Here is a 55150-nt window from a genome sequence, read left to right as displayed (position 1 = left end):
TGTTGAGAGGACGACACATGAGTGACAGCACCTCCACCCTCGCCGATTGGGAACTCGTCGAAATCGCTCGAGCGAACGAGTCGGACCGTACGCCCGTCGTGTTCGTCCATGGACTCTGGCTGCTCTCGAGCAGCTGGGCGCCGTGGCGCGAGTTCTTCGAAGACAACGGGTTCGTGAGCCTCGCTCCTGGCTGGCCCGACGACCCCGCAACCGTGGCTGAGGCTCGCGAGCATCCTGAAGCCTTTGCGAAGAAGATGGTGCAGCAAGTCACCGACCACTACCTCGAGGCCATCGCGGCTCTCGATCAAGCGCCGGTCGTGATCGGTCACTCCTTCGGCGGACTCATCGCGCAGAAGATCGCCGGAGGAGGCGTGGCGGCCGTGACCGTGTCGATCGACAACGCACCATTCAAAGGCGTGCTGCCGCTGCCCGCCTCGTCATTGAAGTCCGCGGCCCCGGTGCTCGCGAACCCCGCCAACGCAGGACGCGGGGTCGCGTTGACGTGGGAGCAATTCCAGTACGGCTGGGTCAACGCGCTCAGCGAAGAAGAGGGGCGCCGACTCTTTGAGGAGCACCATGTCGCGGCTGCGGGCCTCCCGCTGTTCCAAGCGGCATTCGCGAACTTCAATCCCTTCGGCGGCGATACCGAAGTCGACTCGAAGAACCCCGCCCGCGGTCCGCTGCTTATCATCGGTGGTGAGAAGGACCACACGGTCCCGCCTGCGATCACCAATGCGAGCTACAAGATCCAGGCAAAGCACAACATCGGGATCACGGAAGAGATCGTGATCCCGGAGCGCGGTCATTCCCTGACGATCGATTCGGGGTGGCGCGAAGTCGCTGACGAAGCCCTCGCGTTCGTCCAGCGCTTCATCGAGTAGGGCACCTCTTCACGATGCCGCTTTGAGCAACTCCAGGGCGGTGCCCGGAGGGAGCAATGAACCGCCTGTCCTGATGACGGCATTCCTATGCGAAGGAATTGGTTGTAGCTTTCGGGTATGGCTGCGGCGCGCATGTACATCGCCGAGGATGCGTTAACGGTCACCGCGTTTCCGCTCTCGGACAACACCGGCTACGTGGTCCGTGTCGGTGACCGCGACCACGACGGCGTGTACCTCGGTGCGGTCTTCCACACGGCCGATGGCTGGGTCGCGCACGCCCCGCCAAATGAGGACGGTTCCTCCGAACTACTCGGATCCAGCATCGATCTCGACGAACTGATGACGGATTGCTTCCTCCGTCGGATGAGGCTCACCGACGAGCTCGGCTGGTGAATTCGGGTCGCGCCCAGCGCACCCTGACCACTCAGAGGCACCCGGTGCGCGGAACAGGCGCCCACGACGTGACGAATTGTCGCGGAATGTTGACCCTGAACGCCCCAGGCGTCGAGAATCGCAACATGCAGGAACGCGAAGGCGGCGAGGCCCGTGGCGTCGAAGAAGTCGTAGACCGTCTCGCAACGAAGTACCCCGGTGTCGAGCGTGCCGAGATCGAGAAGATCGTGGCCGAGGAGCACCAGAGCTTCGACGGACATCCCGTTCGTGACTTCGTGCCTGTACTGGTGGAGAAGCACGCGAAGACGCGCGTCAAGCACCTCGCAGCGCACGAAACCCAGGACTAGGCCCGTGGCAGACGTGCCCAGGGTGCAAGAGCGAGCGCGGCCGGTGGCGAATTCGCGAGTCCGACGCCGTCAGCGTCGTCTCCCAGCTGCCACTCCCATCGCAACAGTGGCGATCAGAAGAAGCAGAACGAACGCTAAGGCGCTGATCGCCTCAACGGTCTCGTCAGCGAACATACGCCCTCCAACTCCGTTCGGCGTTAAAGTATCCCGTCCCAGCCCGCTACGGGGTACCGGTGGAATGAGTTCACGCAGTGTTCTTGCGTGGAGGACGACGAGTGTTGAACGACGCCAGCCCCCCTCCCGTCTGCTACGAGCACCATGCCAGGCCAGCAGCCCGCAAGAGGATCCCTCTGAGGGAGGTCCCGTCACCGGCCCCGCTCACGGATTGGATTCGGAGGCCATCACCCTGTCGTAAAGAACCGACGGCGTTCCGAGTCGGCCGCCCGGCCGGCACCTAGGGTTGGGCGTATGGGGCGCATCTTTCTCAAGCCGACGGTGCTGATCGCGATCGGTGGCATCCTGTTGACTGCTGCATATGCCGGGCTGGGCGCGTTGCAGATTCTGGTTCTCAACCCGATGGCGGCCGTGCCGGGACTCGCGCTCGATGAGATTCACACGACGCTGGAAGCGGCGGGCGAGTCGCTATCGCCGGTCCCGGTCGTCACCTTTGTCGGTCTCGGGCTCCTCCTGGCCGCCGGAGTCTGGCTGTACGCGGCCGCGGCGTCGAGCGCGTCGCCCCGAGTTGTCGCCGTCATGGTGCTGCTGATCCTCGCCTTCGGCGCTCCCGCCTACTTCGCAGCATCGTTCCCAGCAGGCATGGCGCTCGCGGATACGTTCGCCATCTCCGGCGGCGACCACTCAGGCTGGTCGATGTTGCTGTACCTCACAAGCTCTGCCGCGTTCGTGTCGGTCATCGTCCTCCCAATCGTCCTCGCGCTTCGGAGTCACCGGGTCACGCCGAGCCCGCGACCATTGACCGGATCGCTGAGGGATCTCTGAACGGCGCCTAGAACTCGCGAAGTGTTTGAGTACGATCGCCTCCGGCGTCCCCCGTGTTGACGGTCCCTTGCGGTTCGAAGAGGAGCGCGGTGACTTCCTCGTCGGCGCGGGGGCAGTGCTCGACTCCTGCGGGGACGACGAACACGTCGTCGGGGCCGAGGTGGACGTCTCTGTCGCGCAACTGGATGACGAGGTTGCCGGTATGCACCATGAACAGCTCGTCGGTGTCTGGGTGAGTGTGCCAGACGAACTCTCCGAGCAGCTTGACGACCTTGACGTCGTAGTCGTTGATGCTCGCCAGTCGGTGTGGCTGCCAGGGTTCCGCAATCGCGTCGAGGGCCCGGTTCACGTTGCGTACTTCACTCGTCATGAGGACATGATCGCGCATTCGTTGGGTCGCTTCAGAGCACCCGTATGGGAGTCCGCGTGCGGACGTCCGATCGCCGACCGTCGAATGTGCAGTGCGCCGTCAAACGTGCAGTGCGCAACTCATGAGCCGCTGCCACCGATGACCGCCGAAAGCCCATTCAGCCGAAGGGCTGTCCCGGTACGCAGGTGAGGCAGGTCGGCGCTGCCGTCACCGGTGCGGGCAAGGAACGCCACTTGCTCCGTCCAGATCAGCGCGCTTGTCCCACCATCCGCATCCTCGAAGGTGACAGTCACGAGCGATACCCACCGGGTCACGGCATTGACGATCGCCTCAGAGACGAACACGATCCGGCGGTCGGACACGATGTCGAGATAACGGGACCTGTTGCGCAGGTGCTCTTCCGACCCGTCGGGCAGGACGAAGGTGCTGGTCGCATCCTCGCCCCCGCCGACCCGAAATACGTGATCGTAGGTCGCTCCCGATCCCGGGAGACGAACCCACCGCCGCCGGAGCAACGGCAGAGGACGCCATTCGCTTCCCTCGTTTCATACGCACGATGAAGTCAACAGCGCGCGTGGGAGGAATCTGCGCCCGGAAACGTCCGCCGTCGCCGTCACACGACCGCGCGTGCCCTGGCGGTCAGCCGCGCGAACGCGCTCTCCGCGCCTCCGAGGAGCGAACCACCCTCGCGCACGGCCTGCTGCCACGCGTCGAGCACGTCGTGGCGGTCCATCGCCATGACCGCCTCCCACGGATCGTCCTCCTCGATGGGAACGCCGCCCATGCCCCATCGCGCCGCCTCGTACAAGAGCGGGATCGCCGCGATGCCGCGCTCCGTCGCCGAGTAGGTGACCTTGCGGGCATCCGTCTCGCTTGGGGTACGCACAATGATTCCGCTGCGCTCGAGTCGGGCGAGGCGGTCGGCGAGCACGCTCGGACCGATGCGCTCCTCGGACCGAAGGAACTCGCCGAAGGTGTGCTTGCCGAGTGTGAGCAGGTCGCGCATGATCAGCAGCGACCAGCTGTCGCCGAAGGTCTCCACGGTGAAGTTGGTGGGGCAGGTCGACCGCCCTTCAGCTCGCTTCATGCGTCGAGTCTACGGCATTGACTTTGATCATCGTAGTGACCTATGCTTCGATCATCGAAGTGAAACAGATGCCGCGGCGGCGTCCTGCAGCGGAGGAGCCACGATGAACGACACGACACAGCACGAGACGCACGATCTCGTCGTGAGCCGCGACATCCCCGCCCCCATCGAGGCGGCCTGGAAGTCGTGGACCGAACCCGACCGTGTGCTTCGCTGGTGGGGCCCGAACGGCTTCACCTGCACGGTCGCCGAGCTCGACGTGCGCGTCGGCGGCACGTCCCTCGTGTGCATGAGCGCCCCCGACTGGGGGTTCCCGGCGCTGTACAGCACCTGGGCGTACACGCTCGTCGACGCACCGCACCGCCTCGAGTTCATCCACAACATCGCCGACGAGCACGGCGCCACGATCGACCCCGCGACCATCGGGGCCGCGGGCATCCCGCGCGACGTGCGGCACGTCATCACGTTCGAGTCGATCGGCGACGACGCGACGCGACTCACCGTCACCGAACTCGGCTACATCGACCTCGAGCAGCTCGCGCTCTCGAAGAAGGGCCTCGAGGAGTCCCTCGACAAGCTCGTCGCGATCTACGTGTGAGCCCAGCCGCCCCGGATGTCCCCGCATCCCCAAGGCCGCGCGGACCGCGCTGCCTCGCTCCTCGACGTACACCCCGCCCGTCGTACGGCACAACAACGGCGGCGGCAAATGACTCCAACTCCTCGCTGCGCGTGCAGAACGGGATCGGCTTGCGGCCGCCTGTCGACCCTTGAGTGAAAAGGCTCTGGCGCCCGGTGCCGGGCTCGCGGCTCAGGTACTTCGAGGCGAATCTTCGTCCGTGGACAACGCTCGGCGACCCCGATGAAAAGGCGAGCAGGGACCGCGAGCGACACTGCGGTTGCAACGAGATTCGTCCCGTCAATTGGAGGGGCGATGATGACATGATCGGTCGCAGGCGGATGCCTCGGATCACATGCCGATGGGCGGGAGCTGGCCGTCGGGCGAGCGATCCTTCCCGCATCGAGCACACTCGAAGTACCGCGCTCCGGTCTCTTCCTGATGATGCACGACCCACTTGTGCATGCCCAGACGGCACCGCCACGTTTTCCCAGTCATGTGATCCCCTCTCGTCTGTGTCGTCAGGGGAGGCGAGGCAAATGGTACTCCGATCGGGCGCGGGCGGCGCAGGACTGCGACAGGATCCCGAAGCGGGCACGAGCGGCTGGGGTGGAGTTTCTGCAAGGGTTCCTGCCTGGCGATCTGGGCCCTCCAACGAGGAACGGACTATATGTACTTCCGAGACGCACCCGGCGCCCCCGACGAGGAATCGAACGAATGCGCGCGGAAAGCTGATCCTCAAGACCGCGACCGACGATCGGGCGGCGAGGGTCCTGCTGCGCATCAACCGATCAGTGGATTCTCGGATCATCCGCGGCCTGCCGAAACGACGCCTCCGGGCCGATGGGCACCGCTGACGGCCTCGCGATGCTTGAGCCATGCCAGTCATCGACGTCACCGAGCTCACCAAGAGCTACGCAGGCCGCACCGTCCTCGACGGGATCACCTTCTCGGTCGAGGAGGGCGAGATCTTCGGCATCCTCGGGCCGAACGGCACCGGCAAGACCACCACGGTCGAGATCATCGAGGGGCTTCGCACCGCCGACTCCGGCTCGGTGCGCCTTCTCGGGCTCGATCCGATCGCGGATGGTAGGCGGCTGAAGGAGTTCATCGGCGTGCAGCTGCAGCACACCGACCTGCCGGACAACCTGAAGGTCTGGGAGGCGCTCGACCTCTACGCCTCGTTCTACAAGCAGCCGCGCGACTGGCGCGAGCTGCTCGAGGAATGGGGGCTGTTCGAGCTCCGCAACGTGCGGTTCGCCAAGCTCTCCGGTGGCCAGAAGCAGCGTCTCATCATCGCGCTCGCGCTCGTCGGCAATCCGCGGGTCGCGTTCCTCGACGAGCTGACCACCGGACTCGACCCACAGGCGCGCCGGGCGACCTGGGAGCTCATCCAGCAGATCCGCGCCAGTGGCGTGACGGTCGTGCTCGTCAGCCACTTCATGGACGAGGTCGAGGAACTCTGCGACCGGGTCGCGGTCTTCAGCCAGGGCCGCATCGTGGCGATCGACACGCCCGCCGAGCTCATCAACGGCGTCGACGCCGAGCATGCGATGCGGTTCAGCCTGGCGTCGGATGTGCCCGACGGGATCCTCGCAGCACTCCAGGGCCTTCCCGGCGTCGCATCCGTTCAGCGCAGTGGAGCGGTGGTCACGGTGTCCGGCAGGAGCGACTTCGCCACGGCCGTGACCTCGGTCCTGGCTCGCGAGCACGTGATCGTCACCGACCTGCGCATCGACAAGCGAACCCTCGATGACGCCTTCGTCGCCCTCACCGGGCGCGCGTTCGACGTCTGACCCGAAGCATCCGACCGCCATGTCTCAGGAGACCCTCATGCCCGCAACCGCCAAGCTCACCGTCGTCGAGTCCAAGCTGCTCGTGCGCGAGCCCGGCTCGCTGTTTACCGTCGTGATCCCGCTGTTCGTCCTCATCGTCTTCGGGAGCTCGATCGGGCCGGACGACACGACCCTCCTGCCGATGGTGATCGCCATGGCGATCGGCCTCGTCGGCCTCTACCTGATGCCGACCGCGCTCGCGACCTACCGCGAGAAGGGGATCCTGCGCAGGCTCTCCACCACGCCGGTGCGGCCGGCGAGTCTTCTGGTCGTGCAGCTCATCCTGCAGTTCGTCCTGGCGCTCGTGAGCTGCGGGGCCCTGCTCGCCGTGGCCGGAGCCGTGCTCGGGGCGCGGCTCCCCGCGGATGCCCTGAGCTTCATCGCGGTGTTCGTGCTCGGCACCGCGTCGATGTTCGCGATCGGACTGCTCATCGCCGCCCTCGCGCCGAGCGGTCGCGCCGCGAACGGCATCGGCGTGCTCCTCTACTTCCCGATGGCGTACCTCGCGGGACTCATGCAGCCCGTCTCGCAGATGCCCGCTATCTTGGTGAGGATCGGGGAGTTCACCCCGCTGGGCGCGTTCCGCCAGAGCCTGCAGGATGTCTGGACGGGAGCAGCGCCCGACCCCCTGCTGCTGGGAGTCATGGCCGCCTACGCGGTGGTCGTCAGCCTCGCTGCAGCCAAGTTCTTCCGTTGGGAGTGAGCATGGTGGCGGCCACGACGGCGAGGCAACTCGAGCTGCGCGAACAGCGGCTGCTGCGAGTGATGGCCGTCGCGCCGTACTTGCTCCTCGCAACCTCGGCGGCCCTGTCGATGCTCACCGGCGTGCACACTTGGAGCGACCGGCTCATCACCCTGTGGCTCGTGCTGCTGGCGGCGGCGTGGATTTGGCTGATGAGTCGGCGTCGCACTCCGGGCGCCGTGTACGTCATCGGGCTCATCCTGTTGATCGCCGTGCTCTGCACTCGCGACGTGTGGTTCGCGGGATTCTTCGGCTTCGTCGGCTACCTGCACTCCTGGCAGTACCTCCGCAACGGATGGCGCTACGCCGGGTTGACCGCCACCGCCGCGATCAGCATCACGACGTTCATGGGCGGGCTGCCCGATCCCACACCGGTGGCCGTGCTCACGTACCTCTTCTTCATCGGCGCCATCGTGGCGGTCGTCGGGCTGTTCAGCAGCATCGGCGAGACCACGAGTGCGCACAGTGCCGAGCGCAAGCGCATGGTGGCGCAGCTCGAGGAGACCATCCGCGAGAACGACGGCCTGCACGCGCAGCTGCTCGTGCAGGCCCGCGAGGCCGGGGTACTCGATGAGCGCCAGCGCATCGCCCGCGAGATCCACGACACCATCGCGCAGGGACTCGCCGGCATCGTCACGCAGGTACAGGCCGCTGAACGGGCCGGTGACATCGGCGATGAGGTCGTCTGGCGGCGCCACCTCGCGAACGCCACGACGCTGGCCCGCGACAGCCTCGCCGAAGCACGGCGCTCGGTGCACGCGATCGGTCCGGCAGAGCTCGAATCCGCCCGTCTGCCCGACGCGATCGCCGGCGTCGCGACCGAGTGGGGCCGGCTGCATGAGGTCACGGTGGAGTTCACGACGACGGGCGACGTCATGCAGCTGCATCCCGAGGTCGAGGTGACGCTTCTGCGTGTCGCGCAAGAGGCGCTCGCGAACGCCGGCAAGCATGCCGCTGCCACCCGGGTCGGCCTCACCCTCTCCTACATGGACGACGTCGTCACCCTCGACGTCCGTGACGACGGCGCCGGCTTCGACCCGGCACGGGCGAGCAGCGATGACGGCGGGGGATACGGGCTGACCTCGATGCGTCAGCGCGTGGCCCGTGTCGCGGGCGTGCTCGAGATCGAGTCCGAGCCGGGCGCGGGCACGGCGATCTCCGCGAGCGTGCCCATCGTCGCGCGAGAGCGCCCCGTCGTACACGAGGAGCACGAATGAATGAGACGACCATCCGCGTGCTCATCGCCGATGACCATCCCATCGTCAGGGACGGGCTCCGGGGCATGTTCACGGGCGACCCCCGCTTCGAGGTGGTCGGCGAGGCCGCCGACGGCGCGGAAGCCGTCGCCCTCACCCGTGCACTCGAACCCGCGGTCGTGCTCATGGACCTGCGGATGCCGCGCATGGACGGGGTGACCGCCATCAAGCGCCTCGCAGAACTCGGCCTCGAGGCCCGCGTGCTCGTGCTCACGACGTACGACACCGACAGCGAGGTGCTCCCGGCGATCGAGGCGGGCGCCACCGGGTACCTCCTGAAGGACGCCCCGAGCGACGAACTCATGCGGGCCGTCGAAGCAGCGGCTCGCGGTGAGGCGGTGTTGTCGCCCGCCGTCGCGATGCGCCTGATGGGGCGGTTGCGGGAGCCCGAGTCACCGCTCAGCGCACGCGAACTCGAGGTGCTGCGCATGATCGCGACCGGTGCGACGAACCGCGAGATCGCAGGACGACTCTTCATCAGCGAAGCGACGGTGAAGACCCACCTGCTGCACATCTACACCAAGCTCGATGTCAACGACCGGGCAGCCGCGGTCGCCGTCGGGTACCAGCGTGGGCTGCTGGACTGATACAGGCTTGTGCCGCATCAGGAGCGCGATGCCTCCAGCACATCAAGCGCCGCGACGATGTCTGCAGAGTGAACTGGGGCGGGCCCTCGCAGTTCACCATCCCTCCACGATGCGCTTCAGCGCAACGAAGAGTCGACCGTGCATGGACTGAGCCTCGGTCACAATGTCAGTGCCGTGAGCTCTCCCACTCGATGGACCGGACGACGGCAGGGGACCTGGTTCTGTACGCGATGGTTCTGTCGGTAGGTGTCGGGATCGGGGTATGCCTCGTGGAGCGCGGCGTCCATCTCCCGGTCGAGGAATCGCTGGTCGCCATGGATCCCGCCGCGAGCGACAGAGCCCCGAGTGGGCCTCTGCACACGTGCTCTCCGCGCAACGTCTGCTCAGTCCCAGTCGTAGGACTCTGGTTCCCGTCCGTGTCGCTCCGCGAACTGTGACTGCAGTTCGGCCTCGGTTACGACCTCACCCCGGGCAAGTCGCTCGATGTATGGGAGCAGCCAGTCGCCATCCGCACCACTGACCTTGTCTCGAAGCCGGCTGAGGACGAATGCGGGATCGAAGCGCCCTCCAGCGGACCCGTGACCGGCTCCCTCCGAGATGGCCACCTTGAGTTCCGGCGCGGATACGCACACGTCGACCCAGTACGGCCAGGTGAATGCATCGCCCTCGTTCCGATCGAGCCAGTTCGAAGCAAGTCGCAGATACCGCATGCCCTCACCGTACAGTCGGAGGCGTCGGCAATACTGTCGGTGTGGAGTACGTGTCCAGGGTGCCTGGTCCGCCGCTGGACGGACTGATCGGCGACCTCTACTACTTGGAGGGCGTCCCGCCGTACTCCCGGTTGATACTGCCGGCGGCGCCGGCGCCCTTGCTCATCGTCAACCTCGGGGCGCCGTTTCTCATCCGCGCAGGGACCAACGTGGAAGCCGTGGAATACGCCGACGGCTGCGCGGTCGCCACGCCTACCCGTGCCTGGGAGTTCGGGTACCCAACCCCGACCCGGTCCGTCGGCGTCCACTTCAAGCCGTGGGGGCTGGCACCGTTCCTTCCGATGCCCGCGGCCGAGTTGTGCGACCGACCGGCGACGGTGGAGCAGATCTGGGGCCAGCCCGCCGTTGCGGATCTGCGGGACAGGCTGGCCTCGGCGGACGCACCGAACGAAATGCTGATGTTGCTCGAGGAGGAACTGGTGCGACGGCTGCGCGCGATCGACGGCCTGGACATCGTTCGACACCTGAGCAGCGCCATCGCGGAGACCGCCGGAGCGGTGCCGATCAGCGACCTCGGCGTGGCAGCCCGCGCCAGCAGCACGTACTTGGCGAAGCGGTTCAAGGACGTCATCGGCGTCACACCGAAGCGGCTGGCGCGCAGTTACCGATTCACCGCCACCGTATTGGCGATCGACGTAGCCGAACCTCTCGACTGGGGTGACGTTGCCGCTCGCGCAGGGTACTTCGACCAGGCCCACTTCATCCACGAGTTCCGGGAGTACACCGGGCTCACGCCGACACGGTATGTCGAAGTCCGGCAACGCTTTCTTCGCGAACATCCCGACCACGCGCTGGATGGCTGGCCGCTGCCGGCCGATTGATTTCTTACAAGAGCGACCAGTCACGACACACGAGACTTGGGACTCAATGAGAGGAGGACCCCATGGGGAACGTGGTCATGAATGCGTCCGTCTCGGTGGATGGCTTCATTGCAGCTGAGAACGACGATCCCGGTCCATTGTTCGAATGGTTGGTCAGTGGTGACGTGCCGTTGGACGACAGCGGGGTACTGAACGTGTCGCAAGCGTCCTACGACCACATCCGGCCGTACTGGGACCAGATCGCGGTGACCATCGCGGGCCGCCACGTGTTCGACATCACGGATGGTTGGGACGGGACGCCTCCGAGCGGGGTCGACCATGTCGTCGTCGTGACACACCGGCCGGCGCCCGAGGACTGGGACCCCAACGCGCCGTTCCATTTCGTCGACGGCGTCGAGGCGGCCGTGGCCAAGGCGAAGGAGCTCGCGGGTGGCCGCACCGTCGAGGTCGCCGCCGGCGACGTCGGCGGCCAGGTGTTCGCCGCGGGTTTGGTCGACGAGGTGCGCATGGACGTCGCACCCGTCGTGCTCGGGTCAGGCAAGCGCTACTTCGGCTCCGTCGACGCGCAGCACCTGCTGGAGGATCCTGACGTGGTGGTCCAGGGCGACCGGGTGCTTCACCTGCGATATCAGGTGCGCCGCTGACCGACCCTTGATGCAAGCGCGCGGAGTGGTGGTCATGCGATGGGTGTCGTCTGCGCCCACGCGATGCGCCATCCGCCGGCGATTGATCGAACAAGCTGCTCCGTCAGCCTTTGGTGAGAGAGCCGTCTCAGCGAAGGTTCTGGGAGCCGCTCACGCCGGCGGCTCACACCCCGTTGCTTGTGCGCTCAGCTGTTCACGCGGATGATCTCCTCCTGGTACGGCGCGACGACCGTGCCCGAGATGCGGCAGTCGAGCAGGAGGAACGGGCGCTCGTCGACCGGGCGCTCGGCCCAGCGCGCGAGTGCGTCGAGGTCGGCGAGCTCGCGCACGACCACGCCCTCGGCGCCGACCGCGGTCGCCAGCCCGGCGAAGGAGGTCTCGGGGATGAGCATCGGCTCGCGGGCGAGGCCCTTGAGCCCGTAGAGGTTCACCTCGGCGCCGTAGGCTGCGTCGTTCCAGACGACGGCGACGCCGCGCCCGCCCGCCGAGCGCACCGCCGACTCGAGGTCGGCGAGGGCCATGAGCCCGCCGCCGTCGCCGGTCGTGAGCACGATCGTGGATTCCGGCTTCGCCGCGGCGGCGCCCGGGACGCTCGGGAACCCGAGCCCGATCGACTGGAAGGCCGTGCCGACCATGATCATGCGGTCGGGCGAGGCGACCGGCCAGTACATGTTCGCCCAGCCGATGAAGTGCCCGCCGTCGGAGACGACCACGCGGTCCTCGGGCAGCAGCTCGGCGATGCCCTGCGCGACGGCGCGCGGGTCGAGGCGGCCGTCGTCGGCGAGCCCGTCGGCGCGCACGGCCGTCGGCTGCGCGCGGAGGGCGTCGACGTCGACCGTCTCACGCCATCCGGATGCCTCGGCGTCGAGCCCGTCGAGCCCGTCGAGCGATTCGACGATGGCACGGGCGACGACCGCGGCGTCACCGCGCACGAAGCCGCCGACGTTCGGGTGCGTGGCCGCGGCGGCGACGTCGACCTGGAACACCCGGGTGCCCGGCGCGAACAGGTCGCCGAAGCGCATCGTGAACTGGTTGAGCGAGGCGCCGAAGACGACCGCGACGTCGGCCTCGCGCACGAGCTCCATGGCGCCCTCCGCGCCGAATCCGCCGGTGACGCCGAGGTCGTACCGGGCGTCGGGGAAGACGCCGCGACCGAGCGCGGTCGACGCGGTGATCGCGCCCGTGGCGTCGGCCAGCTCGCCGAGTGCCTCGCCCGCGCCGGCGAGCCATGCGCCGCGACCGGCCAGCAGGAACGGCCGGCTCGCGCCGGCGAGTGCGGTCGCGATCTCGCCGATGACCGCCGACCCGAACGGGCCTTTCGGCGCGAGCGGTTCCGGCAGGTGCAGGTCCGGGGCCGGGGCGAACGCGCCCGCCTCGCGCGTCGCGACGTCGTAGGGGATCGCGAGCACGACGGGCACCCGGTAGGCGAGCGCGTGCTCGATCGCGAGCACCGTCGTGGCCGCGGCATCCGTTCGCCCGACCGTGTAGGTGCGGGCGCCGACCGCCGAGGCGAGCGCGATCTGGTCGACGTCCCACGGGCGGCGCCCCGACGTGGGCTCGTCGCCGACCACGAGCACGAGCGGCACCCTGGCCTGGGCGGCCTCGGCGAGTGCCGTGAGCGTGTTCGTGAAGCCGGCGCCGTACGTCGCCGTCGCGGCCGCGATGCGACCCGATGCGCGGAAGTGCGCGTCGGCCGCGACCACGCCGCCGGCCTCGTGGCGCACGGCCGTGAACGCGACCTCGGTTTCGCGCTCGAGGGCGTCGAGGAAGTACGCGTTGCCGTTGCCCATCAGGCCGAAGACGTGGTCGAGGTGGGCCGCGAGGGTGCGGGCGACGTGGGCGGAGACGGTGGGCATGGCGAAGCCTTTCGAGACGTGACGGAGCGTGGAGATTCCGTATGTGTCTCGCGGCCGACGCGGTCGTCGGCGACGCTTCGTGCCCATTTTTCGAGCACCGGCGCGGATGATGCGCCTGGACGTTCGCGAGTCTACGCGATCACGCGCCCGCGCCCGCGGCTCAGATGGCCGCCTGCTTCCGGCCGAGCGGCGTGGGCTGCATCGGCTGGTCGTTCGCCGTGAGGTCGATGCCGAGATCGCGCGCGTAGACCACGCGCGTCGCGATCGCGACGTCGTCGCCGGCCTGCGTGAGCTCGAACACCCGGCCGCCGCGCATGCGGTTGCGCTCCGCGCCGGGCAGCCCGTACGCGCCGAACCCGGTGCCGGGGGCGTAGCCCAGGAGCACGCCGTAGTAGTCGCCGTAGTAGTCGTTGACGTGGTCGTGTCCGACGAAGACGCCCTTGACGTCGCCGCGCTCGAGGATCGCGTTGAACATGCCCGAGTTGATGGGGCCCGGGCACTCGTCCTCGTTGCGCTCGCCGACGATGCCGTGGCGGGCGCGCCCGCGCGCGGCATCCGCCTCGGTGCGCGTGTCGACGCCGCCCCACCACATGAACCGGTGCTCCCACAGGGCGATGTGCACGAACATGAGGCCGGGCACCTTCCGGCCGAGTCGCTGCTCGAGGCGCTGAGATTCGTCGCGGTACCAGGCGACCTGGTCCATGCGGAGCCAGTCCCAGGTGGGGTAGCCGGCGAAGTCCTGGCCGTTGATCGACCCGGGCGCATACCGGCCCGAGTCGAGCAGCCAGAGCGCGAAGGCCTCTCGGCCGCCGTTCGCCGAGCGGATCGGAACGACCGTGTTGCCCGTGCCGGTGACGCCGTCGATGTTCGAGGCGTTGAGGTTGTGGTCGTAGCTGCGGTAGAAGTCGAGCATCATCGCCTCGTCGACGCCCGACTGCGGCAGCGAGTCCTCATCGTGGTTGCCGTAGGTCACCGCCCACGGGATGCCGCGGCTCTCCATCGGCCAGACGACGTTGTTGATCGCCTGCTTGACCGCGAGGCGGGTCTCGCAGCCGCCCGTGATCACGTCGCCGTTGATGAGGGCGAAGTCGGGCTTCTCGGCGTCGAGCGTCTTCTCGATGAGCTCGACGGTGCGCCGATCGGTGAGCTCGTCGTCCTGGGTGTCGTTGAACTGCACGACCTTGAACGTGCCGTCGGCGCGGAAGCGGAGCTTGGGCGCACGACCGGGGGGGCTGCCGGCGGGGGACCCCTTCGCCGTCGCCTGCGGGCTCGCCTGGGCGGCGCCGGTCGGGATCGCGGCGCCGATCGCGCCGAGCCCTCCCGCGGCCAGGATCGTACGGCGGCTCACGCCGGACTGCTCGGTCATTCGGGACTCTCCTCTGCGTTCGCGGGGCCGGGACGGCTCGACGGGTCGACGCTAGGGAGCCAGGGTGTCGTGAGCGCAACCGCCGGGTGAACGGTCGCCTTCGGGTCGCCGCCGCAGGCAGAATGGACGGGTGAAGACCATCCAGCTGCGCCGCTATGTCCTCGTCGATGGAGAGTACGACGCGTTCGTCGCGTGGTGGCAGGCGACCATGCCCGTCCTCCGCCCGTCGGCCGGGTTCGCGATCGAGTTCGCCTACGGCATCCGCGAGTCGAACGAGTTCGTGTGGGCCGTGAGCATCGAGGGCGACCAGGCCGCCTTCCTCGCGCTCGAGCAGACGTACATGGCGTCGGATGCGCGGGCCGCCGTGTTCGAGGGCGTGCCGCAGCGCGTCGCCGTGCACGACATCCGCTTCGTCGACGACGCTCCCGCGGGCTGAGGCTCGCGCCCGCCGAGTGCGGGACGCGCGCGCGGGCCGGAGCTCCCGCTCGCGTGTCTTCGCGCGCCCGGTGTACGGCGCGTCGGTCGGTGCGCGCGGCGATCAACGGCGCGTACATGTCGCTCGCGGCCGGAATTCCGTACGATCGAGTCATCCCCCCGAAGTGATCCGTGGCCGTTGCTGCCCACCCGCTCGCATGGCCGCGCCTGACCCTGGTCGATGACGCCCGCGTTCGCGACCGAGAAGGAAGACCGTGAGTCGCGAATTCGACGCAAGCCGTGCCCAGTGGATCGCCCGAGAGGAGCTCGCCGAGCGGATGATCCCGCTCATCGGCGGCCTCTATCGAGACTTCGGGGTGGTGACCTCCATCCACGGCCGGCGCCTCATCAACCGCTCGCCGATCGAGCTCCTGAAGGCCCACCGCTTCTCGCGCCAGGCCGGTGACGTCGAACTCGACCTCGCGGACTCGATGCGCGTGCTCGAGGCCCTGCGCGAGATCGCCCCCGGCCCCGCATCGGTCGACATCGCCCGGCTCGTCGCGCGCCACGCGGCATCCGGTGATGAGGGCGAGCGGATGCCGCTGGCCGACTTCCTGCGCCTCGAACTCGCTCCCGTGGTGGCTGTCGACGGCGCCGCGCGGCCCACCCGCGAGGGCACCGACGTCGTGCTGTACGGCTTCGGCCGCATCGGACGACTGCTCGCCCGCATCCTCATCGCCCACGCGGGCGACGCGACCGGCCTGCGCCTGCGCGCGATCGTGGTGCGCAAGGGCTCCGCGAACGACCTCGTGAAGCGGGCCAGTCTGCTGCGCCGCGACTCCGTGCACGGCTCGTTCGCCGGCACGATCGAGGTCGACGAGGAGGCGAACACGATCCTCGCGAACGGCACGCTGATCCAGGTCATCCACGCGAACGACCCCGCGGCGATCGACTACACCGCCTACGGCATCCACGACGCGATCATCGTCGACAACACCGGCCGCTGGCGCGACGAGGAGGGCCTCTCCCAGCACCTCCGCTCGACGGGCGTCGCCCGCGTGCTGCTCACCGCGCCCGGCAAGGGCGCGATCAAGAACATCGTGCACGGCATCAACCACGAGGACATCGCGGCGACCGACCGCATCCTCTCGGCGGCGTCGTGCACGACGAACGCGATCACGCCCGTGCTGAAGGCCGTCGACGACGCGTACGGCGTCGAGCGCGGGCACGTCGAGACCGTGCACTCGTTCACGAACGACCAGAACCTCATCGACAACTTCCACGCGGGCGACCGCCGTGGGCGCTCCGCCGCGCTGAACATGGTGATCACCGAGACGGGCGCCGCCAAGGCCGTCGCGAAGGCGCTGCCCTCGTTCGCGGGCAAGCTCACCGGCAGCGCGATCCGCGTGCCGACGCCCGACGTCTCGCTCGCGATCCTGAACCTGCGCCTCGAGCGTCCCGCCGCGAAGGCCGAGCTGAACCGCTACCTGCGCCAGGTCTCGCTCACCTCGCCGCTGCGCCAGCAGATCGACTACATCGAGTCGCCCGAGGTCGTCTCGACCGACTTCGTGGGCTCGAGCCGGGCGGGCATCGTCGACGGGCTCGCCACGATCGCCGACGGCACCGACGCGGTGCTCTACGTCTGGTACGACAACGAGTACGGCTACTCGTGCCAGGTCGTACGCGTCATCGAGGCGATGGCGGGCACGCACCCCGTGGTGTTCCCCGCGCGCGAGCCGGTCTCGCTCGACGCCACGGCGGCCGGCGAGGCCGTCGTCGAGGAAGAACTCGTCGCGGGCTGACGCGCACCTCGCAACACGACGATGCCGCGGGCCGAACCTCGGCCCGCGGCATCCGTCGTCCGGGGTCACCGGTCGAACGAGCGCACCCGGAGTTGTTCGGTGAGCTTCTCCACCGCGACGGCGTCGAGCCCCCTGGCGGAGGTCATGCCCTCGGCGACCTTCACGGACTCGGCGATCCTCAGGGTCTCCGCCTGTCGGAGGAGTTCGGCCTGCTGCAGGATCTCGGTCTCCTGGAGGCGTTCCGTCTGTCGCAGGCGCTCGGTCTGCTGCAGCCGCTCCGCCTCCTGGAGGCGCTCGGTCTGCTGCAGCCGCTCGAGCACCACGCCGGCCGCGAACTCGACCTGCAGGCGTTCGATCTCGCGCGGATCGAAGACGGGGACGGGTGTGGGCTTCTCGAACCGTCCGGGCTTCACCCTGATGTCGAGGTCCTTGATGCGGCGCGTCCAGCAGGTGATCACCGTCGGAAGGTCGTCGGCGTTGTAGCCCTCGAACCATCCGGCAGCGTCGAACCGAAGTTGAGCCGAGGCGGATCCGGCCTGATCGGCGACCGTGCACACGACATCCGCTCCGAGGCGAACCCCGCCGGGCGAGGTCAGCCCGAGCTCGAAGGTGACCGGGTCGATCGTGTAGTCGACCGACAGCATCGAACCGTCGAACGGCACGTCGACGGTCCCGCTCGAGCCGGCCGCCGGCGCGCCCCCGATGACCCAGCTCGCGGTGGGCGGCACGGCGGTGGGCTGGCCGACGCCGCCGAAGCCCTTCGTCTGCACCGTGAAGATCTCGAGGGTCGAGGTCGCGTAGGTGCCGCGCCGCACGGTGTCCCCGCACGGGGTCTGCTCGGTGGTCTCGGCGCCGACGACGCCCACGACGTCGTCGCTGCGCAGGCGCGATGCGAGCGTGACCGATCGGGTCGCCGCACCGCTCGAGACGCGGAGGTCCACCCACTCGCGGTTCGGGTCGACGCCCGCGATCGTCACGGTGAGGGGGCTCGCCTCGACCGTCACGTCGGTGTCGATCGAGTTGAGCGGCACCACGCCGCGGTACCAGATGCGCGGCCCCTCGTTGGCGACATCCGACAGAGTGTGCACCACGACACCCTCGCGGGAGAGATCGGCGCCGACCGGGTCGAGGCCGGCGTCCCAGCCGGTCGCGGTGCGGAACTCGACGTACACCCGGCCGACGCCGCTCCCGGGCTCGCCGGGCGGGTGCAGGATGAGCAGCGTGGGCTGGCGTCCGGAACCCGTGCGCGCGACATCCGCCGACGCGCTGCGCAGCCGCAACGACACCGGCCCGCTCGTGGGCAACGGGCGCTCGACCACCGAGCCGGCCAGGGCATCGGGCATCTTCAGGTGCAGGTGGGCACGGGAGAGGTTCGGCCCGGCCGAGCCGAATGCGCCGGGAACCGGCCATCCGGACACGGCGGGGATGCTGCGCGTGGGCGTCGACCGCCACCGCGGACCCGTTCCGAGCCATCGGGAGCCGAACGACGCCGACGACATGACGTCGAACGGCGAGCCGTACACGGGGTCGGCGATGACGGTCGCGTCGTTGGGGTCCCAGTCGGCGCCGTTGTTCAGCAGCCCGTAGCTGTGGTCGAAGCCGAGCACGTGCCCGACCTCGTGCGTCATGAAGGTGTGGTTGCCCGTGGCAGCCGCGATGACCGCCACAGGGAACCCGCGTGCCGTCGTCGCGCCGGCGTCGAAGTCCTGGTTCACGGTCGCCGGCTCACCCGGTTGTCCGGCCTTGGGGTTCGGCACCGGGCGCCGGCCCGGGTACATGAGCACGATGACGCCCTGGAACCCGGCGAGCGGGTCGTGGTCGGGGAACTTCGCGCGCAGGGCATCGATCGCGAGTTCGGCCTGCTTGGCGCGGGAGACGTCGTCGCCGAGGCTCACCAGGACCCACGGCATGAGTGCCGAATCGACGAAGTCGAGGTGCCGGCGCGTGGTGTCCTGCCAGTACCGGAGCACCGACGAGGAGCCGACCATGAAGAGGTCGATGAACGGGCGGTCGTCGATCGGGGGAGCGGCGCTCTCATGGCGCGCCCTGATCACGGCGAGTTTCGTGGGCTTGGTCATGCGCCGATCCTCCGGCCTGCGTCAGGGTGCTGGATCAGGAGCAGCCCTGAGTTCCCGGACGGGCGTGCGGCACGCCGTCGCACGTAGGCTTGTCGCATGAGCACCGAAGCCGTCATCGTCGACGTGATCCGCACCCCGGTCGGGCGCGGCAAGCCGGGCGGCATGCTCTCGGGCGTGCACCCGGTCGACCTGCTCGCGGGAGTGCTCGACACGCTCGTGAACCGCAACGACCTCGATCCGGCGCTCATCGACGACGTGATCGGCGGATGCGTCAGCCAGGTCGCCGAGCAGAGTTCCAACGTCACCCGCAACGCGGTGCTCGCCGCCGGGTTCCCCGAGCACGTGCCCGGAACGACGATCGACCGCCAGTGCGGGTCCAGCCAGCAGGCGGCGACGTTCGCCGCGCAGGCCGTGCTCGCGGGGCAGGCCGACATCGTCATCGCCTGCGGGGTCGAGTCGATGAGCCGCGTGCCGCTCGGCTCGAGCGCGGCCGGCGCCGACCCGTTCGGGTCGCGCATCGCCTCGCGGTACCCCGACGGGCTCGTGAACCAGGGCGTCTCGGCCGAGCTCATCGCCGAGAAGTGGGGCCTCTCGCGCGACGAACTCGATGCGTTCGCGGCGCGGTCGCACGAGCTCGCCGCCGCCGCGGGGTCGTCGGGTGCTTTCGCCACCGAGGTCGTGCCGGTTCCGGGCGTCGCCGGCCTCGCCGACGAGACGGTGCGCCCCGGCACGACGGCCGCGGGCCTCGGCGGGCTGAACCCGGCGTTCCGCACCGACGCGCTCGCCGAACGGTTCCCCGAGCTCGAGTGGCGCATCACGCCGGGCAACTCCTCGCCGCTGACCGACGGGGCATCCGCCGCGCTCATCATGAGCGCCGACGCCGCCGAGAAGCTCGGGCTCGAGCCCCGTGCCCGGTTCCGGTCGTTCGCGGTCGTCGGCAGCGACCCGCTCTTCATGCTCACGGGCGTGATCCCGGCCACCGCGAGGGTGCTCGAGCGGGCAGGCCTCGGCCACGACGACATCGACGCCTACGAGGTCAACGAGGCCTTCGCCTCCGTGCCGCTCGCCTGGCTCGCCGAGACCCGGGCCGATTCCGCGAAGCTGAACCCGCGCGGCGGCGCGATCGCCCTCGGCCACGCGCTCGGCTCGTCGGGCACGCGACTGCTCACGACCCTCGTCAACGAGCTCGAGGCGACCGGCGGGCGCTACGGCCTGCAGACCATGTGCGAGGGCGGCGGCATGGCCAACGCCACGATCATCGAACGACTCTGACCCCACGGAAGGACCCGTACACATGCAGTTGAACGACGCAGGCGCGATCGTCACCGGAGGAGCATCCGGCCTCGGACGCGGCACGGCCGCGGTCCTCGCCGCGGCCGGGGCCGAGGTCGTCATCCTCGACCTCCCCGGCTCTCCCGGCGAGCAGACCGCGCGCGAGCTCGGCGATCGGGTGCGCTTCGCACCGGCGGATGTCACGGACGAGGCCTCCGTGCAGGCCGCGATCGACCTCGTGCAGGAGCGCGCGCCGCTCCGGGTCGCCGTGAGCTGTGCGGGCATCGCGACCGCGGGCCGCACCGTCGGGCGCGACGGCCCGCTGGCGCTCGACGCGTTCGAGCGCACCATCCGCATCAACCTGATCGGCACGTTCAACGTCGCACGCCTGGCCGCGGCCGCGATGGCGGCGAACGAGCCGATCGTCGGCCAGAGCCTGCCGGGGGTGCCCGAGACCGCCGAGCGCGGCGTCATCGTGAACACCGCCTCGGTCGCCGCATTCGACGGGCAGATCGGGCAGGCCGCCTACTCGGCATCGAAGGGCGGCGTCGCGGCGATGACCCTGCCGCTCGCACGCGACCTGTCGAAGTTGCTCATCAGGGTCGTGACGATCGCGCCCGGCATCATGCAGACGCCCATGATGGCCGGCATGCCGCCCGAGGTGCAGGCCTCGCTCGAGGAGGCGATCCCGCATCCGTCGCGCATGGGCACGCCCGCCGAGTACGCGGCACTCGTGCGCCACATCGTCGAGAACCCGCTGCTGAACGGCGAGACGATCCGCCTCGACGGCGCGATCCGGATGCAGCCGAAGTAGGGGACGGTCGAGCACGACGACGACGCAGCGAGCGGGCGGATGCCGCGACATCCGCCCGCTCGCTGCGATCGTGCCCGTCAGGCGTCGGCGCGTGCGCCCCAGCGGGTGAGCCCGAGGGACTCGCGGCGACTCGCCCGCGCAGCCAGCACGAATCCCACGATGCCGTCGGCGGCGGCCCCCGCGACGATGCCCCCGACGAGCAGGATCAGGAGCACCTGCTGCGCGTCGGCGTCGAGGTTCGCCTCGAAGAGCTCGACGAAACCGGGGGCGAACAGCTGCCCGGTCACGATCAGCCACGTGGACGGCACCGCCCAGGCGAGTGCGAGCAGGAGGTTCGCCACCGCTGCGGGCCAGGTCCACTCCGACCGGAACAGCCAGAAGGCCATGCCCGCCTCGAGCCCGACGAGCACGAGGAAGTACGGCAGCCAGAACGACCAGAGTGCCGGATCGAGCACGGGCAGCATGCCGTCGAGGTCGCCCCAACGCCTCGGCCCGAACTGCTGCAGCACCACGACGGCCACGAGGACGGCGAGCCAGAAGAGCTTGGCGAAGAGTCCGATGCGCCGGTCGAGCGGGCTCGCCCCCGCGCCGGCGGGCAGGTGCGTCGGCGACCAGGCGACGGCGTCGGGCTGGTCTTCCGCCGGGGCGCGGTCGATCGCGGCGAACACCACGGTGGTGAAGAAGGCGATGTAGATGCCGGTGGTCAGCATCACCAACCACGTCGTGCCGATGATGCTGGCATCGACCTCGCCCGCTATGAACCAGGCGAGGAGGTAGACGCCGGCGACCGCGGGCACGGCGCTCCACTCCGTGATGACGAGCACGCGCTTCCAGGTGGCATACCAGCGCGGCCCGATGAGCATCGGAGGCCGATCGGCGTAGCTCGCGGCGAGCCTGGCCGGGTCGCCGAGCGCGGTCAGCGCGTCGAATTCGGCGGTCTCGGGCGTCGAGTCGCCCGACCCGACGCGGGCGTCGATGTCATCGCGGATGCGCTCCTCGAGTTCGAGGGCGAATTCGCGACCCTGCCGGCGCGGCAGGCTGCGGGAGGCCTCGAACACGTAGCGGTCGGTGAGGGCGGTCGTCGTGGTCATCGTGCGCTCCTCAGCTCTTCGCGGATGTCGCCTGCGGATGTCGCGCTCCTGCTGGTGCGCTGCGCTCGGAAGGCCTTGACGCCGCCGTCGACGACGTCCCAGATGGATGCGCCGATGACGACGATGACGATGATGGCGACGATGATCGGGCCGGCGTCGCCCCACGGCCACTTCATGACGTCGAGCACCTGCGGGTTGATGAGCTGGCCGGTCAGGAACAGCCACATCGCGGGCACCGTGAAGGCGACGTTCAGCACGAGGTTCGCGCCGGCGAGCCACCAGTTCCAGCCCCAGCCGTAGACGGCGAAGGCGAAGAGGATCTCGGCGCCGATCAGCACGAGGAAGTACGGCAGCCAGAAGCTCCAGAGCTCGGGCGCGAGCAGCGGGACGGACTGCAGGTCGTCGACCCACGGCACGCCGACGAACTGCTGCAGCACGAGCACGACGGCGAAGGCCACGAGGAACACGACCGAGGTGACGAGCTCCGCCAGGCGTGAGCCCTTGCCCGGCTCCGGCAGCGCCGGGAGCATGTCGAGCGTCCAGGCCATGTCGACGCCGCGCCGTCCGGGCGGGGCCGGGGTGCGCTCGAGGATCACGAAGACCAGCGTGGTCCAGAACGCGACGTGCACGCCGACGGAGATGGCGATGCCGATCGACGCCCCGACGATGCCGCCGACGTTCTCGCCGGCGACGGCCTGCGCGATCGCGACGCCCAGCACCGCGAACGGGATGACAATCACGAGCAGCAGCTTCAGCAGCCGCAACCAGGCCAGGTAGTACTTCGGTCCGATGAGCTGCAGCGGCCGGTCGAGGTATTGCGCCGCGAGCGCGGCCGGATCGCCGAGCTCGAGGAGTGCGGCCCGCTCCGCATCGGCGGGGGAGGCGCCGGCGTCGACGTGCGCGTCGGTCGCGTCGCCGATGCGCTCGCGCAGCTCGCGGTCGAGTTCGGCCCGCTGGTGTTCGGGAGCCGTGCGGACGGCGGCCCACACGTAGCGGTCGGTCAGGTGGTCGTTGGCGGTCATGATGCGTCTCCAGTGGTGAGTCCGCCGAGCGCGTCGTCGATGCGTCGCCAGTCGGCCATGAGGGCGATCGCGAGGGCGTCGCCCGTGGGGCTCGTGCGATAGAACTTGCGGGGTCGCGCCTCGTCGGTGTTCCACTCGCTGGTGAGCAGCCCCTGCTTCTCGAGTCGTCGGAGCAGGGGATAGAGCGTGTTCGCGTCGACCAGGATGCCGAGGGCGTTCAGCGACTCGAGCAGCGCGTAGCCGTAGTCGGGGGTGCGCAGGCGTACCAGGCACGCGAGCACGACGGTGCCGCGGCGCAGTTCCTGCAGGTGCGCGACGGTCGTCTCGTCGGGGTTCATGCGTCACACGATACTGTGCGACACACACTATTGCAACAGGAACTTCATGGTGCGACAAACGTCGGCCACCACCCGGCTCGGCGCCGGCGGCGGAACGGCCGCGGCGTCACTCGCCGGCGTGCGCCTCGAGGAACTCGTACACCTCGGCGTCGTCGACCCCCGGGAACGTGCCCGACGGCAGCGGCGAGAGCACGTGCGCGTGCAGGCGCGCGCTCGGCCACGCACGGCCCGCCCATCGTTCGGCGAGGCCGCCGGGGGCCCGACGGCAGCACGACTCGTCGGGGCACGTCGACACCGCGCGCAGGGTCGTCTCCCGCCCGCGGAACCACTTCGCCTGCGCGAAGGGCACGCCGACCGAGATCGAGAACTCCGCGGCATCCGTTCGCCCGGTCTGGGTCGCGCACCAGAAGGTGCCGGCCGGGGTGTCGGTGTACTGGTAGTTCTCCGTGGTGCGGTTCGTGTGCTCGAACGCCGTGCGGGCGCTCCACTTCTTGCACACCCACTGACCCTCGATCGAGCCCGTGACGTCGGTCGGCAGCGGCAGGCCGTCGTTCTCGTACCCCTTCAGCAGGGCGCCGTCGCCCGCGACGCGCAGGAAGTGCACGGTCATGTCGAGGTGCGACGTGCCGAGGTTCGTGAAGCGAAGGGCCGCGGCCTCGTGCGTGACGCCGAACGCATCGCGGAAGTCCTCGATCGCGAGCCGCTTCTCCTTCTTGGCCTGCGCGAGGAAGGCGACGGATGCCTCGCGGGGCATCAGGCACGCCGCGGCGAAGTAGTTGATCTCGAGCCGCTGCCAGAGGAACTCGTCGTAGCTGGCGGGCGGCTGGTGCCCGAGCAGCCGGTGCGCCATCGCCTGCAGGGCCATCGAGCGCAGCCCGTGCCCGCCGGGGATCGACGCCGGCGGCAGGTAGATGCGTCCGTTCGAGAGGTCGGTGATCGAGCGCGTTGAGCCCGGCAGGTCATTGACGTAGATGAGCTGGAAGCCGAGCCGCTCGGCCATCACGCTCACCTCGCGGTGCGTGACCGCGCCCGTGCGGTGGCCCGCGGCGTGCACCTGGTCTTCAGCGAGCTGCTCGATGTCGGGGAGGTAGTTGGCCTGCGCGCGCATGCGCTCGCGCAGGTCGGTGTTGGCCCGGCGGGCCTCCTCGGGGGTGGCGATCGCCTCGCTCGCGCGGCGCTGCAGCTCGCGATGCAGGCCGACGATGGCCTCGAGCGCGTCGTCGGCGATGCCGCGACCGGGACGGATGGGCGGCAGGCCGAGGCTCGCGTAGAGCGGACTCGCCTGGGCGCGCCCGAGCTCCAGCTCGAGGGCGGCCCTGGCGCTCGGCGCCTCGGGGGAGAGCAGGTCGCCGAGGCCGATGCCGAACGCGGTGGCGAGCGCATCGAGGGTCGAGAGCTTCGGCTCCCGCTTGCCGTTCTCGATCAGCGAGAGCTGGGATCCGGCGAGGCCCACGGCCTCCCCGGTCTGGTCGAGGGTCAGTCCGCGCTCGCCGCGGAAGTGGCGGATGCGCTGACCGAGCGTCGCGAGATCTGGGGTTCCGGCCTTCATGGCTTAAACATATCGAAAGAAGAGGCATTCTTAACGCTCGATTTGGTCAGCCATATGCCGCATTTCGACGCATTCTTGAAACACGAACCGATTCCGTGGCTCGCGAACCGCGACGACGGACACACAGAAGGGACGACGATGACCATCTCAGAGTTCGCCGGCACCGAGGCATCCGGCACCGAGACATCCGCCACCGAGGTCGCCCCCGAGCATGTGTCGCGCGGCACCACCGACCATGACCTGCGCGCCTGGGTCGCCGAGATCGCCGCGCTGACCAAGCCCGACGCGATCGTCTGGTGCGACGGAACGAAGCACGAGGCCGACGTGCTCACCAAGCAGTTGGTGGCCGAGGGCCGCCTCATCAAGCTGAACCCCGAGTGGCGCCCGAACAGCTACCTCGCCCGCACCGACCCGCGCGACGTCGCCCGGGTCGAGGACCGCACCTTCATCTGCTCCACCTACGAGGAGGACGCGGGCCCCACGAACAACTGGCGCGACCCGAAGGCCATGCGCGGCGAGCTCGACGACGTCTTCGACGGCTCGATGAAGGGCCGCACGATGTACGTCGTGCCCTTCTCGATGGGCCCCCTCGGCGGGCCGATCTCGCAGCTCGGCGTCGAGATCACCGACTCGCCCTACGTCGTGCTGTCGATGGGCATCATGACCCGCATGGGCGACGCCGTCTACCGGCTCATCGAGGCGGGCGACCCGTGGGTGCGCACGGTGCACTCGGTCGGCCACCCGCTCGTCGACGGCGTCGGGCACCGGGTCGCCGAGGTCGACTGGCCGTGCAACGAGACCAAGTACATCGTGCAGTTCCCCGACTCCCGGGAGATCTGGTCGTACGGCTCGGGCTACGGCGGCAACGCCCTGCTCGCCAAGAAGTGCTTCGCCCTCCGCATCGCGAGCGTCATGGCGCGCGACGAGGGATGGCTCGCCGAGCACATGCTGCTCATCAAGATCACCTCGCCCGAGGGGCGCGCCTACCACGTCGCCGCGGCGTTCCCGTCGGCGTGCGGCAAGACGAACCTCGCGATGCTGCAGCCGACGATCCCCGGATGGCGCGTCGAGACGATCGGCGACGACATCGCGTGGATGCGCCCCGGCGCCGACGGCCGCCTCTACGCGATCAACCCCGAGGCGGGCTTCTTCGGCGTCGCGCCCGGCACCGGCGAGTCGACGAACCCGACGGCGGTCCAGACGCTCTGGGGCAACACGATCTTCACGAACGTCGCGCTGCGCCCCGACGGCGACGTCTGGTGGGAGGGCCTCACCGACACCCCGCCGGCCGAGCTCACCGACTGGGAGGGCAACCCCTGGACGCCCGCATCGGGGCGCCCCGCGGCGCACCCGAACTCGCGCTTCACCGTGGCCGCCGACCAGTGCCCGCAGATCGCCGACGACTGGGACGCGCACGACGGCGTGCCGATCGACGCGATCCTCTTCGGCGGGCGTCGCGCGACGAACGTGCCGCTCGTCGCCGAGGCGCGCAGCTGGAAGCACGGCGTCTTCATGGGCGCGACGATCTCGTCCGAGAAGACCGCGGCCGCCGAGGGCACCGTCGGGGAGCTCCGCCGCGACCCGTTCGCCATGCTCCCGTTCTGCGGCTACAACATGGCCGACTACTGGAGCCACTGGGTGAAGATGGGCCGCGTGCTGGGCACGAACGCCCCGAAGATCTTCCAGGTCAACTGGTTCCGCAAGGGCGACGACGGCTCGTTCCTCTGGCCCGGCTTCGGCGAGAACTCGCGCGTGCTCGAGTGGATCGTCGGCCGCATCGAGGGCAGCGCCGACGTCGTCGAGTCGCCGATCGGCCTGCTCCCGGCATCCGGTTCGCTCGACCTCGAGGGCCTCGAGATCACGGATGACGCGCTCGAGCAGCTCTTCGAGGTCGACCGCGGCTCGTGGCTGGCCGAGTGCGCGCTCACCGACGAGTACTTCGCGCAGTTCGGCGACCGGGTGCCGGCCGCCCTGCGCGCGGAGCTCGCAAGCCTGCGCTACCACCTGGAACACCAGGGGTAGCGCACCGGGGTCGCACGACGCTCCAAGCCGTGCGACCTCACGATGGATGCCCCGGATGGGCGCGTACGGGAATGCGCGCACGTCCGGGGCATCCGAATGCCCGGCGTCGCCGCTCGCGCGAGCGCCCGCGCCACGCCGTGCGCGCCGCGCCCCGCGCCACGCCGTGCGCGTGCGTCGACCGGTCGCATTCGGTCCCAATGGCGATGCCGCAGCCGGCCGATCGTGACCACTCGAGTTCATCTCGCGGGCGTGTTCAGGCGGATGGGGGAGCCGATGGAGGTGCCGATGCGCGTGCGGTCGCGGGTGTCGCGGCGATGAGTCGTATGGTGGCGTCGAGATCGGCGAACTGGTCGGCGCCGATTCGCAGGCAGATCCAACCGAGCTGTTGAAACCGGTTGAAGCGGGCGAGATCGTGCGCCCACTGCCGTCGATCGATCAGGTGCTGCCCGCCCTCGTACTCGAGGAGCACGCGATGATCGGGGAACGCGAGGTCGGTGGTCGCGACGAATCGATCCTGCTCGTCTCGCACGACGAACGCAGCGACCGGGCGGGGGAGGCCGGCCCTGATGATCCGGACGCGCAGCCTCGTCTCGCGCGACGAGTCCGAGGTCTCGATCGCCTCCTCGAGCGCTGCGCGAAGCGTGCGGATGCCGCGTGCACCGGGGTGGCGCAGGAGGATCCGCTCGAGGTCGTGGACGGTGGCGAGGGTGTGTCTTCGCGTGATGAGGCGGTCGGCCGCGACGACGAGGTCCTCCTCGGTGCATCCGCTCGACGCGAGGTCCAGCCATGTTCGCGCAGGGGACGTCACGTCGACCCCGTTTACCGGAACCGATTCCCCTGCGGCGAGTCGGAGTCGATGGCCCCGGACGCCGGCACCCCTCGGCCGCGGCAGGTCGCCGTGGACTGCGAGATCTGAGCGCGCCCGCTCGGCCGCGCTCCGCGGCTCGACCTGCATGCCCCACACGGCCGCTGCTGAGAAGTGGCTGAGGAATGAGCCCGGATGTCGCGCGGCGAGCAGGCGAGCCCGCTGTACGATCGTCGGCTCGACGGACCTCGATTCGCGAACGCCCCACGCCGGCGAGCGGAGGTCCGCGGCCCGAAGCCGTGATCGGCTGACGCCGAGGGTGCTGGCGGCGACAACCGTGAATCCGTGCGGGGCGAGCGCGGACGGCAGCGGGGAGCGAGGGCGGGGCATCCGTCGATGGTCCATGCAGCTCGGCCGCGGGCATGGCGGATCGGAGCAGCCGGTGGGAAACGAATCTGCCGCTCCGCCGTGGAGGAGGAGTCGCGCGTCGGCCAGCTGGCCTGGGCGTGCGCGCGAAACGCCCTGCGATCACCTCGAGCGGTCACGATGGGCTCGCTCTGCTTCGGCGGAAGCAGCACATCGTGACCACTCGATGATCAAGGGCGGCGGGTTGGGGGCGGTGAGGTGGATCAAGGTGCGTGAGCGAGTGCGCGAGCGTGAGTGTGCGCGGCGCCCCGAGCACCCGCGGCGCCGGCCGCCTCAGCCGAGGTGCCCGGCGACGCGAAGCAGCGAGGTCGGCGCGAAGCGGTACTCGATGGTGCCGGTCGCGCCGGGCTCGACCGGGCCGATCCACGTGCTCGAGCCCTCGTGCACGCGCACCCAGCCGTTCTCGAAGAGCAGGTCGGTGCCCACGACGAATGCCATGGCCGGCGTCTCGCCCTGGCGCACGGCGATCGATCCCTCGAAGACCTGGGTCGCCGAGGCGTCCTGGTCGGCGCGGCACTGCACGCCCACCAGGGGGCGCACGATCGGCGTGGTGAAGCCGGGGGCCTCGAACGGGCTCGCCTTGGCGGCATCGGCGACGATGCCGAAGTGCACGCTCGTCGAGACGAGGCTGAGGTCGGCCTGGCCGTCGAGCACGAGCCGGCTCGACACGCGGAACCGGTAGTAGAGGCGACCGGCCTCGCGGGTGGGCGGCAGCGAGACGACGCTCGCCCAGTTGCGCGACCAGCTCAGCGGCTCGCCGTCCCGGGTGGGCGGGTCGTAGAGCGAGGCGGTGACGCGCACGGCGCCGTCGGGGGCGGAAGCCGAGCTCTTCAGGCTCGAACCGCCGCGCTCGCCCTCGGGGGCGACGTCGCGAACGGGCTCGAAGGCCGGCAGGCGCCGCGCATGCCAGGTGCGCAGCCAGGCCTGCACCTCGCCCTGCACGCGGTCGAACGAGTCGCCGAGGCCGCGGCGGCGGCCACCGTCGTCGGCGGCGTTGGGCAGGTCGTCGATGAGGTCGATCGGGAGTCGGTCGAGGTCGGATGCGGCGCGCACGTCTCGTGCGTCGCGCGCCTCGCGCAGGTCGGTCACGGGTGCGATGCTCATGGTGGATCTTCCTTCGATGCGGGTGGGTTCGCGGCATCCGGAATCGGACGCAGACCACACGCTACGAAGCTCTCGCCCCGCGCTCATCCGAGCCAGCCCTGAGGTCGGCCCGGGCAGACCCGGAGATGCGGATGCCGCGACCGGCGCCCGTCGATGGGGCGACGGCCGCGGCATCCGCTCGTCGATCGGCTGGTTCAGACGAGCAGCTGGTGCTCCGCGAGCTCGCGGTAGAGGGGCACGGATGCCACGAGCTCGGCGTGCGTGCCCTCGCCGATGACGCGGCCGCCGTCGAGCACGACGATGCGGTCGGAGTCGACCACGGTGGAGAGCCGGTGCGCGATGACGATGAGCGTGCGGCCGGCCGAGACCTGGTCGATCGCCTCGCGCATCATGCGCTCGTTGACGCCGTCGAGGGAGGACGTCGACTCGTCGAGCAGCAGGATCGGCGGGGCCGCGAGCAGGGCCCTGGCGATGGCGAGGCGCTGGCGTTCTCCGCCCGAGAGCATGATGCCGTCTTCGCCGACCGCGGCCGAGAGCCCGGCGGGGTCGCGGTCGAGCACCGACCCGAGGTTCACGGCGCGCAGCACGTGCTCGCACTCCTCGTCGGTCGCGTCGGGGCTGCCGAGGAGGAGGTTCTCGCGCAGGGTGCCGGCGAGCACGGGGGCGTCCTGCTCGACGTAGCCGATCTGGGAGCGGAGCTCGGCGCGGTCGAGTGAACGCAGGTCGAGGCCGCCCATGCGCACGCTGCCGACCGAGGGGTCGTAGAAGCGCTCGATGAGGGCGAGGACGGTCGACTTGCCGGCGCCCGAGGGGCCGACCAGTGCGACGCGCTGCCCGCGCGGCACCTCGAACGACACCCCGCGCAGCACGGGCTGGCGGTCGGTGACGTCGGGTTCGGGCAAGTGCTCGTCGGCCGAGTCGTTGTCGGGATCGGCGGGGTCGCTGCGCGTGGCCGCGTAGGCGAAGTGCACGTCGTCGAGCGAGATGGCCGCGGCGTCGGGCATGACGCCCGCGTTGGCCTCGCCGACCATGAGCGCGAGCGGGGCGAGCTCGCGGTCGTGCGCGTCTTCGTCGGGCAGGTCGAGGATCTCCTGGATGCGACCGAGCGCGCCGAGCGCCTGGTTGACCGAGGTGATCGCGCCGAAGAACAGGCCGAGCGGCATGATCATCATGAAGAGGAACAGGATGAACGACACGAGGCTCGAGACCTCGATCGCCCCGGATGCCACGCGGAACCCGCCGACGCCGAGCACGACGAGGAACGACACCTGCATGGCGATGCCGGCGACCGGCACGATGAGCGCCGAGACCTTCGCGACGTTGACGCCCATCTGCCAGGCGCCCTCGGCCTCGCCGTCGATGGTGCGCGCCTCGCGTTCGGTCGCGCCGGCCGCGCGGATGGTGCGCACGGCGCTGATGGCACGCTCGACGGATGCCGCGACGTCGCCGACCTTCGCCTGCGCGGCGTGCGAGGCGTCGCGCACCTTGCGCGAGAGCAGGGTGACGGTGGTGATCGCGATGAGGACGACGAGCAGGGTGAGGCCGAGCAGCACGGGGTCGATGATGAGCATCGCGATGAGCGCGCCGATGAACGTGACCGTGCCGCCGATGGCCTCGACGAGGCCCTGCGTGAGGACGGCGCGGAGCATCGTCGTGTCGCTGCCGACGCGCGAGACCAGGTCGCCGGTGCGGCGCGTGTCGAACTCGGAGATGGGCAGGTTCAGCAGCTTCGCGACGAGGCGCTTGCGGCTGGAGAGCACGATGCCCTCGCCGGTGCGCTGCAGCAGGTAGTGCTGGTAGCCCGAGATGACGCCGCTCACGATGACGAGCGCGACGAGGGCCCACACGATGCCGCCGAGCGGGTCGCCGGCCTCGACGACGGTGATGACGCGACCCACGAGCAGGGGCTGGGCGAGGCTCGTGAGTGCGCCCACGATGGAGAGGGCGGCCACCCAGATGAGCACCGGGCGGTGCTCGAAGATGAACGGCAGCAGCTGGCGGAAGGATGCGCGGGGGCCGTCGGTCTTCGCGGGGCGGGCGAAGGGGTTGCGTCGGGGTGCGGTGCGGTTCTGGGTCTGGGTCATCGTCTCTTCCCGGGCGGCGCGGCGGCCGTCGTTCCGACCGGGTCCCGCGTGCGCCCCGAGCATCCTACGTCGCTCAGCTGCGCCCGTACTTCTTGTGCACCGCCTGCTTGGAGACCTCGAGGGCGAGCGCGATGAGCTGCCAGCTCGACCCGGCGGCGCGGGCGCGGCGCACGGCGACGGCCTCGGCGCGGTCGAGGGCGAGGTTCAGTTCGACGCGGGCGTGGCGGAGTTCGCGGAGCGCCCGGTAGGGGTCGTCGCCGTCGGCTGCGGCGATCGCGGTGCGGAGGGTCGTGTCGTCCATGACGTCAACCGTAGTTGACGTCGGCTCGAACGTCAATTCAGGTTGACGCGATGGGCGGCGTCGCCGACGATGTCGTGGCGTGCGCCCCCGGATTCGACAGCACGGATGCCGCGGAGCGATGCCCGGCGAGGCACGCCGCCTCGACATCCGACCCACGCAGGCTCGCCGCGAGGAACCCGGCGGCGAACGCGTCGCCCGCGCCGGTGAGGTCGCGGATGCCGGTCACCGGGGCCACGTCGACGCGGGCCACGAGCCGCCCGTCGGTGATGACGTCGGTGGGCAGGGCGCCGTGCTTGACGACGACGGTCGGGGCGATGGATGCCGCGACCGCGCCCCCGCCCGTCAGCCCCAGCAGCGCCGCCTCGTCTTCATTGGCGAAGAGCACGTCGGGCCGGATGCCACGGAGCAGCTCGAGCGCGACCTCGACGCCGAGCGCCCCGAGGAGCCCGGTCGACGACGCATCGATCGAGACGACGGCACCGCCCGCGCGGGCCTGGGCGGCGAGCCGGGCGAGCTCGCCGCGCATGGGCTCGCGCTCGAACCCGTAGGCGGGCAGGTGCAGCAGGCCCACGCCGTCGAGCCATGCGGCATCCACGTCCTGGAGCTCGGCGGAGGCGCCGCGGTCGGGGTACATCGTGCGTTCGCCGTCGACGTCGACGAGGAGCACGACCATGCCGGTGCGGCCGGCGCGCTGGGTGCGCACGTCGACGCCGTCGGCGGTGAGGGCCGCGACGAGCGCGTCGCCCGCGGCATCCGCCCCGACCCGGCCGATGAAGCGCGTGGGCACGAGACCCGCCGCGAGGGCTGCGACGTTCGCGGCGCTGCCGCCGCGGGCGCGGAAGACGCGCGCGGCCGTGTCGGTGGCCCGGTGCACGGGTTCGCTCGCCCAGACGACGACGTCTTCGACCAGGTCGCCCGCCACGGCGAGCACCCCGGGGTCGGTGCCCGGGTCGGCGGCTGCCTCGGCGTCGGCACGCGCGCCCGGCTCAGCCGGCGACGGCACGCGCGATCTCCGCTCCGAGCGCGACGTTGCCGCGGTACACCTCGAGGTTCACCTCGAGGCTCGCCCCGCCGGTGGCCCGCTGCACGTACTCGAGCAGGAACGGCGTCGTGTCGTGTCCGACGACGCCCTCGGCGGATGCCGCGGCCAGCGCCTCGGCGAGCACGCGATCGTGGAACGCGGGATCGAGCTGCTTCGACGCATCGACCGGGTTGGCCACGAGTACCGCCTGCGGCAGCCCGAGCTCGTCGCGTGCGGACGAGAGGGCCGCGGCCTCGGTGGGGGTCTCGACGCGGTAGTCGAGCGCGAACCCGGAGTCGGTGACGGTGAAGGCCGGGAACCGACCGGTGCGGTACCCGACGACCGGGATGTTCAGGGTCTCGAGCCGCTCGAGCGTCGCGCCGATGTCGAGGATCGACTTGACCCCCGCGCTCACGAGCGTGATCGGCGTGACGGCGAGGGTGCCGAGGTCGGCGGATTCGTCGAACGTCTCGCTCGCGCCGCGGTGCACGCCCCCGAGTCCACCGGTGGACATGACACGGATGCCGGCCCGATGCGCGAGCCAGGCCGTCGCCGCGACCGTGGTGCCGGCGTCGAGGCCCTTCGCGCGGGCGATCGGCAGGTCGCGCACGCTCGCCTTCACGACGCCGTCGGCGGTGCAGAGCCGCTGGATCTCGTCGGGGGAGAGTCCCACGACCGGCACGCCGTCGACGACGCCGATCGTGGCCGGCGTCACCCCGCGGTCGCGAACCTGCTGCTCGGACGCGAGGCCGACCTCGAGGTTGCGGGGCGACGGGAGCCCGTGGGTGAGGATCGTGGACTCGAGCGCGAGCACCGGGTCACCGTCTTCGAGGGCGTCGCGAACCTCGTCGCCGATGCGGATGCCGGTCGGTGGAGTCTGCATGCCCGTCATCGTAGGAGCCGCCTCCGATGCGCGGGCGAAGGCCCGCCGGGCCCGCGGCGCCTCTGTTTCCGCGTGTGACGCGCCCCGGCGACATCTCGGGATCGCGGGCGTAACGTGGCCGCATCGAACCCCGAGGAGCCCTCATGTCGCACCGCGAACCGCACGTCGTCACCACGCCCGTCACGGGTGCGGTCATGGGCATGCGCGGCTGCGAGCACGCGGGGGCGTGCACGAGCGACCGGCCCGGGCACGGACTGAACGCCGTGCAGCAGCGCCTCGCCACCGTGACCGCGAGCAAGTGGATCGACGCGATCGTCACCTCGGTCGACGCCGCCGGGTACGCCTGGCTCGCGACGCTCGACGGCGGCATCCGTCGCGTGTGGCAGCACGACGCGTTCGCGGGCGCGCTCGAGGTCGGCGACCCGGTCGCCCTCCACGGCGTCTACGGCGTGCTCGCCGCGGGCGCGCAGCAGTTCAGCGTCGCCGACGCCTGACGCGCACGGGCGGCTCGCACTCGCAAGGTGCCCGGTCCTCGCCCCCGAGCGACGTCGACGTCGAGGGCGAACTCGACGGCTCACGCCATCGGCATCGCCTCGCTCATCATGCCCATCATCTTCTCCATCGCCATGACGAGCTGATCGCACGCCATCGCGCACATGCGGCAGTGCTCGCTCATCTCCGCGTGCATCATGCACTCGGCGGAGCAGGCGCGCGCCATCATCGTCGTCGACTGCATCATCGACATCATCACGCCCATGTCCCAGCCGTGCATGCGCAGCATCATCCGCATCATGGTGTCGCACATGTCGGCGCAGTTCGCGCACATCGACGCGCACCGGCCCATGCCCTCGGCGGCATCGGCGTCGGCGCACATGATGCACGCCTGCATACAGGCCGAGAGGGCCTCCATGCACTCCTGCATCATCATCGGATCCATGCCGCCCATCGGCATCTCCGACGACGACATCGCGCCCTTCATCATGTCCATCGTCATATTCATCGAAACACTCGCTCTTCCGGCCCGCGAGTGCCGACCGGGCGGCGGCGGATGACTCGGGTGCCCTGTTACGTCATGTTACGTCGCGGAGATTCGGGCGTGAAGGGCGGTTCGTGACGTTCGTGTGAACGATGCGCACGACGAGACGAGGGGGCGGATGCCGCAGCATCCGCCCCCTCGAATCACGGATGCCGCGGCATCCGCCCGCGCTCACGCGTCGATGTCGACGTCCTTCGTCTCCTTCGAGACCAGCAGTGCGATGAGGGTCAGCACGGCCATGACGGAGAGGTAGACGCCGACCCAGAACGGGCTGCCGTCGCCGGCCTGCCAGAGCGCGACCGCGATGAACGGCGCGACGGCCGCGCCCAGGATCGACGACACGTTGTACGAGATGCCGGAGCCGGTGTAGCGCACGTTCGTCGGGAACAGCTCGGGCAGCAGCGCGCCCATCGGGCCGAAGGTGAGGCCCATGAGCGAGAACCCGACGACGAGCCAGACCATGACGCCCGCGAAGCCGGCGTCGAGCAGCGGAACCCACAGCAGGCCGAACACGATGATGCCGAGCGTGACCCAGATGAGCGTGCGGCGCCGGCCCCAACGATCGGCCATCGGGCCGGAGATCAGGGTGAAGACGCCGAAGAACAGGACGCCGCCGATGAGCATCAGCACGAACGTGCTGTACGAGTAGCCGAGGCCGGGCAGCGCGCCGTCGGCCGCCTCGACCGGGGCGCGGCCGTAGCTCAGCGAGAACGTGGTCATGAGGTAGAAGAGCACGTAGGTCGCGAGCATGAAGAACGTGCCGAGCAGGAGCTGCTTCCAGTAGCTCCGGAACACCGTCGCGAGCGGCAGCTTGCGCAGCTTGCCCTCAGCCGACGCCTTCGTGAACGCCGTCGACTCGACGAGGCGCAGTCGCACCCAGAGTCCGACGATCACCATCACGGCCGAGAACAGGAACGGGATGCGCCAGCCCCAGTCGAGGAACGCCTGCGAGGGCATCGACGGGTCGTCGGAGGGCAGGACCGCGGCGATGACGAGGAAGAGGCCGTTGGCGATGATGAAGCCGATGGGTGCGCCGAGCTGCGGGAACGTGCCGTACCAGGCGCGCTTGCCCTTCGGGGCGTTCTCGGTGGCCACGAGCGCGGCGCCCGACCACTCGCCGCCGAGGGCGAAGCCCTGCGCGATGCGCAGGATCACGAGCAGGAGCGGGGCGAACCAGCCGACGACGGCGTAGGTCGGCAGGACGCCGATGAGGAAGGTCGCGATGCCCATGGTGAGCAGCGCGCCCACGAGCGTGGCCTTGCGTCCGTGCTTGTCGCCGAGGTGGCCGAAGACCACCGCGCCCAGCGGGCGGGCGACCATGGCCGCGCCGAACACCGCGAACGAGGCGAGCAGCGCCGTGGTCGGGTCGCCGGTCGGGAAGAACAGGTGGGGGAAGACGAGGACCGCTGCGGTCGCGTAGACGTAGAAGTCGTAGAACTCGATCGTCGTGCCGATGAGGCTCGCGAGGACGACCCGGCTGCGCGGATTGACGGGGGCGGTCGGTGAAGGGGATGCGGCCGTGGCCGCGGACGTTGCTGACATTGCTGTCGAGGACTCCAGTGTGGTGATCGAACACTGCACCACGAGGCGGTCGGTCTGGCGTGGAACGGGGCAGGCTGTAGGGAATCGTCGCTTGTGGCAACCGACCAAGCCTACGTTCGCCCGGGCGGCGCGGGCCCGCATCGGGGAGGCGAAGCGTCGAGCGGCACGACCTGTGCGACGAACGGCGGCCGCAGACCCATCGAAGGGTCCATCCTCGCCGGGAGCCCCGTCGCTAGGCTGGCGACATGGATACCCTGATCAGCGTTCTGCACGTCGCCACGGCCGTCTTCATCATCGGGCCGATGGCGATCCTGCCCATGACGGCCATGCGCGCGATCCGCGCGGGCAACGGCGCCCAGGTCGCCGTGCTCGCGAAGTCGACGACCGTGTTCTCGTGGCTCTCCCTGCTCGTGTTCGTCTTCGGCTTCGGGGCGATGAGCCTCGCGCCCGAGGAGTACGAGCTCACGGTCGCGACGCCGTGGATCCTCTGGTCGATCATCCTCTACGTCGTCGCGTTCGCGCTCAGCCTGTTCGTGGTCGTGCCCGCAATGAAGCGCGCCGCCGCGGCCCTGAACGAGACGGATGCCGCGAGCGGCGTCACGGCTCGCGACGCCGGCTACCCGGCGATCGCCGCCGGCAGCGGCATCGTCGCGCTGCTGCTCGTGGCCGTCGTGGTGCTCATGGTCTGGAAGCCGTAGCCCCTCGCCGCCGTTCGATCCGGTCGTGCCGGTCGAGGTTCGGAGCGCATCGAGACCCCGTGCACCGGGGCTCGATGCGCTCCTTCGCCGTTAAGCGTCCGCAGCGACCGCGCGCAGCGCGCGCGCCGTCGCGATCGCGGCCTCGGCAGCCTCGCGGCCCTTGTCCTCCTTCGAGCCGGGCAGCCCGGCCCGATCGATGCCCTGCTGCTCGTCGTCGAGGGTCAGCACGCCGAACCCGACGGGCTTGCCCGTGTCGAGCGCCACACGCGTGAGCCCGTCGGTCGCGGCCGCCGAGACGTACTCGAAGTGCGGGGTGCCGCCGCGGATGATCACGCCGAGGGCGACCACCGCATCGGCCCCGGCCTCGAGGGCGGCCTTCGAGACGACGGGCAGCTCGAAGCTGCCGGGCACGCGCACGAGGGAGAACTCGGCACCGGAGGCCTCGAGCGTGCGCGTCGCGCCGGCGATGAGCGCGTCGGTGATGACGTCGTGCCAACTGCCGGCGACGATGACGACCCGGAGTCCGGTGCCGTCGACGTCGAGGGTGGGGGAGCCTGCTCCGCTCATGATGCGTGTCCTTCCAGGAGTGCCTCGGCCGCGGCATCCGCGAGCTGGGCGTCGTCGATCGCGTGGCCCATGCGGCGACGCTTGGTCTCGAGGTAGGCGCTGTTGATCGCGCCCACGCCGACGACGAGCGGCAGCCGCTCGTCGACCCTGATGCCGTGGGCCTGGAGTTGGCTCACCTTCTCGGGGTTGTTCGTGAGGAGCCGCACGTGGTCGACGCCGAGGTCGGCGAGGATCGCGCTGGCCGCCCGGTAGTCGCGGGCGTCGGCCGGCAGGCCGAGGGCGACGTTGGCGTCGAGCGTGTCGAGGCCGTCCTCCTGCAGGCGGTACGCGCGTAGCTTGTTGATGAGGCCGATGCCCCGGCCCTCGTGCCCGCGCAGGTAGATGACGACGCCGCCGTGCTCGCGGATCTCGCCGAGTGCCGCGTCGAGCTGCGGCCCGCACTCGCACTTGAGCGAGCCGAAGGCCTCGCCGGTCAGGCACTCGGAGTGCACGCGCACGATGGCGCCCTCGGCATCGGCCGCCGGATCGCCCGCGATGATCGCGACGTGGTCGGCACCCGTCTCCCGGTCGCGGTAGGCGCGCACCCGGAACTCGCCGTGCACGGTCGGCAGCGTCGTCTCGACCTCGAAGAGCACCCGGGAGGATTCGGGCACGTCGTCGGCGAGCCGCCGGTCGGTGAGGTCGTGACCCTCGTGCCAGGTGCGGAGCCATTCGACGAGCGCGGCGACCGTCGTGACGGGCAGCCCTTCGCGTGTGCCGAACTCGATGAGGCCCGGCAGGCGCATCATGTCGCCGTCGTCGGTCACGATCTCGCCGATGACGCCCACCGGGGCGAGCCCGGCCAGGCGCATGAGGTCGACGGCGGCCTCGGTGTGGCCGCCGCGTTCGCGCACGCCGCCGTCGACGGCGCGCAGGGGGATGACGTGCCCCGGGCGGATCAGGCGGTCGGGCGTGGACTCGGGGTCGGCGAGCACGCGCAGCGTGTGGGCGCGATCCGAGGCGCTGATGCCAGTCGACGTGCGGTCTGAGGCGTCGACCGAGATCGTGTACGCCGTGCCGCGCAGGTCCTCGCTGCGCTCGACCATGAGCGGCAGCTCGAGCCGGTCGGCGACGTCGTTCGGCATGGGCGCGCACAGGTAGCCGCTCGTGTGGCGCACCATCCACGCGATCCACTCGCGCGTCGCGAACTCGGCGGCCATGATCGCGTCGCCCTCGTTCTCGCGCCCCTCGTCGTCGGCCACGATCACGGGCTTGCCCGCGCGGAGGGCCTCCAGCACCTCGGGGATCGTCGCGAGGCTCATCGGGCGCCTCCGATCGGCGCCGACACCGGCGAGGAGAGCGAGGATCCCGCGAGCGACGACGGCAGCGACCGGTGGGCGTCGAGGCGCAGCATCCGCTCGACGTGCCGGGCGAGGATGTCCGTCTCGATGTTCACGCGGTCGCCGACCTCGAGCGTGCCGAGGGTCGTCGCGGTGAGCGTCTCGGGGATGAGCGAGACCTCGAACCACGAACCCTCGGGCTCGTCGCCGAGGTCGCTCACGGTGAGCGAGACGCCGTCGACGGCGATCGAGCCCTTGTCGACGACGAGCGGCGCGTGCGCGGCGTCGAGGGAGAAGCGGATGACGCGCCAGGCCTCGCCGGGGCGCACCTCGAGCACGGTCGCCGTGCCGTCGATGTGCCCCTGCACGATGTGCCCGCCGAGGCGATCGCCCACGAGCGCGGCGCGTTCGAGGTTGACGCGGCGACCCTCCTGCACGCCGTCGAGCGTCGACATCGCGAGCGTCTGCGCCATGACGTCGGCGGTGAACCGCTCGCCGTCGAAGTCGACGACCGTGAGGCACACGCCCGAGACCGAGATCGAGTCGCCGTGCTTCGCCCCCGTGACGGCGTGCGGGCCGCGCACCGTGATGCGGGCGGCATCGGCCGTGCGGTCGACGCGCTCGATCGTGCCGAGTTCTTCGATGATTCCGGTGAACATGTCAGTTCCTCTCAGGAGCCGTGGTCGAGGAGTGCGGAGCACGCCCCGAGACCGGGTGGGCGACGAGCAGTACGTCGTCGCCGAGCCGCTCGACGGCGGCGAATTCGTAGCGGCGGGCGTCGCCGATGGTGGCGACGCCGAGGTCGCCGAGGGCGAGGCGGTCGCCGCCGAGCAGGGCGGGCGCGAGGTAGACGAGCACCTCGTCGGCGAAGCCCGCCGCGATGAACGCGCTCGCGAGCGTCGGACCGCCCTCGACGAAGAGCGAGCGGATGCCGCGCCTCGCGAGTTCGCGGAGGTCGGCGGCGAGGTCGCGGCCTTCGAGCGCGACGAGCTCGTGCGGATGCCGCGCGAGCGCCGCGTCGGCGGGCACGGGCCGGCGGCCGAAGACGACCGGCACGGGCTGCGCGTCGAGCAGGTCGCCCTCGGGGCCGCGGGCGGTGAGGGAGGGGTCGTCGGCGAGCACGGTGCCGGTGCCGACCGCGATCGCGTCGCCGGCCGAACGGCGCCGGTGCACGTCGGCTCGCGCGTCGGGCCCGGTGATCCACTGGCTCGTGCCGTCGGCCGCCGCGGCCCGGCCGTCGAGGCTCGACGCCCACTTCACGGTGACGTACGGGCGGTGGTGCCGCGCGGCGAAGAGCCAGTCGCCGAGGAACGCCTCGGCGTCGCCCGCGAGGAGCCCGCCGACCACGTCGACGCCGCCCGCGCGGAGCCGATCGGCGCCGCCGGAGGAGTGCTCGCCCGGGTCCGCGACGGCGTAGACGACGCGGGCCACGCCGGCGTCGAGCAGCGCCTCGGCGCACGGGCCGGTGAGCCCGGTGTGGTTGCAGGGCTCGAGGGTCACGATCGCGGTGGCCCCGGATGCGGCGCCCGGTGCGAGGCGGCTCAGGGCATCGACCTCGGCGTGCGCGGTGCCCGCCCCGCGGTGCCATCCCTCGGCGAGCACGTCGCCGGCGGGGGAGAGGATGACGCAGCCGACGCGGGGGTTCACCCCGCGGGCGGGGCCGTTCGCCGCGAGCGCGAGCGCGCGGCGCATCGCCGCGGTCTCGGCCGCTGTGCGATCGGTGTCGCCGACCGTGGTCATCCGTCGTCCTGTCGTCAGGCTCCGGGAATGGTCGGCGTGCGCCGAATTCGTCGACCGTGCACAGCACGGCCGACACGTGCCGCCTCCCATCCGGACTTTCACCGTCGGTTCCGGAATTCCACCGGATCAACCAGGGGCACGAGGTCGAGACCTCACGCCCGCAGTTCGCGGACTGTCACCGCCGGCTCGGAATTACACCGACCCCGGAGCACGTTTGTCGTGTCGATTCTACTCAACGCGTCGGTGGCCGCCGTATTCCCCCGTCATCTCCCGTGATGCGGGGACGGCCGCTCACAGTTCGAGGAGCGCCCGGGCGGTGCCCTCGTCGACGATGAGGTCGGTGATGAGGTCGGCGGCGAGGGCGCCCGCGAGGCTGGCCAGCTTCGCCCGGCCGGAGACGACGCAGACCCGGCGAGGGGCGCGGCGGAGCACCGCGAAGTCGGGGCCGGTGGCCCGTTCGTTCAGGGCGATGCCGTCGGTGCTGCCGTCGGCGCGGTAGAAGACCGTGGCGACATCGCCCACGGCGCCGTCCCTGCTGAGCGCCTCGTAGTCGCCGCGATCGAGGTAGCCGCCCTGGTAGACGTGGCTCGGCACCTCGGCGAACGGCGACCCGATGCCGAAGAGCGCCACGTCCATGCCCGCCTGCAGGTCGAGCAGCCGCTGGGTGCTGCGCTCCTTCCAGAACGCGCGGCGGGTCGCGGGGTCGTCGAAGAAGGCCGGCACCGGGAACTGCTGCACGCGCGCGCCGAACGCATCGCCGAATCGGCGCAGGAGCTCGCTCGCGTAGACGATGCCCGTGGTGCGCCCGTTGCCCGCGCCGTTCAGCTGCACGATCTCCGTGTTGTGCGTCGACTTGGGCACGAGGTGCCGGCTCATGGCGCTCATGGTGGAGCCCCAGGCGACGCCGATCGTCTGGTTCGAGTCGACGAAGCGACCGAGAATCCGTGCAGCCGAGAGCGCGACGCGGTCGAGCCGATCGACGTCGGTCGCGTGATCCGGCACCGGGACGACATGCGCGACGATCTCGAACCGGGCGAGGATCTCCTGCTCGATGCGGCTCGGCAGGTCGAGCGGGGAGTGGATCGAGATCTCCACGAGTCCGCTGGCCCTGGCGTGGCTCAACAGGCGCGAGACCGAGGATCGCGAGGTGTGCAGCTCGGCGGCGATGGCATCCATCGTGAGGTCCTGCATGTAGTAGAGGTGGGCGGCGCGCAGCGCCTCCCGGGTCTTGCCCGAGACGGTGTCTGCCGCCTCGGCTGCGTTCGGAGCGTGCCGTTCGTTCATGTTCCCACCCTTGCACGTTTGTGCACGCGGCTTGCAACAGCGTGCGGTCGAGTCGACGATGTATTCATCCACATCGGGCGCATCCGGCGCAAGCCGCGGGATCGTCCACGCACACTCCGAGAGGACAGCGATGTCATCGCACCCGACGACCCCGCAGCACACCCCCGACCACGGCCGCATCGGCTCGCCCGGAACCCGAGCCGAGGTCGCCGCCCTGCGCGCCCGCCCGACCGCGGAGGTCGTCATCGTCGGCGGCGGCATCAACGGCATCGCGACGTTCCGCGACCTCGCGCTCCAGGGCGTCGACGTCGTGCTCGTCGAGCGCGACGACTTCGTGTCGGGCGCCTCGTCGGCGTCCTCGCACATGATCCACGGCGGCATCCGGTACCTCGAGAACGGCGAGTTCCGCCTCGTCAAGGAATCGGTGACCGAGCGCAACGCGCTCATCCGCATCGCGCCGCACTACGTCAAGCCCCTCGAGACCACCGTGCCGATCTACTCGACCTTCTCCGGCATCCTCTCGGCTCCGCTGCGGTTCCTCACCCACCGCGCCGGCACGCCCACCGAACGCGGCGCGGCCCTCATCAAGACGGGGCTCACGATCTACGACGCGTTCTCCCGCGACGGCGGCTCGGTGCCGCGGCACCGCTTCCACGGACGCAAGCGCTCGCTCGCCGAACTGCCCGCCCTGAACCCCGACGTGAAGTACACGGCGACCTACTACGACGCGAGCATGCACGACCCCGAGCGCCTCGCGCTCGACGTGCTCTTCGACGGGCTCGCCGCGGGCCCGCACGCCCGCGCGGCGAACCACCTCGGCGCGGTGGGCCTGGGCGCCGACGGCGTGCGCGTGCGCGACGGCCTGACCGGCGAGGAGTTCTCGATCGCGGCCGACGTCGTCGTGAACGCCAGCGGCCCCTGGACCGACCTGACCAACACGGCCCTCGGCCGCGACACCCGGTACATGGGCGGCACCAAGGGCTCGCACATCGTGCTCGACCATCCCGAGCTGCTCGCGGCCACCGGCGGACGCGAGATCTTCTTCGAGCACGAGGACGGCCGCATCGTCCTGATCTACCCGCTGAAGGGTCGCGTCATGGTCGGTACGACCGACCTCGAGCACGACATGCGCGAGCCCGCGATCTGCACCGAGGCCGAGGTCGACTACTTCTTCGAACTCGTCGCGCACGTTTTCCCAGCCATCGCCGTCGACCGCTCGCAGATCGTCTACCGGTTCTCGGGCGTGCGGCCGCTGCCGCGCCACGACGACACGCAGCCCGGCTTCGTCAGCCGCGACTACCGCATCGAGCGGGCGGATGTCGCAGAGCGCCCGGGCACGACCCTGCTGAGCCTCGTCGGGGGCAAGTGGACCACCTTCCGCGCCCTCGCCGAGCACCTCGCCGACGAGGCCCTCGGGCTCCTCGGACGCGAGCGGATCCGCTCCACCGAGGGCCTCGCGATCGGCGGCGGAGCGGGCTACCCGACCACCGACGACGCACGACAGGTCTGGCTCGTGTCGCACGACGACGAGGTCGGGCGCGCCCGTGCCGAGGCCCTGCTCGAGCGTTACGGAACCCGCGCGGAGGCCTACCTCGCCGAGGTCGACGGCGAGACCGAGCTCCCGCTCGAGCACCACTCCGGCTACACGCGCGGCGAGATCACCTGGCTCGTGCGCAACGAGCGCGTCGTGCACCTCGCCGACCTCGTGCTGCGGCGGACGAGCATCGCCTTCACGGGCACGCTCACGGCGCCGCTCCTCGTCGAGCTGGCCGACCTCGCGGGCGACGAACTCGGGTGGGACGCCGCGCATCGCGCCGCCGAGGTCGAGGCCGCCCGGTCCCTGCTCGCCGAGCGCCACGGCGTCGTGCTCGAGCAGCCGGCACTCACCGCATAGCGCCAGTCGGGTGGCGGAGCGAGCGCCGTGACCGACGCCCTCGGCGTCGCGGCGCGCGCTCCGCGCACTCGAGTCCCTGACGCGTGAATCTGCACGGATGTGCACGCCGAAACGCCCGGCATCGGGCATTTCGGCGGATACGTTTCATCGGGGTCGCTCGGCCCGCACCACACAAGGAAGGTCAACGTGGACAATCTCGGAATCGTGTTCCTCTCGGAGCTCGTCGGCACGGCGCTGCTCGTGCTCCTCGGCTGCGGCGTGGTCGCCAACGTCATCCTCGCCAAGACGAAGGGCTTCGGCGGCGGAACCCTCATGATCAACATCGGCTGGGGCCTCGCGGTGTTCGCCGGCGTCATCGTCTCCTACGCCTCGGGCGCGCAGCTGAACCCGGCGGTCACCCTCGGGCTCGTCGCCAACGGCGCAACGGAGTTCGGCATGGGCGTCCCGGTGAACCTCGTCTCGGTGCTCGTGTACATCGCCGCCCAGATGATCGGCGCGTTCATCGGCGCCGTGTTCTGCTGGCTCGCGTACAAGCAGCACTTCGACGCCGAGCCGGATGCCGCGACGAAGCTCGGCGTGTTCTCGACCGGCCCCGCCATCCGCTCCTACGGCTGGAACCTGCTCACCGAGGTCATCGGCACGTTCGTGCTCGTCTTCGTCATCATCGCCTTCACGAACGGAGGCACGCCGGCCGAACTCGGCGCCATCCCCGTCGCGTTCCTCGTGATCGCGATCGGCGCCTCGCTCGGCGGCCCGACCGGCTACGCGATCAACCCGGCGCGCGACCTCGCACCGCGCATCGCCCACGCCCTGCTGCCGATCAAGGACAAGGGCGGCAGCGACTGGTCCTACTCCTGGGTGCCCGTCCTCGGCCCGATCATCGGCGGCGTGCTCGCCGGCTTCGCCGCCATCCCGCTCCTGCCGATCATCGGCTGACCCGCGGCATCCGCCCCAAACCCCATTCACTGACAGCAACGGAGTTCTCAGATGAGCGACTACATCCTCGCGATCGACCAGGGCACGACCTCGTCGCGCGCGATCATCTTCGACAAGGCGGGCTCGATCGTCTCGACCGGGCAGCTCGAGCACGAGCAGATCTTGCCCAAGGCGGGCTGGGTCGAGCACGACGCGACCGAGATCTGGCGCAACACGGGCGAGGTGATCGGCCAGGCCCTCGGCAAGGCCAAGCTGACCCGGCACGACATCGCCGCCGTGGGCATCACGAACCAGCGCGAGACCGCCGTGGTCTGGGACCGCACGACCGGCGAGCCGGTCTACAACGCGATCGTCTGGCAGGACACCCGCACGCAGTCGATCGTCGACCGCCTCGCCGCCGACGGCGGCGTCGAGCGGTTCAAGGCGAAGGTCGGCCTCCCGCTCGCGACCTACTTCTCGGGCACCAAGATCGTCTGGATCCTCGAGAACGTGCCCGGGGCACGTGAGAAGGCCGAGGCGGGCGACCTGCTGTTCGGCACGACCGACACGTGGGTGCTCTGGAACCTCACCGGCGGTGTCGACGGCGGCGTGCACGCGACCGACGTCACGAACGCGAGCCGCACCATGTTCATGGACCTCGAGACGCTGCAGTGGGACGACGAGATCCTCGCCGCGTTCGACGTGCCGCGCTCGATGCTGCCCGAGATCCGGTCCTCCTCCGAGGTCTACGGCATCGCCAATGAGCACTCGCTGCTGCGCGAGACGCCGATCGCCGGAATCCTCGGCGACCAGCAGGCCGCCACGTTCGGCCAGGCCGCGTTCGAAGCCGGCGAGGCGAAGAACACCTACGGCACCGGCAACTTCCTGATCTTCAACACGGGCGAGGAGATCGTCCACTCGAAGAACGGGCTGCTCACCACCGTCGGCTACAAGCTCGGCGACCAGCCGGTGCACTACGCGCTCGAGGGGTCGATCGCGGTCACCGGGTCGCTGATCCAGTGGCTGCGCGACAACCTCGGGCTCATCTCCTCGGCCGCCGAGGTCGAGGAGCTCGCGAAGACCGTGGAGGACAACGGCGGCGCGTACTTCGTGCCGGCGTTCTCGGGGCTGTTCGCCCCGTACTGGCGGCCGGACGCGCGCGGCGCGCTCGTGGGCCTCACGCGCTACGTGAACAAGGGGCACATCGCGCGCGCGGCACTCGAGGCGATCGCCTTCCAGACCCGCGACGTGGTCGAGGCGGTGAACGCCGATGCCGGCATCGACCTCACCGAGTTGCGTGTCGACGGCGGCGCGACCGCGAACGACACGCTGCTGCAGTTCCAGGCCGACATCCTCGGCGTGCCGGTCGTGCGGCCGGTCGTGGCTGAGACGACGGCGCTCGGCGCCGCGTACGCGGCCGGACTCGCGGTCGGGTTCTGGTCGGGACTGGACGACCTGGCCAAGAACTGGCAGGAGGACCGCCGTTGGACGCCGTCGATGGACGACGCCGAGCGCGCGCGTCTCGATCGCAGCTGGAAGAAGGCCGTCACGAAGACGCTCGATTGGGTCGACGCCGACGTGGATTAAGGCCTCCCTCCGGTTAGAGTGAGACGGCGGGTCGGTCGCATGGGGGTGCGACCGACCCATTCTCATGTCCGGGCGGCGTTCGCGGCCGTGCGAGGGCGGGGCGTGCGCTCATGCGCCGCGGGTGCCTCGTCTGCTCAGACCGCGTCGGCCCACCGGGCGGCGAGCCGCGGCAGGAGCTCGTCGAGGCCCGTGATGACCGTGACGCGCGCCTCGAGGATCGCCGCAGACTCCACGGGCTCGAGGGGCGTCGACCAGCGGTCGAGCCAGACCCCGTCGAGGCCGGCGGCGGCGGCGCCGAGCGCGTCGGTGCGCAGGCGATCGCCGATGTACGCGACCCGGGTGACGGCGGAGCGCGACGCGAAGTGCTGCACGGCGGCGTCGAAGATGCGCCGATCGGGCTTGGTCACGCCGACCGCTCCCGAGGCGACCACGTGCTCGAAGCGGCCGAGGATACCGAGCCGCTCGAGCTTCGCGCGCTGGAAGTCGGGCTCGCCGTTCGTGATGATGCCGAGGCGCACCCCGGGCATCGACGCCTCGAGCGCGTCGAGCGCGGGCAGGGCGTCGTCGTGCAGGGTCCAGCCGTCGCGGTATCGCTCGAAGTACCGGTCGAACCAGGCGCCGGCCGTGGGGTCGTCGAGATCCTCGCCGTGCGCGCGGGCGAAGTCGCGGGCGCGCGCCCGACGCTGCCCCTCGAAGCTCAGCCGCCCGTCGAGGTACGCGTGGTAGTGCTCCTCCTCGAGGTCGTGCCAGAGCCGCTGGGCGGACTCGACGTCGCCGTCGTATGCACGCTCGCGCATGTGCAGTCGGATGCCGCGCGCGACCGCTTCGCGGTGCGCCATGAGCGTGTCGTCGAGGTCGAAGAGCACGACGGAACGGGCGTGGGCTCCGGTCACGACCGCGCCCCGAGGATGCCGTCCCAGCTGGCCTCGGCTCGCGGGTCGGCCTCGCGCTCGCGGACCGCGTACCACGCGGGCAGCGTACCCTCGCCGTCACGGGTCGGCACGGTCGCGTGCTCGGGCTCGATGCGCCGGAATCCCGCGGCCCGTGCGACCTTCGCCGAGCCGATGTTGCCCTCGACGGCACGCCAGAACACGGTCGCGGACTCGGGGATGCCGCCACCCAGCACCCACTCGGACACCGCGGCCGCGGCCTCGCTCATGCGGCCCGCGCCGCGATGCTCGGCGCCCATCCAGAACCCGATCTCGCGCTGCGTCTCGCGCACGCTCACGACGCCGAGGAGCGGGCCGCCCTCGACGGCGCGGATGGCCCATGTGAGCTCGGATGCCGTCGCCCAGCCGGCCGGGACATACGTTCCGAGGAATGCGTCGGCGTGCTCCCGAGTGTACGGCCACGGCGTGGTGAGCCAGCGCTCGAAGATCGGATCTTGGCAGTAGGCCGTGACCGCGTCGGCGTCGCCCGGCAGCGGCAGGTCGAGTCGCAGGCGGGCGGTCCGGATGACGACCGGTTGCATGTGATCGACTCCTGCTCGCGGGTTAGCCGCGGCGGACGAATCCGACGCGGTCGTAGACCTTGCGGAGCGTGACCTCGGCTCGCGCCGCGGCCTTGTCGGCCCCGATCGCGAGGAGCCGGTCGAGCTCGGCGGGGTCGTCCATCAGCTCGAGCGTGCGCGTGCGGATCGGCGTGAGGCGATCGACCACGAGCTCGCCGAGGTCCTTCTTGAAGTCGCCGTAGCCACGACCCTCGTACTCGACCTCGATCTCGGTCACCGGCCGGCCAGTGACGGCGGAGTAGATGTCGAGCAGGTTCGAGATGCCCGGCTTCTCATCGCGGTCGTAGCGCACGTCGCGCCCGGTGTCGGTCATGGCGCTCTTGAACCTCTTCAGCGTGACCTTGGGGTCGTCGAGGAGCTTCACGAGACCGGACTCGCTCGCCGCGGACTTCGACATCTTCGACGCGGGGTCCTGCAGGTCGTAGATGCGCGCCGACGCCTTGGGGATCAGGGCCTCGGGCACGGTGAACGTCTGCCCGTACCGCGAGTTGAACCGCGCCGCGAGGTCGCGCGTGAGTTCGAGGTGCTGGCGCTGGTCGTCGCCGACCGGCACCGCGTCGGTGCCGTACAGCAGGATGTCGGCCGCCATGAGCACGGGATAGGTGAAGAGGCCCACGGTGGTCGCGTCGGTGCCCTGCTTCGCCGACTTGTCCTTGAACTGCGTCATGCGGCCCGCCTCGCCGAAGCCGGTGATGGTGCTGAGGACCCAGGCGAGCTCGGCGTGCGCGGGCACGTGCGACTGCACGAACAGCGTCGAGCGCTCGAGGTCGACGCCCGCGGCGAGGTACTGGGCGGCCGTGCGGCGCACATTCTCGCGCAGCGACTTCGGGTCCTGCGCGACCGTGATCGCGTGCAGGTCGACCACGCAGTAGATCGGGTCGTTCTCGTCCTGGAGGGCGACCCAGTTCACGAGCGCGCCGAGGTAGTTGCCGAGGTGCAGCGAGTCGGCCGAGGGCTGCATGCCGGAGAAGATGACGGGGCGGGCGGAGTTCATGGTCGTGGTTCTTTCGTCGTGAGATCGAGGAGTCGAGCGGCGCTCGCGCGCGGCATCCGCTCAGATGGCGTAGTCGACGACCACGGGGGAGTGGTCGGAGAAGCGCGTGTCATAGGTCGCCGCGCGATCGACCGAGTAGTCGGTCACGAGTGCCGCGAGCGCCGGGGTGGCCAACTGGTAGTCGATGCGCCAGCCGGTGTCGTTGTCGAACGCCTTGCCGCGGAACGACCACCAGGTGTAGGGGCCGTCGACCTCACCGGCGAACCGACGACCGACGTCGACCCAGCCGAGACCGTGATCGTCGGACCCCTCGGCGCCGACGAAGCGGTCGAAGTACGCGCGCTCCTCGGGGAGGAACCCGGCGCGCTTGACATTGCCCTTCCAGTTGCGGATGTCGAGTGTGCGGTGCCCGACGTTGAGGTCGCCGACGACGAGCGCGAGCTCGGAGTGCGCCTCGAGTTCGGGGAGCCGCGCCTGCATCGCGTCGAGGAACTTGAACTTCTCGACCTGCTTCGGGGTGTCGGCCTCGCCCGAGTGCACGTAGGCGCTCACGAGCGTGACGATGCGGCCGCCGACCTCGTAGTCGGCCTCGAGCCAGCGACCCGCGGTGTCGAAGTCGGGCCCGCCGAGTTCGACCCGGTGGATGCTCGCCCGACGGCGGCTGGCGATGGCGACGCCGGCGCGACCCTTCGCGGTGGCGGGGTCGTGCAGGATGTCCCACTCGTCGCCGAGCAGCTCCTGCAGGTCTTCGGTCGACGCACGCACCTCCTGGAGGGCGAGCAGGTCGACGTCGCGGCCCGCGAGCCACTCGCCCATGCCGCGACGGTACGCGGCTCGCACTCCGTTCACATTGACGCTGGCGACACGGAGACGAGAGGTCGAAGGCATGCCCTCGATCCTATTCGAGCCCTCCGACGTCGGTCGTCCGCGCACGACCCGTCGCGATGCGCGCGACGGCCGCCTCGGCCTCGTCGAGCTCGAGCTGGGCCCGGGACACGCGCCGCCGGGCGGCGAACCCGGCGAACCAGTTCGCCTCCGCGGCATCCGCCTGCGCCTCTCGGAGCCGCACGCGCGCGACGGTCAGCTCGGCATCGGCCTCGCGCCGACGACGCTCGGCCTCGACCTGCGCGGGGCTGAGGGAGAGGAGCGTCTCGTTCGAGTCGGCGGCCTCGACTGCGATCCAGCTTGCCGCGACGAGGATGACGATGCTCGTGATGCGGAACCAGAACAGGAGGCCGATGAACACCGCGAACGTCGCGAGCAGGGGATTGCTGCTCGCGAACGTGAGGAGCACGCCGCCGAGCAGCTGTACCACCGAGAGCGCGGCCGAGCCGAGCACGGAGCCGATGACCATGCGGCGCCACGGCATCTCCGCGCCCGAGAGGTATCGGAACAGCACGGCCAGGGCGACCGTGTCGATGACGAACACCACGATGACGGCGCCGAACTGCACCACGAGCGTCGAGGTCCCGGCGTCGTGGTCGATGCCCATGAGGTCGAGCAGCCACTCCAGGAACCCGGTGGTGATCACCGAGAACACCGACGCGGCGATGAGCACGGCGCCGAACAAGAGGCCCGCGACGAAGTCTCGCGCCTTCAGGAGCACGTACGAGCGCGAGTCCTTCGGGAGCCCGAAGATGCTTCGCACGCCGATGCGCGTGTAGGTGACCCATCCGATCGCGGTCCAGATCAGGCCGATGAGCGCGATGGCACCGGTCCAGCCGAGGGCCCCGGTGCTCGCCGAGGTGATCGCCACGAGCTCGTCGGTCGTGATGATGGCGCCCTCGTCTCCGATGAGGCCGGGCGCGTACGTGTTCAGCAGCCGCGCGAAGGCGTCCATCGCGGCCTCGTTGCTGGTGAACCAGATGCCGAAGAAGGCGAAGACCACGTAGACGGCCGCGAAGATGCCGAAGAGGGCCTGGTAGCTCATGCCCGAGGAGAGGATGAAGCCGTTCTGCACCAGGAAGTACCGCCAGACGCGCACCGGGAGGAACGCCATGGTGCGGGTCGTGATCGAGGCGACCCGGTTGATGGGCTGCTCGAACCGTTCGCGCAGGGGCTCGCTCAACTCGTCGAGGCGTTCACGCGCAGTGCGCGCGGCCGGCTCGTCGACGGATGCCGCGACCACGGCCTCCTCCGCGGCGAGGTCGGGCCGCGTCGGCCGCCGTCGGTTGCCGGGGGCTCCGGATGCCGACGACGCTCGCTCGCTCACGCTCCAAGAGTACTGAGGGCGGCGGCGCCGTCGTGCAGGCGGCTGCGGACGTCGGAGCCCGCCGATTCTCCTGCCGGGGTCGCGCCCGAGGCATCCGCGAACCTGCCCGTGACGCAGCAGACCCCCCAAAGTGGGGACGCAGCACGAAAACCCTTGAATTCCCGGGGAACTCGTTTCGAATGTCCCCCGTACTGGGCACGTCCGTGCCCTGTCGGACCCTCCCTCGCGAGTGGTTGACTCGGCTCACCTGCGTAATCCTCACATTCCGCAGTCTGACGCGACGCGAAGGTTGAACGACGATGAGCAACTGGTTCGGCACCCGACACGACGACTCCGCACAGCACCCTCGGAGGGAGCGCCGCCGGCGCGAGGCCGAACGGTCACGAACGCTTCGCGGCGTGATCGCCTCGATCGCCGTCGGCGGTCTCCTGGTGGTCGGGCTGCCCACCATGGCCTTCGCCGACCCGACGGATGCGCCGGCCGATCCTACGACGAGCGAGTCGACGGATGCCGCGACGACCGAGTCCGAGGCGACCACTGAGGTGACGGAGACGGCCGAGCCGAGTGAGGAGCCGGCTGAGACGCCGAGCGAGGAACCCACCGACACGCCGAGCGAGACGCCCACTGAGGAGTCGACGCCGCCGTCGGAGGAGCCGGCAGAGGAGCCGGTCACCGAGGAGGAGCCCGCGACCGAGGAGCCCACGGCCGAGCCGCAGAAGAAGGCGGCGAAGAAGGCCGCCGACGAGGGCGAGGTCAACGCCCTCGTCGTGCCCGAACCCGGCGCCGGAGAAGCGGTCATCACCGTTCGCACGGGTGACGTGCGCTCGCTCTCCGACCCCAACTCCATCTCCGCCCTCCAGGGCGTGCAGCTCGGCCTCTACACGACGCGCACCGGTGGTACTCAGCTGTTCACCTGTACCGCCGACGCCGACGGCGACTGCAACTTCGTCATCCCGAACACCGGCGACGGAGGCGTGAACCGCGACCGCGAGATGTGGGTCCGTCAGATCTCCGCCCCGGGAACGCATTTCACGAACCCGTCGCTCCGCACCGGCGACGCCTTCGGCGGCGACAACCAGCAGACGAGCTACAGCTTCCGCGTCGGCGCGCTGATCGATCCTCCCGGGCCGACGCCCGCGGGCTGGCAGATCCGCGCCGGCAACACGTACGGCACGACCCCGCCGGCCGAGTTCATGGTCGGCACGGGCAACACGAACCGCGACGCCTCCGGCGGCGTCTGGCAGAGCTCGCGGGTCAACCCGCTGCTGCCCCAGCAGTGCGGCCTCGACGTCGCACTCATCATGGACCTCTCCGGGTCGGTGAACCCCGCGATCGTGCAGGCCCGTGCGGCCGGTGTCACGCTCGTCAACTCGCTCGTGGGCACCCCCTCGCGCGTCGGCCTCTTCACCTTCGCCCAGTCGGCGCCCGCCCCGGGCGCCAACAACCAGAACCGGAGCATCGCTTCGGTGTCGAACCAGCCCGCCGCCGACATCGTGAACGGCTACATCAACGGCCTGACGGCTCCCACGAGCGGCACCACGAACTGGGACCGCGGCCTCTGGCAGGTCGCGAACTCCCCGACGCAGTACGACGTCGCCATCATCCTCACCGATGGCAACCCGACGGTGTACGGCACCGAGACCACCCCGGGCAACTTCACCCGCACCCGTGAGGTCGAGAACGCCGTCTTCTCGGCGAACTCGATCAAGTCCGAGGCGACCCGCGTGATCGCGCTCGGTGTCGGGTCCGGTGTCACGAACGCGGACACGGCCCTCAACCTGCGCGCGATCTCGGGCGGCATCCCCTTCAACGGCAGCAACGCGACCGCGGCCGACTACTACCAGACCGCCGACTACGCCGCTGCCGGGGCCGCCCTCAAGCAGATCGCCCTCGGCAACTGCCAGGGAGCAGTGTCGGTGACCAAGGCGGTCGTCCCGCCGGGAGGCACGATCGACGACGCCCAGGCCGCAGGCGGCTGGGCGATCTCGGCGACCGAGCCGTCGACCGGCGTCACCGTGAACACCCCGAACCCGGCCGATGGCCTGACGGCTCCGGTCACGGGCGTCATCAGCTACCCGCTCGACTTCGCCGGCGGCACGAACGCCGGCACCGTGGTCATCCGCGAGACGCAGCAGAGCGGGCACACGGTCATTCCGCAGGGCGCGTTGAACGCGACCTGTCGCGATCTCAACACCGACACCCCGATCGCCGGGGTCACGAACAACAACTCCGTTCCGGGCCAGCCGGGCATCAACGTACCCGTCAGTCCGACGACGGCCGTGAGCTGCATCTTCTTCAACCAGGCTCCGAACCCCGCCGCGAGTGTCGTGGTCGACAAGCTCTGGGCCGTCAACGGGCAGCCCGCCGTCCCGAACGGCTCGCAGGACCCCTCGCTCGTCGGCAACGCCAACGTGAACGGCGCGACCACCGGGTTCGGCACCGAGGTGGGCGGCTTCACCGCCGGGCAGTCCATTCCGATCACCGAGCAGCTCACGCAACTTCCCACGACGTGCGAGCTCGTCAGCCAGCGAGTCACCGAGGTGAACGACGCCGGGGCCGACTTCGACCTCGGGGGCGGAGCGTACTCGCTCACCCTCCTGGGCGGACTGAACAACGTCCAGATCACGAACACCATCACCTGCCCGACCAAGCTGACGCTGCGCAAGGAGGTCGTCGGCGGAGGTGTGGCGACCGACCTCTGGACCCTCGACGCGATCAACGGCCCGACGAACTTCCCGGCCGGCAACGACTCCGGCGACGGTGTCACCGGCACCGTGACGCCCGGCGTGGTCTACGCCCTCGCCGAGTCCGACGGCGACCCGCGCTACCTGCAGGTCGACAACCGTGATCCCGTGCTCGCGGTGCCCGGCTCGACGGGCAGCTGGGCGTGCGTGCCGCTCGACGCGGACGGCAACCCGACCGGCGGCAACGCCGGCGGCCTCAATGGCGGCGTGAACGTCGGCTTCGGCAACTGGGTGCAGTGCACCGCGGTGAACCAGACCGCCCAGGTCGAACTCCGCAAGGTCGTGAACCCCGCGAACGGCGGCGACGCCCTGCCCGCCGACTGGGACCTCACCGCCGCTCCGGTCGACCCGCCCGCGGGCATCGTCTCGTCGACGGTGACGAGTGGCACGACGATCCTCGTCCGCCCCGGCGTGACGTACGAACTCTCCGAGGCGAACGGTCCGGCCGGATACGACCTCGAGTCGCTCCAGTGCAACGTCGGGCCCGAGGGCACCTACGTGGATGTCACCGACATCACGCTCGACCCGACGGAGTCGGCGATCTGCGTGTTCACGAACATCGCCGAACTGCCGAAGATCTCCCTCGACAAGGTCGTCTCGCCCACGGGCGTGGCCGACAAGACGTCGTGGACGCTGAGCGCGAGCCGAGCTGACAACGCCACCGTCGTCGCGACCGGTGCCGGCGGCACGTCCGGCCAGTTCGTGAGCGTGCCCGCGGGCGTCGCCTTCAACCTCGCCGAGACCACGTCGCTCCCGAACGCCGGCGAGTTCCAGGCCGGCACGTGGCAGTGCTTCGTGAACGGCGGACCGGCGATCGCCGGACCCGTGCTCGCGGCGCTCTCGCCGGGAGACGAGGCATCCTGCGTCGTCACGAACACGCTGAAGCCGGTGGTCCCGACCATCACGAAGACGGCGGCGGTCCCGACCCCGAACGCCGACGGCTCGTGGAACGTCGGATACGACATCGTCGTGACCAACCCGAGCAACTTCCAGGACCTCACGTACAGCCTGACCGACCAGCTCAAGTTCGGCAGCAACGTCACCGTGAACAGCGCGAGCTACCAGAACACGCTGCCGGCGCCGCCGGGCGCGAGCACCTCGTGGACGGTTCCGTTCACCGACGTCCAGGCGTTCGCCGGTGAGCCGACGCTCGTCAAGGGCACATCGCACACCTGGCACGTGACGGTCAACGCGACCGTCGCACCGGGCACCGACTTCGGGGGCACCAGCCCGACCGCCTGCGACGCCGGGACCCCCGGCACGGTCGGCTTCCTCAACACGGCCGTCATGACCGTGGCGGGCGTCGACTACCCGGCTCAGGACTGCACGGTTCCGGTGAAGCCGACCATCGCCAAGGTGGGCGGCACGGCCGTCGACAACGGTGACGGCACGTGGACCCTCCCGTACAGGATCACGGTCACGAACCCGTCCGCCACGACCGGCGTGGTCTACGACCTCGGCGACGCCCTCGATCTTCCGGCCGCGGCCGAGATCGTCGGCACCCCGGTCGTC

51 protein-coding genes and 1 riboswitch (1 of these 52 running past the window's edge) are annotated in these 55150 nt (G+C 70.3%); of the genes, 22 read left to right on the top strand and 29 right to left on the bottom strand.

Annotated elements, in window-relative coordinates; genetic code table 11:
• Positions 1–17: 17 nt before the first annotated feature.
• The 4 genes from ACR3IO_RS00490 to ACR3IO_RS00475 all read left to right on the top strand — a co-directional run bounded on the left by ACR3IO_RS00490 (position 18) and on the right by ACR3IO_RS00475 (position 2620).
• Positions 18–881, top strand: coding sequence for an alpha/beta hydrolase (locus ACR3IO_RS00490; RefSeq protein ID WP_434069219.1), 864 nt, complete (start codon positions 18–20; stop codon positions 879–881).
• Positions 882–998: 117 nt separating this feature from the next.
• Positions 999–1274, top strand: coding sequence for a hypothetical protein (locus tag ACR3IO_RS00485; RefSeq protein ID WP_434069218.1), 276 nt, complete (start codon positions 999–1001; stop codon positions 1272–1274).
• Positions 1275–1399: 125 nt separating this feature from the next.
• The gene (locus ACR3IO_RS00480; RefSeq protein WP_434069217.1) at positions 1400–1621 is read left to right on the top strand and encodes a three-helix bundle dimerization domain-containing protein; all 222 of its coding nucleotides are present in this window, start codon (positions 1400–1402) and stop codon (positions 1619–1621) included.
• A 468-nt stretch (positions 1622–2089) separates the two neighbouring features.
• Positions 2090–2620, top strand: coding sequence for a hypothetical protein (locus ACR3IO_RS00475; RefSeq protein ID WP_434069216.1), 531 nt, complete (start codon positions 2090–2092; stop codon positions 2618–2620).
• Between the two features lie 7 nt (positions 2621–2627).
• Here the strand turns inward: ACR3IO_RS00475 and ACR3IO_RS00470 are convergent, their stop codons facing one another.
• The 3 genes from ACR3IO_RS00470 to ACR3IO_RS00460 all read right to left on the bottom strand — a co-directional run bounded on the left by ACR3IO_RS00470 (position 2628) and on the right by ACR3IO_RS00460 (position 4077).
• On the bottom strand, positions 2628–2990 hold the full coding sequence (locus tag ACR3IO_RS00470) for a cupin domain-containing protein (protein WP_434069215.1): 363 nt from the start codon (positions 2988–2990) through the stop codon (positions 2628–2630).
• 119 nt (positions 2991–3109) lie between these two features.
• Entirely contained in the window at positions 3110–3352 is a 243-nt protein-coding gene (locus ACR3IO_RS00465) for a hypothetical protein (protein WP_434069214.1), read from the bottom strand.
• A 251-nt stretch (positions 3353–3603) separates the two neighbouring features.
• Entirely contained in the window at positions 3604–4077 is a 474-nt protein-coding gene (locus ACR3IO_RS00460; protein ID WP_434069213.1) for a winged helix-turn-helix transcriptional regulator, read from the bottom strand.
• A 103-nt stretch (positions 4078–4180) separates the two neighbouring features.
• Here ACR3IO_RS00460 and ACR3IO_RS00455 point away from each other — a divergent pair, with 103 nt between their 5' ends.
• From ACR3IO_RS00455 to ACR3IO_RS00435, 5 genes are all read left to right on the top strand, one after another.
• Positions 4181–4675 carry an SRPBCC family protein gene (locus tag ACR3IO_RS00455; RefSeq protein ID WP_434069212.1) on the top strand — a complete coding sequence of 165 codons (495 nt, stop codon included), beginning with the start codon at positions 4181–4183 and terminating at the stop codon, positions 4673–4675.
• Positions 4676–5571: 896 nt separating this feature from the next.
• Positions 5572–6489 carry an ABC transporter ATP-binding protein gene (locus ACR3IO_RS00450; RefSeq protein WP_434069211.1) on the top strand — a complete coding sequence of 306 codons (918 nt, stop codon included), beginning with the start codon at positions 5572–5574 and terminating at the stop codon, positions 6487–6489.
• A 37-nt stretch (positions 6490–6526) separates the two neighbouring features.
• The gene (locus ACR3IO_RS00445; RefSeq protein ID WP_434069210.1) at positions 6527–7231 is read left to right on the top strand and encodes an ABC transporter permease; all 705 of its coding nucleotides are present in this window, start codon (positions 6527–6529) and stop codon (positions 7229–7231) included.
• A 2-nt stretch (positions 7232–7233) separates the two neighbouring features.
• On the top strand, positions 7234–8487 hold the full coding sequence (locus ACR3IO_RS00440; protein ID WP_434069209.1) for a histidine kinase: 1254 nt from the start codon (positions 7234–7236) through the stop codon (positions 8485–8487).
• Complete coding sequence (locus tag ACR3IO_RS00435; protein WP_434069208.1) at positions 8484–9113, top strand: response regulator; 630 nt, start codon at positions 8484–8486, stop codon at positions 9111–9113. The genes ACR3IO_RS00440 and ACR3IO_RS00435 overlap by 4 nt, the downstream gene beginning before the upstream one ends.
• A gap of 383 nt (positions 9114–9496) precedes the next feature.
• Here ACR3IO_RS00435 and ACR3IO_RS00430 read toward each other — a convergent pair whose 3' ends face one another.
• Entirely contained in the window at positions 9497–9823 is a 327-nt protein-coding gene (locus ACR3IO_RS00430; protein WP_434069207.1) for a hypothetical protein, read from the bottom strand.
• 41 nt (positions 9824–9864) lie between these two features.
• Between ACR3IO_RS00430 and ACR3IO_RS00425 the strand changes: the two genes are divergently transcribed.
• Positions 9865–10704 (top strand): AraC family transcriptional regulator, encoded by an 840-nt coding sequence (locus ACR3IO_RS00425; RefSeq protein WP_434069206.1) that lies wholly within the window; start codon positions 9865–9867, stop codon positions 10702–10704.
• 62 nt (positions 10705–10766) lie between these two features.
• On the top strand, positions 10767–11348 hold the full coding sequence (locus ACR3IO_RS00420; protein WP_434069205.1) for a dihydrofolate reductase family protein: 582 nt from the start codon (positions 10767–10769) through the stop codon (positions 11346–11348).
• Between the two features lie 185 nt (positions 11349–11533).
• Here ACR3IO_RS00420 and ACR3IO_RS00415 read toward each other — a convergent pair whose 3' ends face one another.
• Both ACR3IO_RS00415 and ACR3IO_RS00410 read right to left on the bottom strand, forming a co-directional pair.
• Positions 11534–13204 (bottom strand): thiamine pyrophosphate-binding protein, encoded by a 1671-nt coding sequence (locus tag ACR3IO_RS00415; protein WP_434069204.1) that lies wholly within the window; start codon positions 13202–13204, stop codon positions 11534–11536.
• 160 nt (positions 13205–13364) lie between these two features.
• The gene (locus tag ACR3IO_RS00410; protein ID WP_434069203.1) at positions 13365–14570 is read right to left on the bottom strand and encodes a metallophosphoesterase family protein; all 1206 of its coding nucleotides are present in this window, start codon (positions 14568–14570) and stop codon (positions 13365–13367) included.
• A gap of 130 nt (positions 14571–14700) precedes the next feature.
• Here ACR3IO_RS00410 and ACR3IO_RS00405 point away from each other — a divergent pair, with 130 nt between their 5' ends.
• Complete coding sequence (locus tag ACR3IO_RS00405) at positions 14701–15006, top strand: hypothetical protein (RefSeq protein ID WP_434069202.1); 306 nt, start codon at positions 14701–14703, stop codon at positions 15004–15006.
• A 316-nt stretch (positions 15007–15322) separates the two neighbouring features.
• Positions 15323–16786 (top strand): glyceraldehyde-3-phosphate dehydrogenase, encoded by a 1464-nt coding sequence (locus ACR3IO_RS00400; protein ID WP_434069820.1) that lies wholly within the window; start codon positions 15323–15325, stop codon positions 16784–16786.
• A gap of 65 nt (positions 16787–16851) precedes the next feature.
• On the opposite strand, the gene ACR3IO_RS00395 is transcribed toward ACR3IO_RS00400, so the two are convergent.
• Complete coding sequence (locus ACR3IO_RS00395; RefSeq protein WP_434069201.1) at positions 16852–18864, bottom strand: hypothetical protein; 2013 nt, start codon at positions 18862–18864, stop codon at positions 16852–16854.
• Between the two features lie 96 nt (positions 18865–18960).
• Between ACR3IO_RS00395 and ACR3IO_RS00390 the strand changes: the two genes are divergently transcribed.
• Positions 18961–20136 carry a thiolase family protein gene (locus tag ACR3IO_RS00390; RefSeq protein WP_434069200.1) on the top strand — a complete coding sequence of 392 codons (1176 nt, stop codon included), beginning with the start codon at positions 18961–18963 and terminating at the stop codon, positions 20134–20136.
• Between the two features lie 22 nt (positions 20137–20158).
• Positions 20159–20950, top strand: a complete 792-nt coding sequence (locus ACR3IO_RS00385; protein WP_434069199.1) for an SDR family NAD(P)-dependent oxidoreductase — start codon at positions 20159–20161, stop codon at positions 20948–20950.
• 77 nt (positions 20951–21027) lie between these two features.
• On the opposite strand, the gene ACR3IO_RS00380 is transcribed toward ACR3IO_RS00385, so the two are convergent.
• The 4 genes from ACR3IO_RS00380 to ACR3IO_RS00365 all read right to left on the bottom strand — a co-directional run bounded on the left by ACR3IO_RS00380 (position 21028) and on the right by ACR3IO_RS00365 (position 24950).
• The gene (locus tag ACR3IO_RS00380) at positions 21028–22041 is read right to left on the bottom strand and encodes a hypothetical protein (RefSeq protein ID WP_434069198.1); all 1014 of its coding nucleotides are present in this window, start codon (positions 22039–22041) and stop codon (positions 21028–21030) included.
• The gene (locus tag ACR3IO_RS00375) at positions 22038–23063 is read right to left on the bottom strand and encodes a permease prefix domain 1-containing protein (protein WP_434069197.1); all 1026 of its coding nucleotides are present in this window, start codon (positions 23061–23063) and stop codon (positions 22038–22040) included. The genes ACR3IO_RS00380 and ACR3IO_RS00375 overlap by 4 nt, the downstream gene beginning before the upstream one ends.
• Positions 23060–23401, bottom strand: a complete 342-nt coding sequence (locus ACR3IO_RS00370; protein ID WP_434069196.1) for a PadR family transcriptional regulator — start codon at positions 23399–23401, stop codon at positions 23060–23062. The genes ACR3IO_RS00375 and ACR3IO_RS00370 overlap by 4 nt, the downstream gene beginning before the upstream one ends.
• A 106-nt stretch (positions 23402–23507) precedes the next feature.
• Complete coding sequence (locus ACR3IO_RS00365) at positions 23508–24950, bottom strand: helix-turn-helix domain-containing protein (RefSeq protein ID WP_434069195.1); 1443 nt, start codon at positions 24948–24950, stop codon at positions 23508–23510.
• 138 nt (positions 24951–25088) lie between these two features.
• On the opposite strand from ACR3IO_RS00365, the gene ACR3IO_RS00360 reads away from it, so the two are divergent.
• Positions 25089–26972, top strand: a complete 1884-nt coding sequence (locus ACR3IO_RS00360) for a phosphoenolpyruvate carboxykinase (GTP) (RefSeq protein ID WP_434069194.1) — start codon at positions 25089–25091, stop codon at positions 26970–26972.
• Positions 26973–27225: 253 nt separating this feature from the next.
• Here ACR3IO_RS00360 and ACR3IO_RS00355 read toward each other — a convergent pair whose 3' ends face one another.
• The 6 genes from ACR3IO_RS00355 to ACR3IO_RS00330 all read right to left on the bottom strand — a co-directional run bounded on the left by ACR3IO_RS00355 (position 27226) and on the right by ACR3IO_RS00330 (position 33596).
• Positions 27226–27780, bottom strand: coding sequence for a hypothetical protein (locus ACR3IO_RS00355; protein ID WP_434069193.1), 555 nt, complete (start codon positions 27778–27780; stop codon positions 27226–27228).
• Positions 27781–28476: 696 nt separating this feature from the next.
• Positions 28477–29307, bottom strand: a complete 831-nt coding sequence (locus tag ACR3IO_RS00350) for a hypothetical protein (RefSeq protein ID WP_434069192.1) — start codon at positions 29305–29307, stop codon at positions 28477–28479.
• Positions 29308–29501: 194 nt separating this feature from the next.
• Entirely contained in the window at positions 29502–31391 is a 1890-nt protein-coding gene (locus ACR3IO_RS00345; RefSeq protein WP_434069191.1) for an ABC transporter ATP-binding protein, read from the bottom strand.
• Positions 31392–31464: 73 nt separating this feature from the next.
• The gene (locus ACR3IO_RS00340; protein ID WP_434069190.1) at positions 31465–31692 is read right to left on the bottom strand and encodes a hypothetical protein; all 228 of its coding nucleotides are present in this window, start codon (positions 31690–31692) and stop codon (positions 31465–31467) included.
• Between the two features lie 37 nt (positions 31693–31729).
• Positions 31730–32695 (bottom strand): carbohydrate kinase family protein, encoded by a 966-nt coding sequence (locus ACR3IO_RS00335; RefSeq protein WP_434069189.1) that lies wholly within the window; start codon positions 32693–32695, stop codon positions 31730–31732.
• Positions 32679–33596 (bottom strand): pseudouridine-5'-phosphate glycosidase, encoded by a 918-nt coding sequence (locus ACR3IO_RS00330; RefSeq protein WP_434069188.1) that lies wholly within the window; start codon positions 33594–33596, stop codon positions 32679–32681. Before ACR3IO_RS00330 ends, ACR3IO_RS00335 begins: the two co-directional genes overlap by 17 nt.
• A gap of 143 nt (positions 33597–33739) precedes the next feature.
• On the opposite strand from ACR3IO_RS00330, the gene ACR3IO_RS00325 reads away from it, so the two are divergent.
• On the top strand, positions 33740–34090 hold the full coding sequence (locus tag ACR3IO_RS00325) for a hypothetical protein (RefSeq protein WP_434069187.1): 351 nt from the start codon (positions 33740–33742) through the stop codon (positions 34088–34090).
• Between the two features lie 80 nt (positions 34091–34170).
• On the opposite strand, the gene ACR3IO_RS00320 is transcribed toward ACR3IO_RS00325, so the two are convergent.
• Positions 34171–34578 carry a hypothetical protein gene (locus ACR3IO_RS00320; RefSeq protein ID WP_434069186.1) on the bottom strand — a complete coding sequence of 136 codons (408 nt, stop codon included), beginning with the start codon at positions 34576–34578 and terminating at the stop codon, positions 34171–34173.
• A 225-nt stretch (positions 34579–34803) separates the two neighbouring features.
• On the bottom strand, positions 34804–36174 hold the full coding sequence (locus ACR3IO_RS00315) for an MFS transporter (RefSeq protein WP_434069185.1): 1371 nt from the start codon (positions 36172–36174) through the stop codon (positions 34804–34806).
• 245 nt (positions 36175–36419) lie between these two features.
• Here ACR3IO_RS00315 and ACR3IO_RS00310 point away from each other — a divergent pair, with 245 nt between their 5' ends.
• Positions 36420–36872, top strand: coding sequence for a DUF2269 family protein (locus tag ACR3IO_RS00310; RefSeq protein WP_434069184.1), 453 nt, complete (start codon positions 36420–36422; stop codon positions 36870–36872).
• Positions 36873–36962: 90 nt separating this feature from the next.
• Here ACR3IO_RS00310 and ribH read toward each other — a convergent pair whose 3' ends face one another.
• The 5 genes from ribH to ACR3IO_RS00285 all read right to left on the bottom strand — a co-directional run bounded on the left by ribH (position 36963) and on the right by ACR3IO_RS00285 (position 41782).
• A complete protein-coding gene (ribH, locus tag ACR3IO_RS00305; RefSeq protein WP_434069183.1) occupies positions 36963–37439 on the bottom strand; it encodes a 6,7-dimethyl-8-ribityllumazine synthase in 477 nt (158 codons plus the stop codon).
• On the bottom strand, positions 37436–38740 hold the full coding sequence (gene ribA, locus ACR3IO_RS00300; protein ID WP_434069182.1) for a GTP cyclohydrolase II: 1305 nt from the start codon (positions 38738–38740) through the stop codon (positions 37436–37438). The genes ribH and ribA overlap by 4 nt, the downstream gene beginning before the upstream one ends.
• Positions 38737–39417, bottom strand: coding sequence for a riboflavin synthase (locus tag ACR3IO_RS00295; RefSeq protein WP_434069181.1), 681 nt, complete (start codon positions 39415–39417; stop codon positions 38737–38739). Before ACR3IO_RS00295 ends, ribA begins: the two co-directional genes overlap by 4 nt.
• A 1-nt stretch (position 39418) precedes the next feature.
• Positions 39419–40498: a bifunctional diaminohydroxyphosphoribosylaminopyrimidine deaminase/5-amino-6-(5-phosphoribosylamino)uracil reductase RibD gene (gene ribD, locus ACR3IO_RS00290; protein WP_434069180.1), complete on the bottom strand. Its 1080-nt coding sequence runs from the start codon at positions 40496–40498 to the stop codon at positions 39419–39421.
• 72 nt (positions 40499–40570) lie between these two features.
• Positions 40571–40714: riboswitch (FMN riboswitch) on the bottom strand.
• A gap of 75 nt (positions 40715–40789) precedes the next feature.
• Positions 40790–41782, bottom strand: a complete 993-nt coding sequence (locus tag ACR3IO_RS00285) for a sugar-binding transcriptional regulator (protein WP_434069179.1) — start codon at positions 41780–41782, stop codon at positions 40790–40792.
• Between the two features lie 130 nt (positions 41783–41912).
• Here ACR3IO_RS00285 and ACR3IO_RS00280 point away from each other — a divergent pair, with 130 nt between their 5' ends.
• The 3 genes from ACR3IO_RS00280 (at position 41913) to glpK (ending at position 46178) form a co-directional block, all read left to right on the top strand.
• Positions 41913–43676 carry an FAD-dependent oxidoreductase gene (locus ACR3IO_RS00280; protein WP_434069178.1) on the top strand — a complete coding sequence of 588 codons (1764 nt, stop codon included), beginning with the start codon at positions 41913–41915 and terminating at the stop codon, positions 43674–43676.
• A 186-nt stretch (positions 43677–43862) separates the two neighbouring features.
• The gene (locus ACR3IO_RS00275; RefSeq protein ID WP_434069177.1) at positions 43863–44612 is read left to right on the top strand and encodes an MIP/aquaporin family protein; all 750 of its coding nucleotides are present in this window, start codon (positions 43863–43865) and stop codon (positions 44610–44612) included.
• Between the two features lie 51 nt (positions 44613–44663).
• Entirely contained in the window at positions 44664–46178 is a 1515-nt protein-coding gene (glpK, locus tag ACR3IO_RS00270) for a glycerol kinase GlpK (RefSeq protein ID WP_434069176.1), read from the top strand.
• Positions 46179–46312: 134 nt separating this feature from the next.
• Here the strand turns inward: glpK and ACR3IO_RS00265 are convergent, their stop codons facing one another.
• The 5 genes from ACR3IO_RS00265 to ACR3IO_RS00245 are packed head-to-tail and all read right to left on the bottom strand — an operon-like array spanning position 46313 to position 50894.
• Positions 46313–47071 (bottom strand): HAD family hydrolase, encoded by a 759-nt coding sequence (locus ACR3IO_RS00265; RefSeq protein WP_434069175.1) that lies wholly within the window; start codon positions 47069–47071, stop codon positions 46313–46315.
• The gene (locus ACR3IO_RS00260; RefSeq protein ID WP_434069174.1) at positions 47068–47649 is read right to left on the bottom strand and encodes a GNAT family N-acetyltransferase; all 582 of its coding nucleotides are present in this window, start codon (positions 47647–47649) and stop codon (positions 47068–47070) included. The genes ACR3IO_RS00265 and ACR3IO_RS00260 overlap by 4 nt, the downstream gene beginning before the upstream one ends.
• A gap of 22 nt (positions 47650–47671) precedes the next feature.
• Complete coding sequence (trpS, locus tag ACR3IO_RS00255; RefSeq protein WP_434069173.1) at positions 47672–48682, bottom strand: tryptophan--tRNA ligase; 1011 nt, start codon at positions 48680–48682, stop codon at positions 47672–47674.
• A 60-nt stretch (positions 48683–48742) separates the two neighbouring features.
• Entirely contained in the window at positions 48743–49570 is an 828-nt protein-coding gene (locus ACR3IO_RS00250; RefSeq protein ID WP_434069172.1) for an exodeoxyribonuclease III, read from the bottom strand.
• Between the two features lie 10 nt (positions 49571–49580).
• The gene (locus tag ACR3IO_RS00245) at positions 49581–50894 is read right to left on the bottom strand and encodes a YhjD/YihY/BrkB family envelope integrity protein (protein WP_434069171.1); all 1314 of its coding nucleotides are present in this window, start codon (positions 50892–50894) and stop codon (positions 49581–49583) included.
• Positions 50895–51292: 398 nt separating this feature from the next.
• Here ACR3IO_RS00245 and ACR3IO_RS00240 point away from each other — a divergent pair, with 398 nt between their 5' ends.
• On the top strand, positions 51293–55150 hold the 5' end (the start) of the coding sequence (locus tag ACR3IO_RS00240) for a hypothetical protein (RefSeq protein ID WP_434069170.1). The gene runs 5334 nt beyond the window's last position; the window shows 3858 of its 9192 coding nt (coding positions 1–3858); the start codon lies at positions 51293–51295; its stop codon lies off the right edge, out of view.

The sequence above is a fragment of the Agromyces sp. Marseille-Q5079 genome, from assembly GCF_051016555.1.
Classification (GTDB): domain Bacteria; phylum Actinomycetota; class Actinomycetes; order Actinomycetales; family Microbacteriaceae; genus Agromyces.
This window is presented reverse-complemented; position numbering and strand designations above follow the sequence as displayed.

Excerpts from the sequence above, each read along its gene's own strand:
- ACR3IO_RS00365 (WP_434069195.1), bottom strand. The coding sequence starts at position 24,950 with ATGAAGGCCGGAACCCCAGATCTCGCGACGCTCGGTCAGCGCATCCGC.
- ACR3IO_RS00250 (WP_434069172.1), bottom strand. The coding sequence starts at position 49,570 with ATGCCTTCGACCTCTCGTCTCCGTGTCGCCAGCGTCAATGTGAACGGA.
- ACR3IO_RS00385 (WP_434069199.1), top strand. The coding sequence starts at position 20,159 with ATGCAGTTGAACGACGCAGGCGCGATCGTCACCGGAGGAGCATCCGGC.
- ribA (WP_434069182.1), bottom strand. The coding sequence starts at position 38,740 with ATGAGCCTCGCGACGATCCCCGAGGTGCTGGAGGCCCTCCGCGCGGGC.
- ACR3IO_RS00315 (WP_434069185.1), bottom strand. The coding sequence starts at position 36,174 with ATGTCAGCAACGTCCGCGGCCACGGCCGCATCCCCTTCACCGACCGCC.
- ACR3IO_RS00390 (WP_434069200.1), top strand. The coding sequence starts at position 18,961 with ATGAGCACCGAAGCCGTCATCGTCGACGTGATCCGCACCCCGGTCGGG.
- ACR3IO_RS00325 (WP_434069187.1), top strand. The coding sequence starts at position 33,740 with ATGTCGCACCGCGAACCGCACGTCGTCACCACGCCCGTCACGGGTGCG.
- ACR3IO_RS00420 (WP_434069205.1), top strand. The coding sequence starts at position 10,767 with ATGGGGAACGTGGTCATGAATGCGTCCGTCTCGGTGGATGGCTTCATT.
- ACR3IO_RS00375 (WP_434069197.1), bottom strand. The coding sequence starts at position 23,063 with ATGACCGCCAACGACCACCTGACCGACCGCTACGTGTGGGCCGCCGTC.
- glpK (WP_434069176.1), top strand. The coding sequence starts at position 44,664 with ATGAGCGACTACATCCTCGCGATCGACCAGGGCACGACCTCGTCGCGC.
- ACR3IO_RS00395 (WP_434069201.1), bottom strand. The coding sequence starts at position 18,864 with ATGACCAAGCCCACGAAACTCGCCGTGATCAGGGCGCGCCATGAGAGC.
- ACR3IO_RS00400 (WP_434069820.1), top strand. The coding sequence starts at position 15,323 with ATGATCCCGCTCATCGGCGGCCTCTATCGAGACTTCGGGGTGGTGACC.
- ACR3IO_RS00460 (WP_434069213.1), bottom strand. The coding sequence starts at position 4,077 with ATGAAGCGAGCTGAAGGGCGGTCGACCTGCCCCACCAACTTCACCGTG.
- ACR3IO_RS00470 (WP_434069215.1), bottom strand. The coding sequence starts at position 2,990 with ATGACGAGTGAAGTACGCAACGTGAACCGGGCCCTCGACGCGATTGCG.
- ACR3IO_RS00410 (WP_434069203.1), bottom strand. The coding sequence starts at position 14,570 with ATGACCGAGCAGTCCGGCGTGAGCCGCCGTACGATCCTGGCCGCGGGA.
- ACR3IO_RS00490 (WP_434069219.1), top strand. The coding sequence starts at position 18 with ATGAGTGACAGCACCTCCACCCTCGCCGATTGGGAACTCGTCGAAATC.
- ACR3IO_RS00440 (WP_434069209.1), top strand. The coding sequence starts at position 7,234 with ATGGTGGCGGCCACGACGGCGAGGCAACTCGAGCTGCGCGAACAGCGG.
- ribD (WP_434069180.1), bottom strand. The coding sequence starts at position 40,498 with ATGACCACGGTCGGCGACACCGATCGCACAGCGGCCGAGACCGCGGCG.
- ACR3IO_RS00350 (WP_434069192.1), bottom strand. The coding sequence starts at position 29,307 with ATGAGCATCGCACCCGTGACCGACCTGCGCGAGGCGCGCGACGCACGA.
- ACR3IO_RS00285 (WP_434069179.1), bottom strand. The coding sequence starts at position 41,782 with ATGAACGAACGGCACGCTCCGAACGCAGCCGAGGCGGCAGACACCGTC.
- ACR3IO_RS00380 (WP_434069198.1), bottom strand. The coding sequence starts at position 22,041 with ATGACCACGACGACCGCCCTCACCGACCGCTACGTGTTCGAGGCCTCC.
- ribH (WP_434069183.1), bottom strand. The coding sequence starts at position 37,439 with ATGAGCGGAGCAGGCTCCCCCACCCTCGACGTCGACGGCACCGGACTC.
- ACR3IO_RS00435 (WP_434069208.1), top strand. The coding sequence starts at position 8,484 with ATGAATGAGACGACCATCCGCGTGCTCATCGCCGATGACCATCCCATC.
- ACR3IO_RS00330 (WP_434069188.1), bottom strand. The coding sequence starts at position 33,596 with ATGCAGACTCCACCGACCGGCATCCGCATCGGCGACGAGGTTCGCGAC.
- ACR3IO_RS00260 (WP_434069174.1), bottom strand. The coding sequence starts at position 47,649 with ATGCAACCGGTCGTCATCCGGACCGCCCGCCTGCGACTCGACCTGCCG.
- ACR3IO_RS00345 (WP_434069191.1), bottom strand. The coding sequence starts at position 31,391 with ATGACCCAGACCCAGAACCGCACCGCACCCCGACGCAACCCCTTCGCC.
- ACR3IO_RS00475 (WP_434069216.1), top strand. The coding sequence starts at position 2,090 with ATGGGGCGCATCTTTCTCAAGCCGACGGTGCTGATCGCGATCGGTGGC.
- ACR3IO_RS00320 (WP_434069186.1), bottom strand. The coding sequence starts at position 34,578 with ATGATGAAGGGCGCGATGTCGTCGTCGGAGATGCCGATGGGCGGCATG.
- ACR3IO_RS00450 (WP_434069211.1), top strand. The coding sequence starts at position 5,572 with ATGCCAGTCATCGACGTCACCGAGCTCACCAAGAGCTACGCAGGCCGC.
- ACR3IO_RS00415 (WP_434069204.1), bottom strand. The coding sequence starts at position 13,204 with ATGCCCACCGTCTCCGCCCACGTCGCCCGCACCCTCGCGGCCCACCTC.
- ACR3IO_RS00310 (WP_434069184.1), top strand. The coding sequence starts at position 36,420 with ATGGATACCCTGATCAGCGTTCTGCACGTCGCCACGGCCGTCTTCATC.
- ACR3IO_RS00445 (WP_434069210.1), top strand. The coding sequence starts at position 6,527 with ATGCCCGCAACCGCCAAGCTCACCGTCGTCGAGTCCAAGCTGCTCGTG.
- ACR3IO_RS00485 (WP_434069218.1), top strand. The coding sequence starts at position 999 with ATGGCTGCGGCGCGCATGTACATCGCCGAGGATGCGTTAACGGTCACC.
- ACR3IO_RS00360 (WP_434069194.1), top strand. The coding sequence starts at position 25,089 with ATGACCATCTCAGAGTTCGCCGGCACCGAGGCATCCGGCACCGAGACA.
- ACR3IO_RS00480 (WP_434069217.1), top strand. The coding sequence starts at position 1,400 with ATGCAGGAACGCGAAGGCGGCGAGGCCCGTGGCGTCGAAGAAGTCGTA.
- ACR3IO_RS00430 (WP_434069207.1), bottom strand. The coding sequence starts at position 9,823 with ATGCGGTATCTGCGACTTGCTTCGAACTGGCTCGATCGGAACGAGGGC.
- ACR3IO_RS00280 (WP_434069178.1), top strand. The coding sequence starts at position 41,913 with ATGTCATCGCACCCGACGACCCCGCAGCACACCCCCGACCACGGCCGC.
- ACR3IO_RS00295 (WP_434069181.1), bottom strand. The coding sequence starts at position 39,417 with ATGTTCACCGGAATCATCGAAGAACTCGGCACGATCGAGCGCGTCGAC.
- ACR3IO_RS00340 (WP_434069190.1), bottom strand. The coding sequence starts at position 31,692 with ATGGACGACACGACCCTCCGCACCGCGATCGCCGCAGCCGACGGCGAC.
- trpS (WP_434069173.1), bottom strand. The coding sequence starts at position 48,682 with ATGAACTCCGCCCGCCCCGTCATCTTCTCCGGCATGCAGCCCTCGGCC.
- ACR3IO_RS00455 (WP_434069212.1), top strand. The coding sequence starts at position 4,181 with ATGAACGACACGACACAGCACGAGACGCACGATCTCGTCGTGAGCCGC.
- ACR3IO_RS00370 (WP_434069196.1), bottom strand. The coding sequence starts at position 23,401 with ATGAACCCCGACGAGACGACCGTCGCGCACCTGCAGGAACTGCGCCGC.